Source organism: Marivirga sp. (assembly GCF_051117495.1).
Lineage (GTDB): Bacteria > Bacteroidota > Bacteroidia > Cytophagales > Cyclobacteriaceae > Marivirga.
The window spans coordinates 1-57671 of the sequence record NZ_JBNPEF010000003.1 but is presented as its reverse complement, the minus strand read 5'-3'; the positions used below and the strand labels follow the sequence as shown (position 1 = coordinate 57671).

Sequence of the window (57671 nt, the reverse complement as noted above, 5' to 3'; positions counted from 1 at the left end):
AGCAATTCATTATTAAAAATTCTCGCTTTGAGTTCAATGAGTTCCAAGAATTCCTCATCCAAGGGAATGATTTCTTCAGATAGGTTATCTGTTTCAGGAGCCTTAATTTTAATTTCCTGAACTGAATCTTCTCGGTGAAGACGCATAGCTTTTAAAGTATTGTCTTCAAATACCCATTCTTTTAATAATTTTTTGCCTCCACTATTTAATCTGTAAAAAGCCCATGTGCCTTTTGTTAATTCACCACTCCCAAGATTTCCTTCCAGCATATCGTTTTCAATCCGCAGATTGAAATTTCCTTTTGCTTTATTTTTTTCAAAATTGATATTGGCGAATAAGGTGGTGTCAGTAATTTCCGAATCTCTAATTGCCCATTCATAAATTTTCCAAACGCCTGTTTTTTTACCTGCTATAAACTTTCCTGTAGCCATAAATTCCTGACCATTCACATTATAAGCATAGGTGTAATCTTTATAAAAACCATCGCCAGTTGTTTCAAAGGAACCCTCTGTTAATTTCCAGGTTTCATCTGCACGGTTTTCAATGAAGCTTCCTTCTACGGCCAAATATTCATATATATCTTCTTGGCTATCAAACTGTTGAGAAAGCTCGAATTTACCATTATAAATAGTATCTCCTTGACTAATATAATATTCGTATTGGGCTAAATAGTTTTTATTATTTATGGTATAAGTGCTATCGTATGATTGGATATTTTGAGACATCAACTGCATCCAAAAGGCAGATATGAGCATTAGGAAAGCGCTTAATAATATTGGATTGTTGATTTTCTTCATAAATCTAAAAGAAATTAAAACCAAAGGTATGAAATAAGTTGAACCCCCATAAGCAGTAAGTATTAACTTTTGATTTGCAAAAACCTACAGTTTACTATCTTACGATTTTTTCACTGTAAATAAATCATATTTTAGCACCATAGTATTTTTGTGGAATTAGCTTAGGGTAATCAAAAATTATCGCAACCTGTCCATAGACCGTACCAATCTTTCATCTTTTCTGATAAATCTGACAGCAAGAGAATTAAACACCAAAGCTATAGCTGGTAAGAATAGACCATAGCTGTAATTCCCTTGGATTCCTGGAAGAAATTCGCCTTCTGCTTGGGTTGCCCAATAGGCAGAAAGCCCTAAAGCAGTACCAATTAATATAGAATTTAATGTAGAAAGCATGATTTGTCGCATGCGTTTTTTGTACATTCCAATGGCAATAAAAGCAATGCAGACTGCCAAAAGACCTAAAATTCCTGGTACTACATAAGGCACGAACTCATTTTTCACTCCATCTTCAGGAGCACTGACCATTTCAAGGTAAAAAGCGGTTAATGTGTAAGAAGCTCCAGAGCTGGAATCTACCTTTTGCCAAATTGGGGCAAATAAAAATACCAACATAGCTAATCCTACAATTAATAAAAATATGGTTTGAATTCTTTGAATCATCGAAAAGTGCTTTTTGTATTTTGCAAATATACAGTAAAATTAACTTTCATTAAATGAGATTGGAGATAAAAAACTGTCAACGAGCAGAATTATTCCTTAATGGATTTCCTGCTTTTCCTATCATTACTTATCAAAGTTAAAATCCATCAAACAATCGAGATGAAAATATCTGAGAGTTAATTTTAGACTTTGCAGATGTAGAAATAAACGGCTTGGAAATAATTCATACTTTATGTTAGATTATTGCTTTTTATATGTTATTTGTGGTCATTAATTTTCAATTGTTGGATGTATTAACAATATAGTATGCTCATTAAAATTAAAAGTAACACTACAGAAGAATTTCACAACGCACTAAAGAAGTCTGTCAAAACTAAGTTAATAAAAGAAGGTTACGAATATCAAAGTGATTTTCCTACAAGTTTTGGAGATCTTAGTATCAAAACCTATGATTTCAATAATGGATTTAATTTTAATGTTTTAAAAGGTGATATCTCTAATTTTTTTCAACTTGAATTTTTAGAGGATGATAATAACTTTATTAGGTATTTTTTTGTACTTAAAGGTGATTTAATTCATTCCGTATCCACTAGCGTAAGGTATAGATTGAATGATGGCTACTCTTGTATTGTTGCCGCTAAAGGGGAGTCAAATCAGATATTTAGTTTTCCCATTCAAAAAAATGTAAATATTCTTTTCTTACAAGTTGCTACCAAAAGGTTTGGAATTGAATCTAAAAAAGATTTAGTGAATTTACCTAAAGAAATAGGGGATGTGTTTATGAATAAAGTTATGGATAACCATTTCATTTATCATAGTAATTATACGCTAAGTATATTGAATACTATAATGGAAATTTTCAACACTAAAAAGAATGGTATAGTCAAAAGATTTTATCTGGAATCAAAAGCCTTGGAATTGTTATGGATGCAAACAGAAATCTATAAGGAAGAAGTGAATCTTGGATTTAACAAAAAGGTGTTAAGAAAAAAGATATAGAAATAATCAAAAAAGCAAAGGATTATATACACGAAAATCAGCATATAAACCTCACTTTAGCTTTGGTTTCAAAAGCAGTGGGAACAAACGAAACTAAGTTAAAGACTGGCTTAAAGAAATTATACGGCAAAACTTTTACTGAAATTATTAGAGCTGAAAGGTTAACCACTGCAAAGGCATTACTAGAAGAAGGGGAATTAAGTGTAAAAGAAATTGCTTCTAAATGTGGTTACAAAAGTATTTCAATGTTTAGTATGAGGTTTAAAGAAAGGTTTGGGCAGCCTCCAAGTAAATTTATCAATTCTTAAAAAGGTATATTATTATCTTGATTAGGTCTAATTTTAGATGATTGATTTTTTAATTGGATTTTAGTTTAGATTTGTAGGCGATATGAAATTAAGATCCATATCGTAGGAAATAAAATTTATCATAAAACAAATCTAAAAAAGATGAAAATACTGAAAAATATAGCAATCATTTTATCAATTGGACTGATAAGTTCATGTTCAAGTACTTCTCAATTTCCAGTTTCCACAGTTGTTCCTGCCGCTACTATGACTGCTAAAATCAAAAAGCAAGGTCAACAAAATCATTTAGTAACCATAAATGCAAGCAGTTTGGCTTCTCCTGATCGGTTAGAATCACCAAAAAAGATTTATGTGATTTGGGCTGTTTCAGAGTCTGGCGTAACTAGAAATGTTGGGCACTTCAACCAAGAGAATGCAGTGAAAGCTACTTATAAAGCTTCATTTCCATATCAACCCGTAGAAGTATTCATTACAGCAGAAGATGAAGAAGGGCTTTGCACACCACAAGGCATAGAAATATCAAGGACTACCCTGTAATCTAGATTTTATAAGATTTAAATGGTCTTATTTCTCACTACTGTTTCATCTAAAGCAGTAGTGTTTTTATTTTAATACCTGTTGATTATTTTTTTTTACTTGTATTTATTTTCTTCATCTGATTAGTAGGTTAAGAAATTCAAAAAACACAATAATTTCATGAAGTATATTTTACTCTTAATACTTTTTATTTACTCAAGTAGAGGTTTTTCTCAATATAATGAAACCATACGAACAGGAAGACCAGGACAAGCCATTGGGGCCTTTACAGTGGGGAATAAAGTGTTGCAGTTTCAGCAAGGAGTGGATTATTCCACCATCCTTGATTCAAATGCCTCAAATTATGCGTTATTAAACAATAATGTGATCAGATATGGGTTTTTAGAAACCTTTGAATTTAGCGCCTTGATTGATTACCAAAATAATTATTACCAATTTGATAGTGATGAATCTTCATTGCAGGGCTTAAGTAACATACACCTTGGTTTTCGGGTTCATATAACGGATCAAAAAGGCTGGAGGCCTACCACAGGTTTCCAAATGAGATTACGAATACCTAATCTTTCAGTTGATTATAAAACAGAAAATATAGCACCAGTTATGGTTTTTGTAGCCAATTGGGGCTTGCCAAAAAACATGAGTTTTTCCACAAACTGGATATTAAGTTATAATGGAAATGATCAATACCCTACAGGTAAATATGTTTTGAATTTTGCTTTTCCCATCCATAATAAGTGGAGTGGCTTTATTGAAAATTTTGGACAGGTCAATCAATCTGTTTTTCAAACACGGTTTGATGGTGGATTTGCATATTTGCTTAATAATGATGTGCAACTGGATATATCCGCTGGCTATGGCGATAATCAAAATGTAAAAGACTTTTTTATCAGTACAGGAATTAGTTGGAGGATTGTATATCTTTAGAGGGGTAATGTATTTGTTAATATTTTATTTAGTGCCAAGCGAAACTTAGGATATGGAAAATGTAAGCGAGTTCTACAATGATGTAATTCAATATTTCCAAGTAAATTATATAAATCTTGGACTCATTCTATTATTCATAGTAGTAGGTTTCATTCTAGCTAATTTTATTAGCCGTAGAATTAAATCACGCTTAATTAGAAAGTCACCTAATCCTATTACGGCTACCTTTATCTCTCAAATTTCAAGTTTCATTATTAAATCTGTCATTGTCCTGACAACACTTTATTTGTTAGGCTTAGATTCGTTTACCAATAAAATTCTTGCAGGTGCAGGCTTGTTAACCTTTGTTATTGGCTTTGCTTTGAAAGATATTGGTGAAAATTTTCTGGCTGGAATCATTCTGGCCTTTAAAAGTCCTTTCCGAATAGATGATTTAATAGCCATAAATGGAATAGAGGGTTTTGTGAAAGATATAAATATTCGCGAAAAATTGATAAAAACGCCTGATGGGAAAGATATTTTTTTGCCAAACGCTATAATTCTCAAAAACCCTTTATTCAACTATACCATTGATGGGTTTCTTAGATATGAATTTGAAGTAGGTATTGCTTATGAAAATAACCCAACAGAAGCTATTAAATCAATTATAGAAACAGTGGATAATGTGGAAGGTGTTTTAAAAGGTGATAAGAAACCAGCGGTGATGATCAATGAATTAGGGACTAATACCATTAATATAAAAGTAATGTTCTGGATTGATACTTTTAAATCGACCAAGAGATCAGTTCATCATAATATTCGTTCAAAAGTTATTAATGATGTGGTCCATAGATTATTGACCAATGGTTTTAGCTTACCTGCTTCTATTGTTGAGATGAAAAACTATGATGCTTCAACACCTTTAGATATTAATGTCAAATCAAAAGAATAAAGTATTATTAAATGCAGAAATATAAACCTAGCAAATGCTAGAAGTAAATTGAAAATTTAAATAACAACATTATGAACTTGATCAAAAACCTAGCAATTATTTGGATTCTTTTCATTTTTACAGCCTGTGCTGATACGATAGAATTCCCCGTTTCAGATGTAACTCCTGCGGCAGATATTACGGCTACCATTAAAAAGCAAGGCGAGCCCAACTATTTGGTTACCATAGATGCTAATAATCTGGCTGCACCAGGAAGATTAAAGAACCCAAAAAAGCTTTATGTTATATGGGCGGTGTCCGAATCAGGAATAGTAAGAAATGTGGGGCATTTTAAACAAGAGAATGCTGAGAAGGCAACCTACAAGGCTTCGTTTCCATATAAACCAGTTGAGGTTTTTATAACAGCTGAAAATAAAGAGGGTAATTGTGTGCCAGATGGGGTTGAGATTTCGCGAGCAAAACTTATTAAGCCGAAAAAAGAAAAAAAATAGTTTCTTTTGAAATATTAAGCGGTACCTGAAAAGCTTATAGAGTAAGGATATTATTAACTTTTAAACATCAAAATTATGAACAAAGAAGAATTTAAAGCAAAGGCAGAACAATCTATTGATGAAGTTTCTGCAAAGATTAATGAAGTAAAGGCTAAAAAGGAGTCTGTAACGGAAGATTCAAAATCAAAATACGATGAGGCACTTAAAGAATTAGAGGCTAAAAAGTCAGAATTAGAGACCAAATACAATGATCTAAAAGAAGCATCAGAAGATAAGTGGGAAGAAGCAAAAGACGCTTTCTCTTCTGCGTCCGATTCTTTCAAGGAAGGATGGTCTAAAATTTCATCTTTATTTTCTTAATCTTTTAAAATAAAATCATAGTTTGCATTATAGCGAACTATGATTTTATTGATTAATGAAAACTAATACGGTATTTATTGCCTTTACTGCAATTATTTCTTTTTTCTATTATTCCAGCTCTGCACAAGTCTTACATTCAGAGAATTTTAATGTGGTCATCGATACTTCAAAAGCGTTAAAGGGAAATTTTACTCCCAGTTTTAGATATAGAAATGTAAAACAAAATTTTATAGAGATAGAGAATATTTCAGATATTTCAGTACGTATAAAAGAACATGCTTTCACAATAGCGAATAAGATTGAATATAGCGTATTTGGAGATGAGCGCCTTATGAGTGGTGGTTTTGCATACATAGAGTATGTAAACCTGCAAAGTAAGCGCATTGCCTTAGAGCCTTACTTTCAAGTACATTGGCGAGAAATAAGAGGTTTAGATAGAAAATATGCAAGTGGGCTTAATTTTAGGTGGCGTCCTATAATTACAAAAGATTCAGGCTTATTTTTCTCTCTAGGCAGTTTTTATGAATATGAAAGGTGGAATTATTCTGGTGTCAAAGATGAATTATTACCTTCAGACCTCAGCCCTATTATAGCAGAGAATATTAGGTTCAATACTTATATAAGTTATAAGCAAAAATTCGGAGAATTATTTGATTTAGATGTTAGTGCTTATTATCAGCCTTTAATTTCATTGCCCTTAACCAATTATCGCTTAGCTAGCAGTATCGAATTCACCTATAACGTTACTGATAATTTGGGATTCAGATTATTATATCAAAATATTTACGATCCATCTCCCTTGGTGCCAATTGATAAACTTTATAATGATGTCAATTTTGGTATTACTTTAACATTCTGACATGAAGCGTTTACTATATTTTTGGAAAGAGTTAATGGCTACTTTCTGGTTTCTTCCAGTCCTGATAATATGTTTGGCTATCTTGCTGTCTGTAGGGTTGGTATCATTGGATAATTTAATTGCCATACCAAACGAAAGTTGGGTAAGCTTTTTCTTAGTGAATAGTGCTGATTCAGCTCGTAGCATATTAACTACTATATCTGGTGCCATGATAGGTGTTGCAGGTACGGTTTTCTCCATTACTTTGGTGGCGCTTACGCTCGCTTCTTCACAATTTGGACCAAGGCTCATTAAAAATTTTATGTACGTCCGGCTAAATCAAATAGTCTTAGGTTCTTACATTTCAACCTATCTGTACGCCCTTCTTGTTTTAAATTCAATAAAGGATCATAATGGAGAAGCTTTCATTCCCTCTGTATCTATTCTATTAGCAATTTTCGCAACTATAGTTAATATAATTTTATTGATTGTTTTTATTCATAACATAGCTATGAGTATTCAGGCTGATAAAATCATTTCAGATATATCCGAGTTTATTTCTAAGCAAGTGGAATCTTTTTTTCCTGAAAGGCTAGATGAAGTTGAAGATGATGAAAGTTTTGACATATTGAATGCTATTTCGGCCTTTAGAAGAGAATTTTATATAAAAGCTAACAGGGGAGGATATTTAAATTATATCGATAATGAAAGTTTAATCGAAGAAGTTTCTGTTTATGATGCATTGTTCGAATTGAATCACAGACCAGGTAGTTATATTGTCAAAGGACAAACGCTTGGTGTTCTATATTCGAATGAAAACATCCAAGAAGATGAAATTGAAAAAATTATCAATCAGTTTGTATTCGGAAAAACTAAAACACCCCAGCAAAACCTTGAATATTCCGTTCATCAGATGGTGGAAATAGCTTCACGCGCTTTGTCTCCTGGAGTAAATGACCCCTATACCGCTATTACTTGTATCGATAACCTGACCTCTACCATGTCATATTTAGTGCAAGCAAAGTTTCCGTCTAAATATCGCTTTGACCAAGAGGGTAATCTAAGGTTGATTGCGGATACTGTAGATTTTGAGGGTGTATTAGATGCAGCCTTCAATCAAATTAGACAATTTTCTGCTGGCAGTACAGCTGTAATTATCAGATTATTAGAAGCATTAATCACGATATTTGAATTTACTCAGAAGGAAGAGCATAAACAAGCTATTATTAAACATGCAAAAATGGTTTTAGCTGTAGGTGAGCAAAATATTACAGAGAAAAATGATATTAATGACTTAAATGAACGAGCAAAAAAGATTTTGAACATAGAATAGCTTGTTTCACTGAGTATGTAACTTCTGTTACTATCCTATCCACTGAAAGTCCGTTACTTAGCATTGTAATTCAAAAAAGAAGATACAAATGAAAAATTCAAATAAAACAATAATTGACGTAAGGTCAGAAGGAGAATTCGTAATGGGACATGCAGAAGGTGCACTAAACATCCCTTTAAATGAAGTAGAAGCTAGAGCTGATGAAATTGGCAAAATTGATGGCGAAATCATATTGTGTTGTGCTTCAGGTAACAGAAGTGGGATGGCGCAACAAATTTTGGAATCTAAAGGAATTGATTGCCATAATGGAGGTTCTTGGTTTGCAGCAGAAAATTATGCAATGGCCTTATGAGTTTCTTAAGAAAATTATTCGGCTTAGGTCCAGCAGTTGACTTGAAAGCATTAGCAGATGAGGGGGCTATCATTTTAGATGTAAGAACAAAAGGAGAATTTCAAGGAGGGCATATTAAAAATGCTATGAATATTCCTGTTGATAGTATCTCCTCTAATTTATCTAAATTGAAAAATAAAGATAAGCCTATTATAACTTGCTGTGCTTCAGGAATGAGAAGCGGCACAGCCAAGAGTATTTTAAAATCGAAGGGCTATGAAAAAGTGTATAATGGTGGAGCATGGACTTCACTCAACAGAAAAATAGCATGATTAAAACTATTTTACATACTCCCTGGACTTTCATGCGCTGGCTTAGGTTGGCTATAGGGCTATATTTAGTTTTTGTAGGCATCACAGAGTCAGAAATATTCGCAGGAAGTATAGGAGCACTTTTCACCTTTTTAGCTTTGCTTAATCAAGGTTGCGGAGGTGGTAGCTGTGCAAGTGGAAACTGTGATATTCCGAAAAAATAAAAAGTTATGAAAGCCGGTTAATGCCGGCTTTTTTTAATTTTAGTGTTTCAAGTTTAATTTGAATTTAAATTAGAATATAGACTAACCACTAAACTAAAATGCAAAAAATATTCATAATACTTATAGTAGCCCATTTACTTTCCTGTTCACCATCAGAAGAGAAAGAATCCTATTGGCTAAAATATGCCAGGGGTAGAGATATCATGTTGCAAGAGCAAGATTTTTCTGCTAGAGCGGATTTAGACAGCCTTAAGAATATAAAAGGATTAATGGCTTTAGGACCAATTGAAGATCTGAAAGGCGAGATCACAATTTTTGATGGTACGGTTTATACGGGTACTATTGAAAATGATCAAGCGGTTTACAGAAAAGATTCTGTAGTGAAAGCGGTTTTTTTAGCTTATGGAAGTGCTGATGTATATAGCGCTGTGCAAGTTGAAGAATCACTGAAAGGGCTTAAAAAGATTGAAGATTTCATTCGTAAAAAAGCAATTGAAAATGGTTTAGATCATGAAAAGTCTTTTCCTTTTTATATGGAAGCTCAGGTTGAAGATTTAGATTATCATATCATGTTTAAAGAAGGGGAAGGTATGCACGGTCACCAAGCTCATCAAAAAGCCAAAAGAAAATTTAAGCTCAATAATGCAAATGTGAAAATTGTGGGGGTTTGGGCTAATAGTCAAGAAGATGGGATTTATACCCACAATGGCAGTCGAATTCATCTTCATTTTATAAATGAGGAAACCTTAGCTTCAGGTCATATTGATGATGTTCAGCTATTAGTGGGGAGTAAACTTTTTTTACCTCAAAATTAATTAAATAATGAAGACTAGCTTCTTAAAGCTAGTTTCTAAAATCTAAGAAATGAAAGAATTTTGGAATGAACGATATGCGCAACAGGAATTTATTTATGGTACTGAACCGAATGAATTTTTGCGAGAAATTTTAACACTCTTACCCATTGGAAGAATTATCTTACCCTGCGATGGAGAGGGTAGAAATGCAGTTTTTGCAGCCAAACTAGGCTGGGAAGTTAATGCATTTGATTTTAGCCCTTCAGCTAAAGAAAAAGCAAGCAATCTTGCCAAACAAGAAAAGGTAAATCCTGTTTTTGAGGTAGCTGATATTGTTGAAAAAGAATTTAAAGTCAATACCGCTGATGTCGTGGCTTTGATTTATGCCCATTTTCCTGAAGGTTTAAGAAAAATTGCACATCAGAAGGCTATCAAATGGTTAAAGCCAGGCGGAAAATTGGTATTGGAAGCCTTTAATCCTAACCAATTAGAAAATTCTTCGGGTGGGCCAAAAAATATTGAAATGCTTTATACGGAGGAAATGCTTCGTGAAGATTTTAAAGAATTGAAAATTGAAAACCTGCAACTACTGGAAACTAACCTATCAGAAGGAGAATTTCACAAAGGGAAAGCAGATATTATAAGACTTATTGCATCAAAAGAATAATTAAAATAAACTATCACTTATGGAAACCGAAATACTAGCACGCGTTCAATTTGCCTTTACGGTTGCTTTCCATTACATCTATCCACCTCTGAGTATTGGTCTCGGGGTTATTTTGGTGATTATGGAAGGGATGTACCTGAAAACCAAAAACGAAATCTATCATAAAATGACCCGCTTTTGGGTCAAGATTTTCGCACTGATTTTTGGAATAGGAGTGGCCACCGGAATTGTAATGGAGTTTGAGTTTGGCATTAACTGGGCAACCTATTCCCGCTATGTTGGGGATATTTTCGGCTCAGCTCTGGCGGCAGAAGGATTATTTGCTTTTGCTTTGGAATCCGGATTTTTAGGTGTCTTGCTTTTTGGCTGGAACAGGGTTAAGCCAGTTGTTCATTTTATTTCAACTATAGGAGTTGCTCTTGGCTCCATGTTTTCGGCCGTTTGGATAGTGGTGGCTAATAGCTGGCAGCAAACCCCGGCAGGTTATAAAATTGTGGGAGAAGGCTTAAATCAAAAAGCCGAGATCACTGATTTCTGGGCTATGGTTTTCAACCCATCTTCTATGGACAGGCTTTCGCATGTGATAATAGGAGCTTTTTTGGCTGGCGCCTTTCTGGTGCTTTCAGTCAATGCTTATTACATCTTGAAAGGTAAATTTCTGGAAATTGCCAAGCCTGCATTTAAAATTGCTTTAATAGTGGCCATACTTTCTTCTTTGCTCCAATTGGTTACCGGACATAATTCTGCTGAAGGTGTGGCTGTAAATCAACCAGCTAAATTGGCTGCTTTCGAAGGGCATTATCCTGAAAATGAAGTCGCAGATTTATATCTTTTTGGTTGGGTGGATCACAAGAGTAAAGAAGTGGTGGGCTTGAAAATTCCAAAGGGATTAACTTTTTTAATTCATCAAGATTTTACTACTCCCGTGAAAGGATTAGATGCTTTTCCAGAGGATGAAATTCCTACTCAGGTGAATGCAGTTTTTCAGTTTTACCACATTATGGTCGCAATTGGAATGTTGCTTATAGCGCTAAGTCTCTATGCAGGATTTTTATGGTGGAGAGGAAAGCTTTTCGATAAAAGATGGTTGATGTGGGTTTTTGTATGGGCGGTTTTCTTACCTCAAATCGCCAATCAAGTAGGATGGTTTGCAGCGGAAATGGGAAGGCAACCTTGGGTAGTTTATGGTTTACTTAAAACCTCTGATGCATTGTCAAAGGCTGTTACGGCTAATCAGATTTGGTTCTCGCTTATTTTATTCTTCTTCGTTTATCTATTGTTGTTCTTATTGTTTATTTATTTACTAAACAAAAAAATCCAGCATGGTCCTTATGATGAAAAAATGGAGGATCAAAGACCACAGCAATCATCTAGCGTACCTGATTTTAACTAAAAAACTAAACTATAAATTATGGAAACTTTCATCGGAATAGAATATAATACTTGGTGGTTTTTATTATTGGGGGCTGTGGTAACAGGATATGCCATATTAGATGGATTTGATATGGGTGTTGGGGCTATCCACCTTTTTTTGGGTAAAAAAGAAAATAGGAAAATTGCTTTAAATGCTATAGGCCCAGTATGGGATGGAAATGAAGTATGGTTAGTAATTACGGGTGGAGTGCTTTTTGCAGCTTTTCCGCCAGTTTATGCCACGCTTTTTTCAGGTTTATATATTCCTTTAATGCTCTTTTTGGTCATGATTATTTTCAGGGCTATTTCCATTGAGTTTAGAGGCAAAGAAGAAATGAATTGGTGGAGACAAACCTGGGATATTGCTTTCTCAGCTTCCAGTATCATTATGGCGGTAGCTTTGGGAATGGTTTTAGGTAATGTTTTGCAAGGCTTACCTATAGATGAAACAGGAGAATATACCCACAGCACTGACTTTAATTTTATCAATCCATTTTCTTTATTAACGGGTGTAACTGCCTTAGCACTTTTTATGCTGCACGGGGCTTTATATCTGGGTATGAAGACAGAGGGGAAACTATATCAGCAATTAACTAAAATCATCAAAAACAGCACCGTCTTTTTTATTTTATCAGCGCTTTTATTGAGTTTTTATACCTTGTTATATGTGCCTCATTTAACTGATAAAATCAAAGCACAGGAATGGATGTTTTTTCTCCCTGTAATTTTGGTATTATTGATGGCCAATATTCCGCGTCAAGTCAGTAAGCAGAATTACGGCTACGCTTTTATTTCATCAACAGGAGTTATTTCGGCTTTGTTGGTAATAGGGGCGGTTGGCCTTTATCCAACTATGCTTCATTCTACTATTGATCCTGAGTATAGCTTAACCCTTTTTAATGCATCAGCTTCAGAAAAATCATTGGGTTATATGCTAACCATAGCTATGATAGCCGTGCCTTTAGTAGCCATCTATACAGGTTTCGTTTTCTGGACTTTCAGAGGTAAGGTGAAGATTGATGAGAATAGTTATTGATTTTATCTATATCTAAATTTATAAAATCGACATAATCAAATGTTAGAACAAGTAATTATTCTGCTATTTTTGCTTTAAGATTTAATTTTTTAAACGCTAGATATATGAAAAGACTAAGTAGAATATTAATGATTTTCGCTATTGGCCTAATTTTTACGGCCTGCGGAAAGGATGAAACAAAAACAGCTGAGACTGATGGTTATTCCGGAGCTACTAAAAAAAGTAGATCAGCTATGAAAGCAAGCCAGTTAAATGACTGGTGGCCTAACAGATTAGACTTGAGTATTTTAAGACAGAATTCCGATATGTCAACTCCTATGCAAGAGGATTTTGACTATAAGGAAGCATTTGCTAGTCTTGATTACTATGCATTGAAAGAGGACATTGCTAAAACTTTAAAAGACTCAAAAGATTGGTGGCCTGCTGATTATGGGCATTATGGACCTTTTATGATTCGAATGGCTTGGCACAGTGCAGGAACTTATAGAACCGGAGATGGTAGAGGAGGTTCTCGCTCTGGTCAGCAGAGATTTGCGCCTATCAATAGCTGGCCAGATAATGCGAATTTGGACAAAGCCAGAAGACTATTGTGGCCAATTAAACAAAAATATGGTAACAAAATTTCTTGGGCTGATTTGATGATTTTAACAGGAAATGTGGCTCTAGAAGATATGGGATTTAAAACCATCGGATTTGCGGGGGGTAGAGAAGATGTATATGAGCCTGAAATGGATGTTTATTGGGGTTCTGAGGAAAAGTGGTTAAGTGATGAAAAGCGTTATTCTGGAGATAGAGATTTAGAGGATCCTTTGGCAGCGGTTCAAATGGGATTAATTTATGTGAACCCTGAAGGTCCTAATGGAAATCCTGACCCAATAGCAGCAGCTCATGATATTAGAGAGACTTTTGGTAGAATGGGTATGAATGACGAAGAAACCGTGGCTTTGATAGCGGGTGGACATACGCTAGGAAAAGCTCATGGTGCAGGTCCGGCTGATAATGTAGGGAAAGCACCTGCAGCAGCAGATATGGAAGAGCAAGGCTTTGGATGGAAAAGCGCTTACAAATCAGGTAAAGGGAAAGATGCGATCACTTCTGGCTTAGAAGTTACATGGACGGATACTCCAGCAAAATGGAGCCACGGTTATTTAATGAGTTTATTTGAAAATGAGTGGGAATTAACCAAAAGTCCTGCAGGAGCTCATCAGTGGGTGGCTAAAGATCCGAAAGTAATGGTGCCAGATGCTTTTGATTCCACTAAAAAGCATAAACCAACCATGTTTACCACTGATTTATCGTTGAGAGAGGATCCTGAGTATGCTAAAATCTCTCGCAAGTTTTTAGAGAATCCTGCCTTATTCAATGATGCATTTGCAAAAGCTTGGTTTAAATTAACGCACAGAGATATGGGGCCTAATACCACTTATTTAGGACCCGAATATCCAAAAGAAGATTTCATTTGGCAAGATCCAATTCCTGCAGTTGATCATCCTTTAGTAAATGCTAATGATATAGCTAAGCTTAAAACTCAAATTTTGAATTCAGATTTAAGTATCAGTGAGGTAGTTTCAACTGCTTGGGCTTCGGCATCAACCTATAGAAATTCTGATAGAAGAGGTGGAGCCAATGGGGCACATATTCAGTTAGCTCCAATGAAAGATTGGGAAGTAAACAACCCAGCTCAATTGCAAAAAGTGTTGAAAACTTACCAAGATATTCAAGCAGATTTTCATAAATCATCAGGTAGTAGAAAAATTTCCATGGCGGATATGATTGTTTTAGGTGGCGCTGCCGGAGTGGAGCAAGCTGCAAAAAATGCTGGATATGATATAAAAGTTCCATTTACTCCTGGTCGTATGGATGCTAAGCAAGAGCAAGTAGATATTGAATCTATGAACTTATTAGAGCCAATGGCAGATGGATTTAGAAATTATTTGAAGACCAGATATTCTGTTTCTACTGAAGAATTATTGATCGATAAAGCTCAATTATTGACTTTAACACCACCAGAAATGACCGTTTTAATTGGAGGAATGAGAGCTTTAGGAGCTAATTATGATGGATCTAAACACGGTATTTTTTCTAATAAGAAAGAACAATTAACCAATGATTTCTTTGTGAATTTATTAGATATGAGTACCGAATGGGAAGCCACAGATGATACCAAAGAGCAATTCATTGGCAAAGATAGAAGTTCAGGCGAGCAAAAATATACAGCTACTAGAGCAGATTTAGTATTTGGTTCTCATTCCGAATTAAGAGCTTTAGCAGAAGTGTATGCACAAACAGATTCTAAAGAAATGTTCGTGAATGATTTTGTAGCGGCTTGGGATAAAGTGATGAAGTTGGACAGGTTTGATTTAATATATCAATAACAGATCAATATAAATTTCAAATTGAAAAGCCAGGCTAAAAAGTCTGGCTTTTCTTATATTCGGCCAATATTGTTAATTCAAAAATTACTATGTTTCAAAAAATAATCATAGCCTCTAAAAACCCAGTTAAAATTGAAGCTACTCAGGCAGGATTTCACAGAATGTTTAAAAATGAAAGCTTCGTTTTTGAAGGCATTTCAGTCCCTTCTGAGGTAAGAGATCAACCGATGTCGAACAAAGAAACTTTAGACGGAGCTCGAAACCGAGCAAAGAATGCAAAAGATCAGTTTCCAAATGCTGAATATTGGGTTGGTATTGAAGGCGGAATCCATGATGATGTTTTCGGCATGCAGGCTTTTGCTTGGATAGTCATCCTTTCAAATGAAAAATTAAGCCAAGCACAAACAGCAATATTTTACCTTCCTGAACCTATAGCTAATATGGTGAGGGGAGGAGTAGAGCTCGGGGCAGCAGATGATCAGTATTTCGGACGGTCAAACTCTAAGCAAAAAGATGGAGCAGTTGGTATTTTAACCAAAGGAGAAATTGACAGAAAGGCTTATTATGAACATGCTATGGTTATGGCTTTGATTCCTTTTAGGAAGGAAAATTAACTCGTTAGTTGCATTTTTTAAATTGCTTATATATTTTGCCAGAAAAAACTATGAAGATTTATTCAACCTTATTTTTACTATTATTTTTTGTTTTTGCGGCATTCTCTCAAAAGTCAGTGAACCTTACTATTAAAAGCAATAAGGAAATTCCTAAGGGCTACTATTTAAATGTTCAGAGCAAAAATTATGGTTTTAATCCTGATAAAAAAACCCATGAATTAGAATTAACTGTTAATAATCCTGAATTTGGTTTTTTGATTTCTCCAAAAGGAAAGTTATTTCCTTTTTGGTATGAGGAAGGAAAAGTAGATGTGCTTTTTGAACAAGGTCTATTCAAAAAAAAGATAATAGTTAATGGCTCGGAAAGTCATGTGGTTTTTGAGAATTTACAAGATGCATCTGATTTTGAAGAATTTATGGAGGTTTTTAATTCAAATAGAAATTCTATTGTCCCTATAAGATATATTGATAGATACTTTAATTTTATAGGTTTTTCTGATGAAGAATTTCTGGAAATTTATAATTTGATTTCAGATGATAATTTATCATTAATCCCTGAATTTCAAGCCTACATTAATTCGATTGGTAAGAATAAATTAGAAAAGAATAAAGCTTTTATAGATTTTGTAGGTTATGATAAAGATGGAAATGCTTTTAATACTGCTGATTTTAGAGGTCAATATTTATTAATTGATATAGCGGCAACTTGGTGCGGACCATGTTGGAAAGCACTACCGCATATTGTTGAGAGTTTGAAGGATTATCAAAATATCCAATTCATTACTTTAAATGAAGATAATAACATAGACAAATGGTATTCTATGGCCGCCAATAAACAATTAGAGATCAATTGGCCAGTATTGTGGGAAGTGGAATCTGGTAAGTCAGAACTCTTAAATCAATATGAAGTTATTTCCTACCCCAATTACATATTGGTAAATCCAGAGGGTATAGTGGTTGACAGATGGACATTTTCTGGTGAGAAGTATTTCAATTCTAAATTGAAGAAACATTTAAATTAAATTCTCACAATTAAAGCCTTTTTCTGTTTGCATGCGTATTAAATAGCAAAACATAACATTTATTATACTTCTCAATTTTTGCAGTAACATTTGTTACGCCTTAAGCATTTTTAACCCTCTACTTTTGTCAAAAAATTGATTTATATTATGACATTGATAGAGATAATAGGATTTATAAGCGCAGCCATTATTGGTATTTCTTTGGGATTGATCGGAGGAGGAGGTTCTATACTGACCGTTCCCGTTCTAGTATATTTGTTAGGAGTTAATCCAGTAACGGCTACGGCTTATTCACTTTTTATAGTCGGCTTTAGTTCTCTTTTAGGAGGAGTAAATTATGCTCGAAAAGGATTAGTTAATTACAAAACGGGTATTGTTTTTACCATTCCAGCCTTCATTTCGGTTTACCTAACTCGATTACTTTTAGTTCCCGCTTTGCCTGACACCTTTTTTACCATCAATGGATTTGAGTTTACCAAATCTATTGGAATCATGGTTTTATTCGCCCTTTTAATGATAGCGGCTTCTTACTCCATGATTAAAGATAGAAAAGAACTGAAAAAAGAATTAAAAGATGTAGATGCCCCTAAAAAGTTTAATTATCCATTAATTATTATTGAAGGGGTAGTAGTAGGTGCTTTAACCGGATTAGTAGGCGCAGGAGGTGGATTTCTAATTATTCCTGCCTTGGTTATTTTGGCCAAATTACCGATGAAAGAAGCGGTAGGTACGTCACTTTTAATTATTGCGGCTAAATCTTTGATAGGCTTCATAGGTGACATCCAATCCGGTGGCGACATTGATTGGGCATTTTTAGGAGTTTTCACGGTCATTGCAGCATCGGGAATCTATATAGGTTCTTTTCTTTCCACTAAAGTGGACGGTCAAAAACTGAAAAAAGGATTTGGCTGGTTTGTATTGATCATGGGGTCATTCATGATTTATAAAGAATTATTTATGCAATAAGCTGACATTGATTTTAAAACCATATTTAATTTGCTAAAAACACTAATTCGATCTTCATAGCTCAGGATTATATTAAAAAAAGAAGATTGTCCGAAATCTCAAGAGGACAGTTTGAAGGAAAAGTACCGATAATTCGGCACATACTGGATAAATTAAGACATTTATATAATTAAGTCTTAATTTTCCGGTATGATGTCAGTTCTATTAAAATCCATAATGATTCCCACTTCATAGTACGATATTTTTACATTTTAATTTTATTGAAAATTTTCATATAGTATCTAAAAAAAATCATAAAAAACTATTTTATAATTAATTTTTATATAACTTGATGTCTATAAATCATTGATAGCCATTTACTTCTAACAACATTGAAAAAATTAATTATTGTTATAACCCTTTTTTTTCTTTTAGATACTCAAGCATTTTCCCAAGATATTGAAATTGTTAATATCCATTTAAATAACGGTTTGGTTGAAGTCCAATATAATTTAAAAGACGAGAGAATTGACCGCAGATACTCTATCAACCTATATAATTCTAAAGATAATTTTATACAACCTATGGAATTTGTTTCTGGTGATGTAGGGATAAATATAGCGGTAGGAGAAAAGAAAAAACTCATTTGGGATGCTAAAAAGGAGTTAGGAGATGATTTTACTGGAAAGTTGTCCGTAGAGCTAAAAGGTGACTATTATATTCCTTTTGTCAATATTGAGGGTATAACAAATTCCAGTGAATTCAAACGAGGAAGCAAACAGGACTTCGTTTGGTCTGGAGGCCGTGGGGACAACGTGCTTAAGTTTGAGCTTTATCGTGATGAAAATTTGGTGACAGCATTTAAAGAAAGACCTAATACCGGTGAAACGGAAATTCATTTTCCTTCAAACATTCCTCCTGGGACCAATTATAGAATCAAGATAAGTGATATAAACAATAGGGACGAAATTGTTTTTACGGAATACTTTACGATAAAAAGAAAATATCCGCTAAGCTATCAGATAATAGCCGGTACATTAGCTGTTGCAGGTATCGTTATACTAATTGACGCTTTAATCCCCGAACCTGAATTCGAAATAGGTACTGCACCAGACCCAAATCAAACAAGATGAAAAAACTTTCTTATAGCTTATTGCTTACCATCTGTATAGTATTTATTCTAAAGGTTCAAATTAATGCTCAAAATATAGTAGCTGATTTTCCTTTTAATGGTAATACGCTAGATGAAAGTGGTAGTGAAAATCATGGAACGCTTAATGGCGCTACCTTGACCAGGGATAGGTTTGGAAATGAAGAAAGTGCCTATTTTTTTGATGGAATAGATGACTATATAGATGTTGGTAAAGATAGCACGCTCAATTTGAAAGATGGCTTTAGTATTAGCTTTTGGTTTAAAGCTATTGGCACTGGCTTTTATCAATCTTTGGTGAGTCGAGGATGGCAATTCGCTGGAGATTATTCAGTAGAACTTCAATATAATAATGCCGAACAATACTATGAATTGGTAACATATCTTGAAGGGAGTGCTAATCTGGTATCTCAGGTTGTAAATAGAGAATGGAATCATTATGCAGTTACCTTTAAGAAGGGAGAAAATGGTCTTAGGATTTATTTGAATGGTGAATTGATTTCTTCTAGCACCATTAATAGTGATCTCACTGAGGTATCTGACTATAATTTTAGAATTGGAAATTCAGAAGATGGCGGTTTTCATTTTAAGGGAGCAATTGACGATGTAAAGGTTTATGATTATGAAATATCTCAAGAAAATGTTTCAGAGCTTGCTGCTAATGAAGCGGTTCAAGTCGGTGCGCTCAGTTCTGGATATGGCGCTGCCTTATCCTTTGATGGCGAGAAAAGTTTCATTGCAATCGATCCAAATGTTTCGATCGGATTGAAAGATTTTACTTTTGAGACGCAAATCAAAATAGGCTCTACAAATCCAAATTCTACCGTAATATGGAATTATGGTGTGGGAAACGATAGATTTATTTCATTGGGTCTGGTTGCACAGAGATTAAAATTTAGAATGCAAGGTAATGATGAATCAGGGGTTTATGGTACAACAACCTTAGATGCACCTACAGATTTCCCTTTAAATAAATGGACGCATCTAGTGCTGACCTTTAATGAGGCAAATAAAGAAGTGAAAGTTTATGTTGATGGTACGCTTGTCATTGATGAGGTAATTACACGCTCTCAAGAATCAATTAATATTGTATCTCAGTGGCATGTGCTAGGATATGATCGAGCTAGCAGATCAACTTTATTAAATGCCGAATACGATGAAACCCGGCTATGGAATATTGTAAGAACCCAAAATGAAATATCAGCCTATGAAAATGTCGTAATAAAGGAATATACTCCAGGATTAATTTATGTTTTTAATTATAATGAAGGGATTCCAAATGGAGATAATCGTGGTCTAGAAAAGATAAAAGATGTGATCAATGGTTATCAGGCTGATTTGCTAAGTTTCAATTTAGTAGGAGATTTTTCTAATTTCATCAATACCAACCTTGGACGCGGAACACCGGTAATTAGCAGAATTAGCAAGAAATCCTCTATTGCAGCCGAGCAACTGACTATTTATGGGACTGGATTTTTGGAAGGAAGAAGCTCTAATGAAGTTCTTTTGGGCGGTAATCGTTTAAAAGTTTTAGAAGCTACTTCAAAAAGAATTTTAGTAGAGCTCCCAGAGAAGTTTTCAAAATTTGGGGAACAGAAATTGAGTGTAGAGAATTTACGGGGATTTTCATGGCCTGTTAATTTTGGAACGCTTTATTCTGATAGCAGCTATACCTATGTTTATGAGCCTAGGCAAATTGCTGGAGGCATGATCGGGTCTTTATCAGCATCAGTAGCTGATTTTAATGGAGATGGGAACTTAGATATCATAACGGGCGCTTCTGATCTGTACATGATAAAAAATCAGGGAAATGGTATTTTCGACAACAAGATAGTATTAAAAAGTAATTGCAATTGTAATGATTACAAATCCGTGGATTTAGACAATGATGGAGATATTGATATCGTATATAAAAACAATATTGGGCAGATTAGATGGCTTGAGAATATAGATTTTACAGCAAGTTTTGTTGATCATAATATTGATTTGGCTGATAATGGATTTGGAAGTAAAAAAATTGAGGTAGCTGATATCGATAATGATGGTTATTATGATATAATAGAGGCAAATTTTGATCTTAATGATTTAGGTTCCTTGAATTGGTATCGAAACAATGGGTCTCAATTATTTGATGCTAAGTTTACTTTAGCCTCGAATGTAAATGCAACAGGTGTTGGTTCATTTGACATCGATAATGATGGAGATTTTGATATTATAGCTTCTTTTGGCCTAGAGCTTTTTGCTTTTTTTAATACACAAAATGGTAATGTCTTTGTTAAAAAGAAAATTGGAGAAACTAATCCAAGAACCGAAAATGTAAATTTCAACTTTGCTGATATCAATACTGATAATTTTTACGAGATTGTAGTAACCAATTTTGAAAATCAATTTTTAATAAATAATCTAGCAAACGGGGATACAACTTTTACTAGGGTTAATTTACCTGGTTACAAATTCAATAGCATACCTGCTGATGCTGATGGAGATGGAGACACAGATTTTTTTGTTGGGGCGACATTATTTAAAAGTAACAGTCTTTTATTAAATGATGGTTCTGGCTCCTTCTCTGAAATTCAGTTGGCAGAAGCAAAAATAAATGGTAAAATCACTGTAATTCCAGGTGATTTTGATGCTGATGGCGATATCGATGCTGTTTCTATTTCTGAAGGCGATGGGGTTTTAAGATTTTTTGAGCATGTTAATAGTGGAAATGACATAACAGATTTCAGCATTTCAGAACAAGTGGATTCCTTGTCACCGATATTCGACTATGCAAATAATAAAATTGATTTGGTCGTTCCCAATGAGCTTACAGATTTTAATTTAATACCAATATTTAAGACATCTTTTAGATCAAAAATAAAAATAAATGACACTGAGCAAATATCAGGTGTCACGGTAGTTAATATGTCAAATTCTACCTTATATGAGGTTGTCTCTGAAAACAACGTATCAAAAATGTGGACGGTGAAGCTGAATCCCTTACCAGGAGTTCCAACAATAACTGAAGTGGATGACATAACCCAAACGGAAGCCGAAGCGGAGTGGACAGAAACAACTTTTACTGATTACTATATTTTGCAGATAAGCGATGATGAATTTGATTCCTATACAGAAATTCAATCTAACGATACAGAATTAATACTTGATTTAGAACCTGGAACCAATTATGCTTTACGGATTAAAGCGGTTAATGCTTTTGGCGAATCAAGTTTTTCTGAGATAGAGGACTTTAGTACAATTCCTTCCAATCCCCAGATCGGTTCATTCTCAGATTTTACACCTGTTAGTGCCTTGGTAAATTGGCAAGCAGTTGAAGGAGCAGATTCTTATTTGATTGATGTAGCGAAAGATTCTTCTTTTAATGATTTGGTTGGCGGATACAGTGGCAGGCAGGTAAATACTCTAGAAGAAAACATCATTAATTTACAGGCTGCAAATACCTACTATGTTCGACTGCGAGCGGTTAATGAAAGTGGTATATCGGGTTATTCCAATGTGAAAAATTTTACCACTTTGCCTGCAATACCTGTTTTTTCTTCTCTTGAAATCACAAATGAATTTGTGTTGATTAATTTTGAGGAAGCAAATAATATCCAAGAGTATGAGTTTTGGAGAGCTTCTGAAGTAGATACAATGGTTATGAGAATTCAAAAAAGTACAATTAAAGAATTTATCAATGATCAGGTAGATCCGGGTAGCCACTATAGATACCGACTAAGAGCATTCAATGTCACAGGAAACAGCCCTTTCTCATCTCCAGTTGCAGTATTAACAAGACCAGAGTCACCTATCTTGTTTGAGGAGTCCGCTACTAATATAATGGCTAGTAGTTTAAAATTGAGTTGGGAAAGCATGAAGGGTACAAATAATTACAGAGCCGATATTTCAGTAGCTCCAGCTTTTAATACGAAAGTGAATGGATACGATAATGCAATTATTAATAACGGCCAGCTTATTACTGGTCTCGAATCCGGTACTGTTTATTATGCTAGATTGAGATCTGAAAATTCTTCAGGTCTGTCTCGATATTCGGAAGTGCTGAAATTTACTACAGCACCCTCGAGCCCAGTCTTGGAAGCTCAGGCTATTAGTCCTAGTGAGATTAGCATTTCTTGGAATTTAGTAGAGTCTGCTACAGCATACCAATTTAAGGTATTTAGTGAAGCGGATACTTTGAGTTTCAGTGTAGGCGGTAACACAGGTAGTAAAATGGTTAATGACCTCCTACCGGGCAATGAATATAGTTTTGAGGTGCAAGCCGTAATTGAATCGGATTTATATTCGGAGCCTTCAAATAAAGTAACATTGAAGACATTGCCATCAGCTCCCGCTCTTCAAGAAGTAAGTGATGTTTCAAATAATACAGCATCACTTAGTTGGAATGATGTAGAGGGAGTTGATTTTTATGAGATTGATATAAGCACGGATGAATTCTTCACCAATTATGTTGCCGGCTATCAGAAAAGGAGATTGAGCTCATCTAATGAAACTGTTTTTAATTTAGTTTCTGGCTTATCTTATTATGCGCGGGTTCGTGCCGTAAATAATTCAGGATCGTCTGGTTTTTCTCAAACAATAAAGTTTGCTACACTACCTCCGGCACCAAACGTTCGTGATGCCTCCTCAGTCACTACTACTTCTTTCAGAGCCAATTGGGATGTAGTAGAAGGAGATTTACTGCGTTATTATATCGAAGTTGCTGAAGATGAAAATTTTAAAAATCTTGTTTTTTCTGATACGCTCAATTCAGCAGTTAGTGTTGAACTTAGCCAACTTAAGGAGGGCTTCTCACATTGGTATAGAGTGAAAGCAATTAATTTAGCGGGTAGTTCCGCCTTTTCTGAGGTGATTGCCGTTGAACAAGCACTTTTAATCAAAGATTTAAGCTTTGAAACTGAAGTTTCTCAAGCTGATGTCAGTGTTATTCCTGTAAGCTTCAAAGTAACTGGAGGAACGAATCAACACAGCCTTCAATTTAATTATAAAGGAATTCTTTCATCACAATATAAAACCAATACACTTGAAAAGCTCAATGAAAATAATATTTATGAAATTGAAATTCCTGCAAATTTTCTAGATGAGATTGGGTTAGAATTTGAGATTGAGGTTAGTGATGGAGAAAATGAGAAAAAGATCTCTGATAATTTTATTTATTGGTCTGATATTGAGCCTATTATTCCCTTCCAAACGGTATCAAATAAATGGCAATTGTTTTCCATTCCTTATCTACTTGAAGATAATTTAATTGAAACCATATTTGATGAAATGGGGCCTTTCCGCTATATAAACCAATGGAGATTGATGCATTATGATGGTGCAAAGTATGTAGATGCTGGCGCTGGAATCTCTAGAATTGAGTTGGCAAAAGGCTATTGGTTTAATACTATTCCAGAAATTGAAATTAATGTGGGTACAGGAACTGTTAATACAAGTTCTCCCTATACTTTAGAAATAAAGGAAGGCTGGAATCAGATTGGTAATCCATTTAATGTACCGATTAGCTGGAACAGTGTGATTCAATCCAACAATCTAAGCGGGTCGGTGCAACAAGTACTATTATTTAATACCAATACTCAAAATTTTGTTGTTGGCGATATTATTAATCCATACGAAGGAGGCTTTGTATGGGCAAATAGTTCAGTCTCTGTTGACATTCATATTATTGAAAATAGAGACAATAATAGAGTATTAACAAGTGATGATATTATAAATTCCAATATTGACTTAAATAATTGGAATTTAAGTCTAAAACTACAAATCAGGGACGAACTTGTTGATATTGCAACTGTCGGTATGCATGAAAACGCATCTGATGATAAGGACAGTTTTGATCAATTGGTTGTACCGAGATTTGTTACGTTTACTGAAATGTTCACCACTCATACAAATTTTAGATACCCTTATTTCTCAAAAGACATCCGAAAAGTGAAATCTGATGAAAGCTGGTTTTTTAATTTAGAGAGTAATCAATTATCTGGTTTTCAAAATATTAGCTGGGATAATACTCAATTGAGCTCAGCTACCAAACAGCTCTGGTTGATTGATGAACAAAATGGTATTTTGATTAATATGAATGAAATCAACAGTTATCAATTTAAACTGACAGGTGATCATAGTTTTTCTATTCATTTAACAAAGGATATTTATTCACTACCGGCACCCTTTAAACTTTCAGTAGGTAAAATATACCCAAATCCGGCTAAAGATTTAATTACTTTTAATTTATCCTTACCTGAATCAAAAGAAAATTATGATATAAACATCCAAATATATTCTATGAGAGGTGAAAAAATCAAGATGTTTACTCCTGTTGAAAAATATGCCGGAATTATAAAAGTCGCATTACCGATTGATGATTTGGAGATTGAGTCCGGCACCTATATTGTGAAAATAGAGGTACAGGGTGACTCTAAAGTTAGAAATATTCAAAAAATAATAATCCAAAGATAAGCATGAAGATTTCAATTTATATTTATATGTTATTTATCACAACTGCATCTTTGGGTCAAATTGTGAAAGATAAGTCTAACGCAATGTTGCTAGATTTTTCAAATGAAAATCAAATTAGCACCTCACTTCCCGTTATTGAGTGGATTTATCCAAGAGTTGAATATACCAATTCTCAAGAAAATAGAATTATGATTGAAGCCTCTGTAAGTTCAAGTATTCCTCTAAAAACAGTTACGGTTGTAATAAGTAAAGGAGAAAATGGCAAGACAATAGGTACGAAGGCTGCAGAACTTGATGATAAATTTAATTTGAAAATCGATCTCTCCATATTTGTAATTGATGGTGAGAACTGGATAGAAATTATAGCTGAAAATGAGGAGGGAGGTATTGTATCAGACCACAGGAGCGTAAGGGTAGGTATGGATGCTATATCAGATGCTGTTATGATTGACAGGAAAGATTATGCATTGTTGGTGGCTACAAATAAATATGACAACTGGAATGATCTTGTAAATCCCATTTACGATGCCGAATCAATTGCAGAAGAGTTGAGGACAGTGTACGGTTTTGAAGTTGAGATATTAAAAGATGCTGAGCAAAATGAGGTGATGACTAAACTTAGAGAATACGCACAGCGAAAATATAAACCGCAAGATCAGCTATTCATTTTCTTTGCAGGACATGGAATATATGATGAGGTTTTTGGTGAAGGGTTTCTTGTTGCTAAAAACTCAATTAAAAATGATGTAAGTAAGAATACATATATTTCACATAATAGAATTAGAAATAATATTAATAATATACCTTGTGAACATATTTTTTTAGCTATGGATGTCTGTTTTGGAGGTACTTTCGATCCCGTTTTAGCTTCTAACAGGGCTACAGTCTATGAAGATATTGATGATCAGGCTTATCTTGTTAAAAAACTTTCCAAAAAAACAAGAAAATATCTGACTTCAGGTGGTAAAGAGTATGTCTCTGATGGTATTAGAGGATCTCATTCACCTTTTGCGAAGAGTATGTTGGAAGCTTTAAAGACTAAAGGCGGGCCTGATAGAATATTAATTCTTGATGAAATAAAGCTTTATATGGAGCGTCTTCAAACTACTCCCAGATTCGGAGGTTTTGCTGAAGATGAAAAGGGCAGTGATTTTGTATTCGTGGCAAAGTAAACATTGAAATGGAAGCCAGCTTCATACTTTATACTTCACTTCTTTCTTCTGGAAAAAGAATATTAACTTGATTGAATGGCATTAAGCTTTTAGTTTTCCTTTTTTGATTTATTAAGTATATAGTTTTTTTGTTTTTAAGTTCCCATATAGATGGTTGTATAAAAAAACTTAATTCCAACGTTATTAATATGGGTATTGGCAGGGCATGCTTATTTTTTGTGAGTGACCATCATTTGTAACCAATGTTACTATCCTATTTTTAATTAGATCGTTCAATTATATAGGAAAAAACGAAACGATTATGAATATTAAACATTTTTATGATGATACTTTAGCCCAAGGTTCATTCGCCATTGAAAGTGAAGGAAAAGTAGCTTTAGTAGATCCATCGAGAGATATTAAACCATATTTAGAATTTGCAAAGCAACATAAGGCAGAAATTGTAGCAGTTTTTGAAACCCACCCTCATGCCGATTTCATTAGTAGCCATTTAGAACTACAAGAGAAATTTGGAGCTGATATTTATGTGAATGAAAAAGTGGGAGTTGACTATGACTTCAAACATATTGGGCACGGAGATGAAGTGAAGATTGGTAATGCCACATTTAGAGCTTTATTCACGCCCGGTCATTCACCTGACCATAATTCTTATTTATTACTAGATGAAAATGGTAATCAAAAAGCAGTTTTCACTGGAGATTCTTTATTTGTGGGGGATGTTGGTCGTCCTGATTTAAGAGAAGGAGCAGGAAACATTCAAGTAAGCAGAAAAGAATTAGCGGGTATGATGTATGACACGGTAAATGATGTTTTTACCGATTTATCAGACGATACAATTGTTTATCCTGCACATGGTGCTGGTTCCCTCTGTGGGAAAAATATGAGCAGTGAATTAAGCAGTACCATTGCCAATGAGAAAGCTAATAATTGGGCATTTCAAATAAAGGATAAAGATAAATTTGTGGATGCTTTCTTAGAAGGGCAATCCTTTATCCCGAAATATTTCCCCAATAGTGTGGAGGTAAATAGAAAAGGAGCTGCTTCTCTTGAAGAGGCAGTTAAAAATGCAGATAAGAAGGATGGAATTGAAATTCCAGAGGGTGCAATTATTATTGATACAAGAGCCAAGGAAGAATTTAAAAAAGGACATTTAAAGGGAGCTATTAATATTCAAAATAAGGAAGCAGATAAATTTGAGACTTGGTTAGGATCCATTGTTGGACCAGATGAACCTTACTACTTGGTTGCAGAAAATCAAAAAGATTTAGAATTTGCTATTTACCGAGCAGCTAAAATTGGCTATGAAGCTAATTTGGTGGCAGGAGTAATTAATCCTAAAGGAGAGGTAGTGATGGATTCTTTGGTGAATCTGGATGATTTCAAAAATAATCCTGATGCCTATACCATCATTGATATCAGAAATAAATCTGAAGTAGATGATGGAAAATTCTTTGATTCGGCTAAAAATATCCCTCTTCCAGAATTAAGGGAAAGAGCATCTGAAATTGATGTGCAAAAACCAGTCATAGTACATTGCGCAGGCGGTTATCGCTCAGCGGCAGGATTTAGCATTGTAAAGAGTATTTTACCTAATGCAAAAGTTTATGACTTAAGTGATGCAGTGGAAGAATTTAAATAGATCCTTTTAAGCAATTATAAGAGAAAATCTTGTATCTATTTGATTTTCAGTATCAATTTATTGAAATATGAGAAATTCATATTTTGACTCGAAATAAAAAATAAATATTGTTTTGGTTTTTTTAGATTGACTAAGTGAAAATTGGCGGGTGTTTTTATCCGCCTTTTTTTATATTTTCAAGTCATCGCAGTCTTATAGACTGAACTTCAAGCGAGATAACAATATACTATCTTTGTAAAGGGACATAAGTGTTGGACTAAACAGCCAAAGGCTGTTTTCTTTTGTTTTCTTTGTGACTTTTGTTGTTAATTTTCCAGCTTTAGCTGGATTTAAACTACTTAATTAAACATTTTTTTATCTGATTTGACTTCTTGTTTATAGTAGTTAAAAATAAAGCTTAAACGGTTTTCTCTTTTAGCTCGCCATTTCTATAGGCTTCCAATAATTCCTTTAAATCATCTATGCGTTCTTTTATAGTTTGGCCATCATCCACATCCCGTATGCGTTGTTTGTTTTCTGATTGATTGAGGAAAACCTCGCTGTAAGCAATATCTTTTTCTTCCGCTATGGCTACATTTTGACTTTCAAAAGCTTCGTGCGCAATTAATTGCCGACCATAGCAATTATGCATTAAAGTAAAACCTGCTATCCCGGTTTGATCTTGATAGGCTTTGGAAAATCCACCATCTATAACCACTAATCTACCAGACCCTTTTATTGGGCTTTCGCCTTCTTTGACCGATACTGGAACATGGCCATTCAAAATCACCGCATCTTGGCCTAAACCGAAATCTTTTAGAATCATTTTGCATGTTTCGGCATTATCACGATAAGTATAATAATAGTTTTTATGCTCTTCTTGTATGCTTTTATCATCTATAAAATAACGCTCAAATGTAGCCATTTTATGCTTTCCAAAGATTGGGGAGTCGGGACCTGCCCATAAATACCACAAAATATCTACTCCCTTCTTTTTTTCTTCTGATTCATTTCTAGCAGCAAAAGCTAATTGCACTTGCTTATCGAAATAATCCATCAATGCTTTTCCTTTATAAACTTGATGGTCAATCCTTACTTCTTTTAACAATCCATTTGAATTCAATGGAATACAACCATGATACAGTAGGTTTTTATTGGTGACTTTATACATACTACCTTTTTCAAATAGGAATTTAGCATGTGCTTGCAGTCTTATGCTCTTCTGAAAAGATTCTAACAATTGATCCATTAAGAACCTTTCTTCGGGATGCAATTCCGTTAGATAACCATTTTCTAAAGTAGGAAAGTATTGGTCTTTTAAAGGATAGGATTTGTCTTCAATTTGAATAGTGCCTTTTTCTAAATCAATTTCAGACATAAAAAGCCTGTCATTCATTCCAAATTCAGGCCTTCGTGCCACTAGCTGATGCTCCAATTTAAATTGGATTATAGAAATGGCTTTATGCATCAAGCGATTCAACCATTCCTCAGAACTACTGTGGATTTCATCAGGTGCCACTTTTGGGTTAAAAATAATGCTCTCATCATTCTTATAATATTCTAATGCAAAGGATGCCAAAGGTAATAGATTAATACCATAGCCTCTTTCCAATGTATTGGTATTGGCATAGCGAAGGGAAAGCCGAAGTACATTGGCTATGCAAGCTTCCGACCCACAGGCTGCGCCCATCCATACTATATCATGATTGCCCCATTGAAAATCGACTGAGTAATGGTTCATTAGCTCATCCATTATAATTTCAGCTCCAGGTCCTCTGTCGTAAACATCCCCTATGATATGTACTTTATGGATGGCTAATTTTTGAATGAAAAAGGAAAGTTGGATAATCAGTTCATCGGCTTGTTCTATTTCAATTATACTAGAAATTAAATGCTCATAATAATCATTTTCTTCGCCTAAATCGCGTTCAGCTACTAATTCAGTAATGATTTCGTTAAATCCTTTGGGTAATAAACTTTGCAATTTTTTACTGGCATAAATAGAGGCAAACTCCCTAGTCAATTTTATTAATCTAAAAATAGTATGAGTATAAAATGCTTTTAGATTATCGGAGTACATTTTAATTAATTCCAGCTTTTCTTTAGGATAATAAATGAGCGTGGCCAATTGCGCGATATCTTTTGAAGAAAGCTCATCCTTAAATAATTCCTTAATCTTTTGCTTGATGACTCCCGATCCATTCCGCATCAAATGCTGAAAGGCCTCATGCTCCCCATGTACATCACTGATAAAAATTTCCGCTCCTTTCGTCAAATTTAAAATGGAACTAAGGGAAACAATTTTTGTGGAAACGGATAATTGATTAGGGTATTTCTCGGAAAGTAACTTGAGGTATTTTTTATCTAATGGCATTACTTGAGGCTTAATTTCATTAATGAATATACGGCTTCTATTTTCACAAACCAATGCTTGAATTAAAACTGTTTTTTGCTTTCGGTATAACCATAGTGGAATTGACTTTCAATCATGTAATGTCACCCATAACGGGGATCTTTCTTCTACTGACCAGATCTTACCATAATAACTTCCGTACTGGCCTTGGAAATGATATATCTGTTACTTTATAAGTCAAGGACTTTTATAAAAACCATCCATTCCTTAATGTTATTTAAACTACTTTTAAATGTTTTCCTTAATTAATTGAATAGCTTAATCGACCCTGTGAGGGTCAAATTATGGTAATTTCAAAACTAAAAACTGAATCAAAGCCCCGTTAGGGGTGACATTATTTGTTTAAGTAGAACTGAATATATTATTCGGCTAAACCATAGAAATAACTGAATAGGCTAAAATTGTCTAGGTTTCAAAATAAATCACATCAATTAAAACTTTTTTACAATAGCTGTCATCCTAAATTCAAATAAGTCATAAATTGAATTAAATACGATGTATGCGGTGCAAAAAGAAGATTTAATATCACAAGCTCAGACAGGAGATACCTACGCCCAAGGGGAGTTGGTAAGGGAATGGTATCCGCGTATCTACAATTATGCTTACAAATATTTTGGGGAAGCAGATTTAGCTCAAGAAGCCGCACAGCAAACTTTTATTGCGATGCATCATAAAATCGGACAGCTAAAAGAGTGTGATAAGTTTAAACCATGGATTTATACTATCGCCACCAATATTTGCCGGCAGGAAAGTAGAAAGGGAAAAAGACATAGATGGCTGAGTTTCGACCAACTTTTACCTAAGCAAGAGGAAGAAAGTAGCCCAGCTTGGGAAGTTTCAAAGCCAGGAGAAAGTAATCCGGAACAAACTTATTTGCAAGGTGAGTTGGGTGATATTTTGACCAAATGCCTTCAGCAACTCAGTAAAGATCAACGAGAAGTTTTAATCATGAAGGAGTATGAAGGTTTAAAATTTAGGGAAATAGCAGAAGCATTAAACACTTCTGAAAATACAGTCAAATCAAGATTGTATTACGCATTTTCCCACATGAGAAAATTATTAGCAAAAGAAAACATTACTGAAAAAAGTATAAGATATGAAAACTGAAGATTGGAAAGCGAAGATGATGGATTATCTCTATGATGAGTTAAATCCTGAAGAAAGAAAAGCTTTTGAGGAGGAGATGGCTCAGAACCCTGAGTTAAAAGAAGAACTAGAGGCTTTTCAAAGTGATAAAAAAATATTGGGAAATTGGGAAGATGAGGATGTCAGTGCACCTCCCTTTATCAATATACATAAAAACTCTGAAAGGAATAATAGCCAAACAGGACTTAAATGGTTTTTGTCCATTGCCGCCTCACTTTTAATTTTGATGGTAGCGGCCAAGTTTACCGGTTTGGAAATCAGTAATCAAAAAGGTGAATTTAGGATAGCTTTCGGACAAGAAATCAATACTGATCAACAAGCAGGAAAAGCAGAAATTGAACAAATGGTAAATACTGCTTTGGCCAATTATGAACAAAAGTTGGATGCTGAAAGAAAAGAAGATAAACAGGAATTGGAAAGTTATCTTACTCAGCAAAGCAAGCAAAATAAGCAACTGATTAATAATTATCTAACTGGTTTGCAAGAAAACAATGTGGAAATGATGCAAGCCTATTGGCAAAAAAGCAATGAACAACAGCAAGTTTATACTGAAAACCTACTGACAAATTTTGCAGAATACATTGACCAACAACGTAAAGAAGATATGGATTATCTTTTTGCAAAGATGGAATTAATGGAATCAGATAAAGATTTATTCAAAATTGAAACAGGACAATTAATTAATAGCCTAGCAAGTAATCAACAAGAAGAGCAGGCTTATTGAGAAAATGAAAGGATTCTCAAACTTCGGTCAAACCGTTCCAACCGTCTGACCGATAAATGGAGACACCATTTTTATTAAATAGCGATTAGACGGTTAGAACCGTCAAACCGCAGAAAACATTGAATAAGGACTTTTAAAATCAAAGCACAAGTAGACACTTGCGCTAGTAAAAAATAAGATTAAAATATTAAATAATAAAACGATGAAAAAATATAGTTTAATAATAGCATTATACCTTTTTACAGGCAGCCTTTTGGCTCAAGAAATTGATAACCAAAAAATGGAAAAGGATTTGGAATTAGCCCAAACAGTTTTAAACAGTTTAGTAAATACCAACAAATCAACGTATTGGAATAATAATAGTCGAGACAAGCAAACTCAATACATCGAAGGTTATGGCGTGATTTTATCCCTGCCAAAAAATAATGCTTTTGGTTTTGCCTTCGCTCCTGAGATGCCCCCAATGCCAGATATTTCTGATGCTATTGCCAAAAGCTTTGAAGTAATTGAAGATATCCAAATTGATATTGATGACGAAGAGTTGGAGGCTGAGGCTAGAGCCGAATTGGAAAAAGAAAGAGCGGAAAGAAGAGAGGAATTGGCCCTCCGACAAGCTGAGTTGGAAAAAAGAGCTGCAGTGGCTATGGAAAGAGCCCAATTCAAAATCCAGCAAATGGATAGCATGAGAGAAGAAAAAGTGGCTGAAAATACTGAAAATGTAATTGATTTTTTATTGGATTATGGACATCTAATTAGCCAGCTGAAAGATTCTGATAAGATTTTGGTAATGGAAAAAGGACAAGATTTAAGATTTTACAGAGATGCGGGCAGGGTAGAGAGATTAAAAACTAACCGACTTTCAGTGGAGGCCAATATAAAAGATATCAGAGCATTTCAAGCTGGAAAAATAGACAGAGAGGAAGCTAGAAGTAGAATAGTAGTGAACAAGGAAAAAGAGGTAAAACCTTTGGCTAAAGACCTGACATTATTTCAAACAATATTGAAAAGATTGTATGCAAGGGATTTGTCGGACACCTATTACCTTAATGGAGGAATGCCTTATGAACAAATTGAAGGCTTAGGAGTAATTTTCTATATGGATATGGTTTCCTCCATTAAATCTGGCGAAGAAGGATGGGATGTGCCTACTCAAGAAAAGAAGAATCTTTCTCAGGAAGAAAGGGATGAGTTAATCAAAAGTTTATATCCTAAATTTGAGGAGGATTTAAAAACCAATATCATAGAATATGCTCAAAATGTGAGCAGTATGAATGATAATGAGCAACTGATTTTTAAAGCAAGCATTACTAAATGTGAAGATTGTGGAATTCCAGAGACATTAGAACTGCAGTTAAAATCTAAAACATTAAAAGATTTGAAATCAGGAGAGATCAATGATAATCAAGCTAAAAAAGAGCTCAAATTGATTAAAGGAGAATTACAATAATTAAAAGGATAAATTCAAGTAAAACCATCTTCAAACTAATTTGAAGATGGTTTTTTTTTGTGCTGTTTTAAGAATAATATTGCAACTGAAACCTTAATACTACTATTATCATATTTATCCTTATAATGTGATGGTAGTCGTAATTTTCTTAAAAATAAACTATCAAAATGTTTGAATTATTAAATGGTTATAAGCAAACCGTGACCGAAAAAGAATCCAATCAATTTCATTTCAAGAGCACCTTTTTATTGTCTGTTATATTGTTATTGACCTTATTTAGTCAAACATCAATGGCGCAAACTGCGCAAATATTTGGAATTGTGAAATCTAAAAAAGGAGAGCCCATGCCTTATACCAATGTGGTGATTTTAGGTAAAGCGATTGGAACCTCCACTAATTATGATGGAGAATATTCCCTAAAACTCGATCCCGGGAATTATAAGATCAGCTATCAGTTTATTGGCTATAAAAGTGAAGTGCGTGAAATTTCACTAAGTGCTAATGAAAAAATAGAGATCAATCCGACTTTAAGTGTTGAGAAGGTATTTTTAAATGCAGTGGAAGTCAGTGCTAAAGCAGAAAACCCAGCTTATGAAATCATCAGGAATGCACAGGATAATCGAGAAAAATATCTAAAGGAAAATAAAGAAATAAGCTACAATATTTATACTAAACTGTTTGGTAAGTCCGAAACAAATTCAGCCTCATCTATTAATTTTTTCGGAACATTGCTTAGCCCTCAAAAAGGTATTTTTTATTTATCTGAATCTGTTAATAAAATATATCAGCATAGATTCGATAAAAAAACGCAAGTGCTGGAGGCCTCCTTGGTTCTTGGCGATAGTGTAAATGCCAGTCAGAATAATCCTATTTTTATTGATCTCTATCAAAATAGACCCATTTCAATTGGCAACGAAATAGTGCAAAATCGAATAGTTTCACCAATAGCTTCTGATGCTTTTAGCTTTTACGATTATGACTATCTTGGTATGTTTGAAGAACAAGGGCAAACTATTCATAAAATCAAATTAATACCCAGAGGCACGAATAGGACCGTTTTTAGGGGTGAAGTATATATTTCAGAAAATGGTTGGAGAGTTAACCAATCACATCTAAAATTAAAAAGTATTACAGGTGATGCAGAGATTAATACTCAATACATCAGAGATAATGAAACCGATTCATACCTGCCATTTTCATCCAGCTTTATTTTAAAGCAGAGTAGCAATAAAACAGAAATCTATTTTCATAATATCTGCTATGATTACGATTTAGAAGGTTTGCTACCAGTGGATTCTGAGGAATTAAATAAAAAGATCGACAGAACAGATTATACTAAAAATCCATCTTGGTGGGAGGCAACCAGACCGATTGAACTGACAGAGGATGAAAAAAAAGCATATAAAATTGATAGAGCCATTAATAATAATTCGTGGGAATTTAAGAAATCTGAGAATGATCCAATCTATCAAGGTTTAGCAGGAGAGAAGGAATCTACATTTTTTCAAAAATATCAAAGAGCAATGAATTCTGGTCAATGGGAACTTAAAGAAAAGCTAGGATTGGATGTCAGTATTTTTACATTCAATACAGTAGAGGGGGGTGTTTTAAAACCTGAATTGACATTTGAAGATAAATTTAAAAATGATCATCAATATTCAGCCTATGGATCAGTGAGGTACGGTTTTGCCAGTAAGAGTTTTTATGCGAAGGGAGCATTTTCTTATGAATTAAATCCTGCAAATATTAGTGAAATTAAAGTTGAGGGAGGTAGTTATGTAGAACAAATCTCAGGCAATCCTTCCATTTCTAATTATTGGAATTTGTTCTATACTGTCTTTGAAAAGCTGAATTACCAAAAGCTTTTTCAAAAGGATTATATCTCATTAAAATGGAAACGTGAACTTATCAATGGATTGGACATCCAATTGGGTACTTCATTTAATAGCAGATCTCCTTTACAAAATAATTCAAGTTTTAATTGGTATGACGAAGAGGAAGAGGCTAGAGATTTCACACCCAATCAAGCTTTTATTCAAGGAGAATATCAGAATTTCCAGCAAAATGATTTAGTGGAAGCGAATGTATTATTAAGCTATCAGCCGAAACGAAAATACAATTTGATCAACGGAAGAAAAATACCACTATCCTCAAAATACCCTATAATCAAAACAGGATTTGATTTTGGGACAATGGATACAGAGTATAGTAGAATATGGGCAAATATTTCCGATAAATGGTCCATAAATTCACTTGGTTTTAGTGCTTTGAGTGCGAGTTATGGTCAATTTTTGAATTCAAGCAATATTACGCCAATAGACTACTTCCACTTTATGGGCAATAAAACTTTTGTTTATCAAAGCCAAAAACAATATGGTCTTGCCTATCAATTATTAGATTATTATCAATATAGTAATTCAGATTATTTCTTTGGGGCTAATTTTGATCATGATTTTGATGGGGCTATTTTAGGTAGAATTCCACTTTTGAAAAAAATTGGGTTGAAATCCTATCTTTTCGCCAATTACCTAAAAACAGAACAAAGCCCTCAATATTCTGAAATTGGTTTTGGCTTAACATCCTCCTACTTTCCGATAAGGTTTAATTATGCCTTTTCTTTTGAGGAGAATAACTTTCAAAGGAGTGGCTTTTTAATTAATCTTTCTTTCTAAATTTATAAGTACAATTGCTTCCTTAATTAATCGATGAAGATGAATTCTACCGTGTTATATTTAACTGATCTTTACTATCCAGCCAAAGGCAGAAACTACTATGAGGAAGATTTATATATCATTTCTCAATTAAAAGAGCATTTCAATATTCTGATTGGACATCCACAACAAGCTTTGGCATTTTTAGATAAAGCTGATTTTATTGTTTTTAGAAATACCGGGCCTGTAGCTTATTATCAAGATTATTTCAATGATTTTGTAGAAGCCGTAAAGCAAAAAGGAATTCCAACTTTCAATTCTTTTGATGGTGAAGCTGATATGAAAGGAAAGCAATACCTTTTGGATTTATTTGCGGATGGGTTTCCTGTTATTCCCACTATTGATAAATTGGAAGATTTACATTTATTGCCAGATTCCGATCAATACATCATCAAACTCAAAAATGGAGCCGATTCAATAGGGATGGAGTCAAAAAGTAGAGAGGAACTAAAAGATTTTGATATTGAAGACCGACTAATTCAACCCTTTATAGATTTTGAATATGAAGTTTCTTTCTATTTCATCAATGATGAATTTCAATATGCATTATATGCACCCGATAAATCTAAAAGATGGGAGTTGGAAATTTATGAAGCTTCCAGAGAAGATTTGAAATTAGCCCAAAGATTTATCCAATGGAACAATATGCAAAGAGGAATTCAAAGAGTCGATGCCTGTAAATTAAAGGATGGGAGTCTATTATTGGTAGAATTGGAAGATTTGAATCCATTTCTGTCATTAGAAGCCTTAGAAGAAAATTCTAAAGATAAATTTATAGAGAATTTCGTTAGTGCTTTGAAAGGCATCTAACCAAAATTAATCTAGACCTGTCAGGTTTCTATTTGAAGTGATTGAATAAAAAATCTTAAATTGTTCAACTGAATTAATTAAATCCTGACAGGTCTCAATGCAGAAATATCAAAAATATAGATATGAAAACTAATCCATTTCAAGTGCCCCTAAACCCGACCTCCCAATTCATTTTCTCCACCTCAGGAAGTGCCAACTCCATTGAAAAACACAATACTGCTCTACAAAAACTCAATCTGAATTTGGTGTATTTTACTTTCCCGCATGATATAACAGCAAAAGAATATGTTGACCTCTTACGTTCCGCAATTTCAAGAGGAGGTGCTGTCACGGGTAAAGGTGGTCTGAAATCCAAGATTATTCCTTATCTGGATGAAGTGGAAGAAATCGCTAAAAAAACTTTGGCAGTGAATACTGTGGTGAATGAACAAGGAAAACTCTTTGGCTACAATACAGATGCGATTGGCTTAAAAACTGCTTTAGAAAATGCTTTAAAATCAACTGCTCATTCTATTAAAACAGCAGCGATATATGGAAATGGCGGAGTTTCAGGTGTAGCTTATCATGTGTTGAAAGATTTAGGATTGAAAGTAATACTGACGGGAAGAAATCCTGAGAAAGTGAAATCAAAAAAAGAAGATCTGGGAATAACAGAGGAAGATTTTTCAGGATCTTATGATTTAGTAGTGGATGCCACACCAATTTCATCAGATCAGAATTTTCTGGAAGCTAAAGGCTTTGCTGAATTATTAAATAATTGTAAAATGCTTTTTAGTCATAATATGCCCGAGAAAGATAATAAACCCAATTATCTGAAAAGCTATTGTGAAGACAATCATATCGAATTCATCCCTGGAAGCGAAATGTACAAAGCTCAATTAATTCGCCAGTATCAATTATTTATAGGAGATGTATCTGAAGAAAAAATCATTGAAAATTGGAATCTTAGTGTTTGAAAATCTTATTCTATCTTAGTTATAAAAGAGAAAGCAAATAAGAATTGCTACTTTTATGTTCTAGATTAAAACTGAAAAATGGATTTATTAAAAAGAAATATTGAAGCATATCTGGCTAGAGAAGAAAAATCTCTCGCTGACTTTTTGAATGACTTTAACATCCAAAGACTGGATCAACTTTCAGTAGGTGATTTAAAGCTTTTTTGTGCTGAAAATGAATTAGATTATGCTAATATGCTCTGCAGACCAATGTTTGTTGATAAATCTAAAATTAAAAACATAAAACTTTTGATTTTGGATGTGGATGGCGTGATGACTGATGCCGGCATGTTCTTTACAGAAAGCGGAGATCAATTTAAAAAATATAATGCCAAGGATGGAATGGCCATTAAAGCACTTGAGCGCTATGGTATTCAAGCTGGAATTATATCCTCAGCTCATAAAATCAATATGGTGAAAGTCCGTGCTGAAATGCTCAATATCAAACACCTTTATGTGGGAAGCGAGCCTAAAATTGATATCCTTTTAGATTGGTGTGAAAAACTAGACATCAAATTATCTGAAGTAGCCATTATAGGCGATGACATAAACGACTTAGCCGTAATGAACGCAGTAGGTTTTTCTGCATGTCCTGCTGATGCTGTTTTAAGAGTTAAAGAAACCGTGGATTTGGTTTTACATACCAAAGGTGGGCAAGGCTGTGTAAGGGAATTTATTGATTTTTATCTATTAGATGAGCCAGTAGAAAAACAGTAAAAAGGCATGACTTGTAGCCATGCCTAAGATGTATTATGATTCGAAACTTGCGTCCAATGAAATCGGAACTGCACTTAGTGCTTTTGAAATAGGGCAACCTTTCTTTGCACCCTCCGCCATTTCTAAAAATTCTTTTTCTGACAAACCACTTACTTTACCTTTTACGGTCAGTTTAATTTCTTTAATGGCAAAACCATCACCTTCCTTATCTAAAATCACTTCTGCTTGAGCGTCAATTTCATCAGGTGTATGGCCTGCCTGAGAGATGGCTACGCTTAATGCCATGGCATAACAACCTGAATGCGCGGCTGCAATTAACTCTTCAGGATTTGTACCTAATTTACCATCTTCATTTTCAAATCTACCTTTAAAGGAATAAGGAGTATTGTCAAAAAATTTATTGGAGCTGCTTAACTGTCCTCTACCATCTTTTGCAGATCCTTTCCAATTTGCTGTTACTTTTCTCTTAATTGCCATAGTTGTATTTTTACGTTTTAGTTCATATGATTTAACCTCCCTTACACTTATAGGTTACATTATAGATTCTTTCAGATGATAGAATTTAGTAGCACCTATTTAGTAAATAGAAAATTAATCATTATTAGCTTCCGATAAATTACTTCAACCTTATTTCAACTTATTTCCAGTAAAGTCTATTTCCGGTCTGACCTTCGGTACTGACCTAAATGCTACCAACCTACCATCAAACACCCCACATCCATCATCCTGCTTAGAACATTCACCGCTATTTATATCCATCTTATTTCTATTCTATCTTAATTCCCCTAATTTTGAATTTCAATTTTCAAATCTTTAGATATCCATGAATTTGCAAGCGCGATTAGCAGCCTTTAAGACTTTAGGAGAACATTTACGAAATATGAGTGAATCCGAATTGGATGAATGGTATTTTCGTGCCACAGCCCATAATAATTGGTTTACTCGTGAAAATGTAGTGCATGCTGTAAAGGCTTTAGGTGAGATGTTACAAGCTGAAAAATTAGAGCAATGGACTGAAAAATATGATTTAGCTGAAGAAAGCTCTAAAAAGATAGCTGTTATCATGGCGGGAAATATTCCGCTCGTGGGATTTCATGATTTTTTATCAGTGCTTATTTCTGGTCATAGTGTGATAGCTAAATTAAGCTCTCAAGATCCATATCTGTTGAAAGAAATTGTTGCAAAGTTGATAGATATCAATCCAGACTTTAAAAATAAGATCGAACTCACTCAGGAAACAATTGGTGGTTTTGATGCCGTAATAGCAACAGGTAGCAATAATTCTGCAAGATATTTTGAACAATATTTCGGGAAATATCCTAACATAATCCGCAAAAACAGAAGCTCAGTAGCCGTTTTAACAGGAAAAGAATCTGAAGAGGAAATACAAGCTTTGGGCAAAGATATTTTTCAGTATTACGGTTTAGGATGCCGAAATGTAAGCAAGCTTTTAGTACCAGAGGGATTTGATTTTTCTCCATTCATCAAGGCCTTGGATGATTTTAAATGGGTAGCTGACCACCATAAATGGGTAAATAATTATGATTATAATAAATCTATTTATTTAGTAAATGATGAGCCTCATTTAGATTCTGGTTTTTTCCTCATGAAAGAAGACGAAGCTTTAGTTTCCCCGATTTCTGTATTGTTTTACGAATTCTATAAGAATGAAAAAGAGTTAGAAGATCAATTGGGAAAAAAAGAAGAGCAAATCCAATGTGTCGTGAAAAAAGGTGCTGAAATTGAACCTGGAAAAGCCCAACAGCCCGAACTTTGGGATTATGCAGATGGAGTAGATACACTGGAGTTTTTGTCCCAATTAAAATAGTATAGAGGTTCTGATCCATAAGCTTGATTATCTCAAATTTTTAGATGGATGTGGGGTGAAGGGGTGATGGATTTAGCTCTTAATACTCAAGAAGTGGAAATTAGGTCAGTACCGAAGGTCAGACCGGAAACAGGAACAAAAATTCTTGAAGTATGTAATTCGAAAATTTTCTTTTGTACTTTGTGAGCTAAAATAATTCGTAATTAAAAAATGTCATTCTCCAGGCAATATATCAAACTAGTTGAAAGATTTCTCCCATCACCTTTTGTTATTGCAATACTTCTGAGTGGAATTACCTTTTTGCTCGCTTTGCTTTTCACCGGTCAGGATGGTAATATATTGGAGCAATCACAAAGCATTTTAGGTTATTGGCAAACCGGTTTTTGGGAGTTATTGGCATTTACCATGCAAATGGTGCTTATTCTACTTTTAGGACATACACTTGCCTTGACGCCATTCTTTTCCAGCATTATTCACAAAATTGCTTCTATTCCCAATAACACTGCACAAGCAGGTTTTCTAATAAGCTTTTTCACCATCGTCATGAGTTTACTAAACTGGGGCTTATGTCTGGTTTTTGGTGCAATTCTCAGTAGAAGGATTGGAGAGAATTTTACTGTTCAAAATAAATCCTTCAACTATGGAATATTAGGTGCTGCGGGTTATTCAGGAATGATGGTTTGGCATGGTGGGTTATCAGCTTCTGCACCCTTGAAAGTAGCAGAAGCAAAGCATTTTTTAGTAGATATAATAGGAGTAATCAGTATCTCTGAAACACTATTTTCTACCATGAATATTGTCATAAGTTTGATATTGTTAATTGCTGTCCCAAGTTTATTCTACCTATTAGGGAAATACTTTAAGCCCAATACTAATTATCAATCTTTACTGGCTGCAAAAGAGAAGGAAGTAAAAGTAGAACAATCAAATGATAGTGAAAATAAAGCTTGGATAGCTTATGCATTAGGAGGAGTTATGCTCTTAAGTGCAATCCTATTTGCAATTGATAAATGGCAATCCAATCAGGCTTTTATGGATTTGAATTTTGTCAATTTCCTATTCCTTACTTTTGGAATACTACTTCACGGAAGCCTGGCAAAATTTATGGCAGCTGTGAATTCTGGTATTCAGGGAGTGAGTGGAATCGTAATTCAGTTTCCTCTATACTCTGGAATAATGGGCATTATGAAATACTCAGGCTTGGTGATTTTAATATCCGATTTCTTTGTTTCTATATCCACGGCTACTTCATTTCCAATTTTAACTTTTTTTAGTGCTGGGTTAGTGAATTTTTTCGTCCCCTCAGGTGGCGGACAATGGGCTGTTCAAGGGCCAATAGTGGTTGAAGCAGCACAAGCTTTAAACATCCCCATTCCTAAAATAGTAATGGCATTGTCTTATGGAGACCAAATTACCAATATGTTACAGCCATTCTGGGCTTTACCTCTGCTCGGCATAACACAACTGAAAGCTAAAGATATTTTACCTTACAGTCTTTTTGCTTTGATTTTAGGTAGTTTGGTTTTTATTGGAGGCTTGTTAATATTTTAGTTTGCTTCAAATTAACAGTTTTATAAATTTTGATTTAAGTTGTTCCGTGCGTGCGGGATGGAGGACAAGTCTACTTTCTTATTATTAAGTCATTTTAAACTTGGGACTAAACTTCGATGAAAAACCATACCATTTTTACTAGGAAGTGGCAATAGGTCTAACTCGACCACTTCCGAGGAACTCGGAAAAGCGGGAGGGATGAAAGTTTAGCGGGCCAGCGTAGGGTTTGAGGGTTGAAGCATTAAACTTTCTTGATTTTTTGTTTCTTTTTTATTAAGAAAAAAGAAAGGATGAAGAAGAAAAAAAATAGCAATTAAGTTTTTTCTTGCCTGTATAAACTTGTTTTATAATTCTTTAAATACTACCACTCAAATGCCCCTTATCATTATACTTCACCAACTGAAACATATTTTTAGTCGCTCTGATATGATATAAAGCTAAATTCGAATGCTCAAATATATCCATATCATAAAGCGGATAATTGAATAACTGAGCCAGCAGGATTCTCATGGCTCTACCATGCATGCAAATTAAGACTTTTTGTTCACCTTCTTTGCTCATGATGTATTTCATGGCATCCAACTGACGCATGGCTACTTGGTCAGGAGACTCACCGCCTTCAACGGGTAAGGATGTTTCTCCATTTTTCCATCTATCCAACATGGCATAATAGTATTTATTTTCTTCTGGCGTGAAAGGCTGTCCTTCTCTAGTTCCCCAACTGATTTCATTTAAGCCAGAAAGCTTTTCATAAGGCAATCCTTTATTAATAAATCCTTTCACAGATTCTTGGGTTCTTTTTAAAGTAGAGATATATAATTTGTCAAAAGGGAAATCACCATAAGCTTTAAAAAATTCATCTGCTTGTTTCCTGCCCGTATCATTTAAAGAGGCGTCCACTCCACTTCCCTGGACAATACCTTTTAAATTGTAGTCGGTCTGACCGTGGCGTACTATGTATATATCTTTTATCATAATTGCTAAATCAATCAAATTCACGAAAAAATGTTCAAAATTGAATGCGAATCCGTAATTTTCGGCTCGAAAATACAAAACAGTTTTAGTGCAATAACTATGGATAGGAAATTTCTTCAAAAACCAAGCTTAGAAGAACTCAATAAATTGGGCAAAAATACCATTTCTGAGGTGTTAGGTATGAGTTTTACGGAAATCGGGGATAATTATTTGATCGCCAAAATGCCAGTTGATAAAAGAACCCATCAGCCTTTTGGCTTATTGCACGGTGGTGCATCTGTGGTTTTAGCTGAAACTTTAGGCAGTGTGGCGGCTATGTTGATGGTTGACTCTGAAAAATTCTATTGTGTTGGATTGGATATAAATGCTAATCATATTCGTGGAATAAAGGAAGGATGGGTTTATGGCAAAACTACTCCTGTCCATATTGGAAGAACCACCCAAGTTTGGCATATAGAAATAAAGAACGAACAGGAACAATTGATTTGTGTTAGTCGTATTACAATGGCAGTAGTGAAGAAATAATTTTGGAAAAGGAAACCTTAGACATAAAACAAACACAGCTTACAGCAGAGGAATACCTCAATAAATCCTTAGCATTTGCGCAACAATTTAATGCTGCTTTGGCTATCTATAGATTGCCCAATGATTCTAAAGTTCAAATTCTATGTGATTTGACTGGAGGTAAATACATTGAAGAATTAAATTTAGAAGACCTATCTTCTGGTTTTTTAATGCACCCATTTCAAACTGGCTCAGATAAAATTGTTCATTTCGATGCTGAATTTTTAGCTGAAATTGATTTGGAAATATCCAGTTTAAATGCTGATAAAAGAATTTCTTTGGAATGGAGGAAATCACCAGATGAAGAGCTAGAGGAGAAAATAAGAAATGCAAAAACCTTTAATTTCACATTACTTAATAAAAATCATAAATCTCCTTCAACCACCGCTGCAGAATATATTAAAATGGTAGAGCAAGGGATAGAATTGATAAAAAATGAACAATTTTATAAAGCGGTCCCTTCAAAAATTAAAAATATTGAACATCAAAACGACATTAATTTAGGACAGGCTTTCATCAATGCTTGTCGAAAGTATCCTAATGCATTCGTAAACCTAACGTATTCAGCTAGCACTGGACTATGGTTTGGTGCCAGTCCTGAAACCTTAATTGAAGATCAAAAAGGAGAATATTTCAAAACAATGGCATTGGCGGGAACTCAGCAAAAGTCAGATAAAAGTATTGCAGAGACCACTTGGACACAAAAAGAAATTGAAGAACAAGCTTTTGTTTCTCGTTATATCATCAATTGTTTTAAGAAAATAAGATTAAGAGAGTTTGATGAGATAGGGCCTAAAACTATTCAGGCAGGTAATCTTCTACATTTAAAAACCACTTTCAAGGTCAATACCTCCTCTATCAATTTTCCGGAATTGGGGTCTGTGATGTTGAAATTATTACATCCTACATCAGCAGTTTGCGGAATGCCAAAAGAGCCAGCTTTAAAATTCTTATTAGCCGAAGAAAACCATAACAGAAGTTATTTTAGTGGGTTTTTAGGTCCAGTTCACTTAGAGGGGTTAAGCCATTTATTTGTAAATCTTCGTTGTTGTCAAATTAATCATCAATCCGTTAAATTTTATGCTGGTGCAGGCATAACCGAAGACTCAAAGCCGGAAAAAGAATGGGAGGAAACAGAAATGAAATGTGAAGTTTTGTCGAATATTATTTTCGGAAATTAAACTTTAATCCTTATTTTTGATTTGTTAGTCGTCAATTAGTTAACGTTTATCGAAATACAGGATGGGAAGAGGGTCAGAAAATATTAATTCCAAAGCATTAATTAATCAGACTTTTTCAATTTTATTGAGCTGTCAGCAAAAACTGTCTTATAATATCTCGAGGGAATTAAAAGCTTTTGATATCACCCGACAGCAGTATGAGGTGCTTAAAATATTAAATGAGCAACCAGATAAGCCAATGAACTTGAATAAGGTCAAAAGTCATTTGAGGGAAAATGTGCCTGATATTTCACGAATCGTAAAAAGGCTTGTTGACAAAAGATTAATAAACAGGGCAAGACAATCAGATGACAAAAGAAATTCCTCTATTTCTATTAATAAATTCGGTATTGATCTTTTAGCTAAAATTGAGCCTGTTATTAATGATAAAATGGACGAATTTTTTGGGGTTTTAAATAATACTGAAATAGAAGAACTATCCAGAATTATTTCTAAAGTGAATAATAACAAAGACTAGTTGAGAAAGTTAGCCTATCATGCGATCACTTCTCGATTTCACTAGTAAAGGTATCTACTGCCCTGAGGGTAAATTTTATGTTGATCCATGGCGACCGGTCAAAAAAGCTTTAATTACCCACGCACATGCTGACCATTCTCGTCCAGGACATCAGCATTATTTAGCTCATCCTCATTCTGAAACCATTATGCGCCAAAGACTTGGTAATGAGATTCAAATGGAAACATTAGACTACAATAAGAGCATTATTATAAACGGAGTAAAAGTAAGTTTTCATCCTGCTGGCCATATTCCGGGCTCAGCACAAATCAGATTAGAACATAAAGGAAAAGTGGTGGTAGTATCTGGCGATTATAAATTGGAAGATGATGGTTTGTCCACACCATTTGAGCCTGTGAAGTGTCATGAATTTGTTACCGAAACTACTTTTGGCTTGCCTATATATCAATGGAAACCCCAAGCTGAAATATTTGCAGAAATCAATAAATGGTGGAGGCAGAATAAAGAGAATGATAAAACCTCTGTAATCTTTGCCTATGCTTTGGGTAAAGCGCAAAGAATCATGAAAAATGTAGATAAAAATATTGGTAAGATTTATACACATGGAGCGGTTGAAAATGCAACCGATGCGTTAAGAAAAACAGGATTAGACTTGACTGAGACCATCAAAATCACAAATGATATTCCCAAGAAAAACTATGCAGGAAATTTAGTGATTGCAACTCCTGCATCAATCGGCACACCTTGGATGAAAAAATTAGCACCCTATAGCACCGGAATTACCTCAGGCTGGATGATGCTAAGAGGAACCAGAAGAAGAAAAGCAGCTGACCGCGGGTTTGTGCTCTCTGATCATGCCGACTGGAATGGCCTTTTGGAAGCTGTGAAATTATCAGAGGCAGAAACAATTTATTCCACTCATGGCTATTCTAATGTATTTACAAAATACTTACAGGAACAAGGCTTAAATGCTATCAGTTTAGATACACAATTTGAGGGTGAGAGCTTGGATAGTGAGTTGTGAATTACTAAAATAATTACTTTGTGCATAATTAATCTTTTCTTAAGTTCGTTTTAAAATTGCTAAACTAATAACCTACATTTAAATGAGAAACTACATATTCCTTGTCATTTCTATTTTTTTTATTATTTCAATCCCTTCCTATTCTCAAAATCAATCTAACAACGATTTCAAAGAAGAAGTAAAAACTATAGAGAAACTCACAATCAAATCACTGAAACTTAGGCAGCAAGTGAATCCTGAATCAGAAGATCAAGAATTGATCAAAGAGATGAAAATTCTTGATTCAACCCTTCTACATAAGGTGACCATTTTTCTCAATGAATATGGTTGGCAAAGCAAAAGGGAAATTGGCGAACTTGCTAATATGGGCTTATTTTTAGCCATTCAACATTCTTCTAAAGCAGAATTGGAAAGCTTTAAAGAGATAGTGGAAAAGGCTTATCAAGAAGACAAAATCGAAAAAAGTAGCTATGCACTTTATGTAGATAGACTAAAAGTCCGAAATGGTTTACCCCAAATTTACGGCACTCAATACTACTACGATGAAAAATTAGTTTCTTTAAGGTTTAATGAAATTGAGGATTTTGAAAACGTGAATAAGAGAAGAAGAAAAGTAGGACTGCCTAAAATTGAAAAGTATGCTAAGCAGAATAATATAGCTATAGATTAATAAAAACCACATCAATGAATATTAAAAAAACATTGCTTAAAAGCTCAGTTGCAATCTTAATCTTCACTTTATTTATTTCGAATGGTGTCTTCGCTCAATTTCAGATAAATAATAGTTCAAACTTTAAGCTAACTTATAAATCGCAAACTGAGAGTGCAATAGAAAGCATGGCATATGATTTCGTTGGGAATTATATTGTGCAACAGTGGAAAGGTGCTGGTCTTAATAAATTTTTCAAAGAACCCATAATTCAAATTCTAGATATAAGAGACCAGTCTGTATATGAATATAAACCAGAATCACAGAAGATACATGATACCACTCCACCAGTGAGATTTAGTAGTGATCCACATTCAATCATGAATCAGAAGGATAGTGCTGTCAACGGGGAAACCTATCAATATTTTTTAACCAAAAAAGAAAATGACTTTGGAAGTACCCCATTAATAAGCCATGTCTTTTTTTTGAAAGAGTTGGAACTACCCAATAAATACAGGATTATCAGTGAGATATATGGTGGCAAGAGTAACATATTCCCGCTTTACCATTCAGGAGTCATATTCAGTAAATTAACCAAAGAAGGCTCAAAGACAATTACTCATTTTGAATTAGAATCGATTTCTGAATCTGATTATTCAGAAGAAGAAATAAAGGAGATTTTGAGTTTATTAGGTGAATAAATTGCACAAAAAAAAGGAAGTCAATTGCTCAGCTTCTTTTTCAGTGCTCAAATTTTAAACTTTACCTCAAAATAGTCTGAGTCCTATCCGGTCCTACAGAAACCAAATTAATTGGAACCCCCATTTTATCTTCTATATAAGTAATGTAGTTCTTTAAAGCCTGAGGCATATCGTCAAAGGAGTTGATATCATCCAAACTACAATTCCAACCTTCCAATTCTTCATAGATCGGTTTGACCTCAGTATCTACTATATCATAAGGAAATTCATCCGTTATGGTACCATCTTCTAATTCATATTGAGTGCAGACTTTTATTTTTTCAAAACCAGATAACACATCTGCTTTCATCATAAATAACTCTGTCACACCATTGATCATCACCACATATTTCAAAGCTGGAATATCCAACCATCCGCATCGTCTTGGTCTTCCAGTGGTAGCACCAAATTCATTACCCACTTTTTGTAGTTCTGTACCATCTTCATCAAAAAGTTCAGTAGGGAAGGGACCGCTTCCTACTCTAGTACAGTATGCTTTAAATATTCCATATACTTTTCGGATACTATTGGGCGCTACTCCCAAACCGGTACAAACGCCAGCCGTCATAGTATTTGAACTAGTCACGAATGGATAGCTTCCAAAATCCACATCCAATAATGAACCTTGTGCTCCTTCAGCCAAAACTGATTTCCCTTCCTTTAATTCATTGTTGATGAGATACTCCGTAGAACTAACATTAAAAGTTTTTAAATATTCCAATGCTTCAAAGAATGTTTTTTCGGCTTCTTCCAATTCAGTATAATCGTATTGATAAAAATCAAGCGTCATTTTATGAATGCCTACTAATTTTTCATATTTCTCCTTAAAGCTATCGTAAAAAACATCTCCAACTCTCAGTCCTAATCTGGCTACCTTATCTTGATAGGTTGGGCCTATTCCTTTTAAGGTTGACCCAATTTTTTTACTTCCTTTTGATTTTTCATAAGCCGCATCCAAAAGTCTATGGGTAGGTAAAATCAATTGTGCTTTATTGGAAATCCAAAGGTTGTCTTTGAAATTGATGTTAAATGGGGCTAATTTTTCAATCTCTTTCTTGAAAATAACAGGGTCTAGCACGACTCCATTACCTATTACGTTTTTGATCGTATTGCGAAATATCCCGCTTGGAATCTGATGGAGGACATGCTTGATACCATCAAATTCTAATGTATGACCCGCATTTGGCCCACCTTGAAATCTAGCCACTGTATTGTAACTGGGCGCTAAAACATCCACTACTTTTCCTTTTCCTTCATCCCCCCATTGCAAACCCAACAAAACATCCATTTTCATTTTTTATGATTTTAAATATTGACAGCACTTTAGATTTAAAGCTGCTTTTAATAAAATTAAGATTTAATTAATTCTAGATATGTAATTCCTTATTTCAAGCTTTCTAAGGCTTCTTCTTTTGTGTCGTATATGGTAAAAATATTATTGAGTTTAGTAATCAATAATAACTTTTTCACTTGCTCTGACGGATTTATTAAAACCACTTCTCCATCTTTATTTCTAAGCTTTGTTAAAATTGTAATTAACACCCCAATACCACTACTGTTCATATAGCGAACCCCAGAGATATCAATAATACATTTATTGATTCCTTTATTAATGTGGTCATTCAGCATTTCTACTAATCCTGGCCCGTTGTTTTCGCCTATCAAATCACCAGAAATTTCTAAATTCAAAATATTATCAATGACTTCTTTTTTGTAGTCCATTTTATTAATCGATTAAAATTTACTCTTTTTCTTCTGTTTTTAATTTAGCCTGACAATCACCGCATATTCCATAAAGATTTAAAGAATGATGCATAATTTTGAAATTCAATAAATCTCCAATCATAGTTTTAATATTTTGGATTCTCGGATCGCAAAATTCCACTACCTTATGGCATTCCGCACAGATTACATGATCGTGCTGCTTGTAACCATAAGATTTTTCATATTGTGCTAAATTTCTTCCAAATTGGTGCTTGCTCACTAAATCGCATTCTACCAATAAATCCAAAGTATTGTAAACAGTAGCACGGCTTACTCTGTAGTTTTTATTCTTCATGCTGATGTAGAGCGATTCTACATCAAAATGTCCCGTTCGGGTATAAATTTCCTCAAGGATGGCGTAACGCTCAGGCGTTTTCCTCAATCCTTTGTTCTCTAAATAAGCCGTGAAAATTTGTTTTACTTCTTTATAAACTTTCTCGTTCAATGCCATAATATAATCATCTCCCTTCTTATTTGGCAAATATAGGAAATCTACAATTAATCATAGCGGTTCACCTTGACAATCCCACGAACGGCTTTCAATTTTCCGATGAGTTGGTCTAAATGCTTAGTATTCTGCACAAAAAGATGAATTTTCCCTTCAAAAATTCCGTCTTTCGTATCAACGGATATGGATTGCATATTTACTTCCAATTCACTTGAGATAATTTGGGTAACATCACTAATCAGTCCGACTCTATCAGTTCCAATAATTTGTAAACCAGCCAAAAAGGCAATTTCTTGTTGGGAGGTCCATCTGGCCTTTACTACTCTATTACCATGATTGGACAATAATTCCGGTGCATTTGGGCAGGATGTTCTATGTATTTTAATCCCTTCATTGACCGTTACAAAGCCAAAAACCTCATCTCCTGGAATAGGATTGCAGCATCTTGCAATGACATAATCCACCACATCCATATCTTCGCCTATTAGCAACATATCCTCTCCTTTGGCTTTTTTCAATTCTTGCTCAAAAGACTTACCATCAGTGGACGATCTAATTCTTTTATTATTGTTTTTATTTTTAGCTTCTAATACTTCATCTTGAAACTTTTTGATGTTTTTCGGGTCATGTTTGCCTGTTGCGATTCCATAATATAGGTCTAAAGGGGTTTTCTCTTCAAAATATGCCCTGATTTGATTGATTACTTCTTCATTAGGAGTAATTTTCATCTGTTTCAATTTACGGTAAACTATTTCCTTACCTTCAATGGCCGCATATTTTTTATCTTCTTTTAAAACATCCTTTATTTTGGATTTCGCCTTTGAGCTTACCACAAATCGTAACCAATCCTCACTGGGTTTTTGTTTGTTAGAAGTCAGTATTTCTACTTGATCTCCATTTTTCAGCTCATGATTTAATGGGACTAATTTGTTGTTGACTTTTGCACCCAAGCATTTCGCTCCAATTTCTGTATGGATATCAAATGCAAAATCTAGGGCTGTGGCGCCATTCGGCAAAGTCTTTAGTTCCCCTTTCGGAGTAAAAACAAAAACTTCATCTGAAAACAAATTGGATCTAAAATCATCAAGGAATTCAATGGCATTTGTATCATTGGATTCCAACATTTCTCTCACCCTGGCAATCCATTGTTCCAGACGAGTTTCCTCGGGTTTTGTGTAATGGTCTTTATATTTCCAGTGTGCGGCATAACCTTTTTCCGCTATTTCATCCATGCGGCTAGTTCTTATTTGAACCTCTACCCAACTGCCATTATCGCTCATGACTGTGGTATGCAATGATTCATAACCATTGGCTTTAGGTGTGGAAATCCAATCTCGTAATCTGTCTGGATTTGGTTTGTAAAAATCCGTAACAATGGAATATACCTCCCAACATGCAGCCTTTTCATGTTCAGCAGGTGCATCAATAATTATTCTAATGGCAAACAGATCGTAAACTTGCTCAAATGGAATATTTTGTTTTTTCATTTTACTCCATATTGAATAAATTGATTTGGGTCTTCCTTTAATGTAATAATCCCATTTTAGTTTATCTAATTCACCTTCAATAGGGGAGACAAAATTATTGATGAATTTTTTTCTGGCCGCTTTAGTATTATTAATTTTATTGGCAATGTCTCGATATATTTCCGACTCTGTATATTTAAGGTGAAGATCTTCCAATTCTGATTTAATGGCATAAAGCCCTAATCGGTGCGCCAAAGGAGCATAAAGGAATATAGTTTCAGAGGCAATTTTCAACTGCTTATTTCTAGGCATGCTTTCCAGCGTCCGCATATTATGCAAACGATCAGCTAACTTTATGAGAATTACCCTTACATCTTTAGAAAGAGTCAATAACATTTTACGGAAATTCTCGGCCTGTTGGGAAGTACCGTATTCAAAAACCCCTGATATTTTGGTCAATCCATCTATGATAGGAGATACTTTGGGTCCAAACTCACGTTCAATATCCTCCAGTTCCCAATCCGTATCCTCGACAACATCATGAAGCAGGGCAGAAATAATAGAGGTTGTACCCAATCCAATTTCTTCCACGCAAATTGTAGCTACAGCAATGGGGTGAAGAATATAAGGTTCACCCGATTTCCTCCGCATCTCTTTATGAGCCTCCATGGAAGTAGTGAAAGCTTTTTTGATCAATTTGGCGTCACCGTCTTTCAAAAATGGTTTCGATTTCCTTAGGAGTTTTCTGTATTCTCTTAGGATGACTTTACGTTCTTCTTCTAAATCTATATTTTGCATAAAAGCTGTAAAAACTAAACTTCAAAATAACCAATAAAAAAACATTTCTGCGACTTGCAGCGAAAATATTTTTCAGTACCTTTGCACTTCAAATTAATGAATGCGGATGTGGCGAAATTGGTAGACGCACTAGACTTAGGATCTAGCGCCTCACGGCATGGGGGTTCGAGTCCCTTCATCCGCACACTACTCAAACCCTTAGTTCCAGTAAAATTACTCGGGAATGAAGGGTTTTTTTGTATATCGATAACACTATAAAATTTAATTGTTTTGGACATTACACTCAACAAAAAGGACAACACCAATGCTTCTATTAAAATTATATTAAATGAAGCTGATTATCAACCTAATGTTGAACAAAAAATCAAAGAATACAGGAAAAATGCCAATATTAAAGGTTTTCGTCCTGGAAAAGTGCCTGCTTCCTATATCAAAAAAATATATGGAAAGAGCGTTTTGGTTGAAGAGATCAACAGTTTGTTATCAAAATCTTTGACAGACTACATCAAAGAAAACAATTTGAAGATTTTAGGTGAGCCTCTCCCTAACCAAGAAGATGCTGCCAAAATAGATTGGGATAATCAAAAAGATTTTGAGTTTGAATATACTTTAGGCTTAGTGGAGGAATTTGAGATTCCATTGAATGATAAATTCAAGGTTGAAAAACACACCATCGAGGTAACTGATAAGGTGATGAAAGAAACCATGGATAATTTGACCAAACAACATGGTGATACTGAATCAGTGGAGGAAAGCAAAGCTGAAGATACCTTGGAAGGTAAGTTAAGCACAGCCGATGGAGAAGTTCAGGAAAAAGTTGTTTTACCAATTGAAGATGCAGAGAAGAAAGCTCAAAAACAATTCGTAGGAGCAAAAAAAGGTGACGAAATTAAATTTGATATCGAAAAGACTTTCAAATCTGCGGAAGCTAAATCAAGATTGTTAGGGCAAAATGAAACAGATGCTGATGCAGCTTCTGGTGGATATATTTTGACTGTTTCTGATATTAAGAGAACGAAGCCTGCTGAAATCAATCAGGAGTTATTCGATAAAGTATTCGGAAAAGATGCTGTAAAAACAAGAGAAGAATTTGATAAAAAGATTAAAGAAACTATCGCAGAAAATTACGATAGGGAAACTGAAAATCTTTTAAATAGAGACTTGGTAGATAAATTAGTTGAGAAAACTAAATTTGATTTGCCAGATGAATTCCTGAAAAATTGGTTGTTATTGAGCAATGAGGGTAAAATCACCCAAGAGCAAATTGATAAAGAGTATGATCTATACACTAAAGATTTGCGTTGGAATTTGATTAAAAATAAAATTGCCGAGGCCAATCATGATGATATTAAAGTAGAGCATACCGATGTGATGGACTACACTAAAAAAATGATTGCTGAGCAATTTGGTGCTTACGGTATGGCTGACCAATTAGGCGAAAACATGGACAGTTTTGCTCAAAATTATCTTCAAGGTGAAAATGGAGAGAACTATCGTAAAGTCTATGAAGAGATGTTGAATAAGAGAGTTTTGGACTTTATTAAGGAAAAAGTTTCCATTAAAGAAAAGAAAGTTGATCTAGACGGCTTTAAAAAGGCTGTGGACGCAAACTAATAGCTAATTTTACCGTTAATTGAAAAGTCCTTTTAAAGAAGGACTTTTTTTTTAAATTTGTACTTATAACAAAATACTTAAATGATTAATAAAGAGGAATTTAGGAAATTTGCCGTTAAAGGTGAAGGTTTATCAGGTAGTATGGTGGATTCGTATGTACAGCAGGTAGAAAATATGACCAGAGCTGTAATTGAAGAACGTCCCACCAATTTCAGGGAAATAGATGTTTTTTCCCGCTTAATCATGGATAGAATCATATTCTTGGGTATGCAGGTAGATGATAACATCGCCAATGTAATTACCGCTCAATTATTATTCTTGCAATCAGTAGATGCTAAAAAAGATATCAGTCTGTATATTAACAGTCCTGGTGGTTCAGTTTATGCCGGATTAGGTATTTATGATACTATGCATTATATATCCCCTGATGTTGGGACAATCTGTACAGGATTGGCTGCGAGTATGGGAGCTGTATTATTAGCGGGTGGTGCTGAGAAGAAAAGATCTGCTTTACCACATGCAAGAATTATGATTCACCAACCGATGAGCGGCATGCAAGGTCAAGCTTCAGATATGGAGATTTCCTTAAAACAAACACTATCCGTTAAGGAAGATTTATATAATATCTTATCTAAACATAGCGGTAAATCATACAAGCAAGTAGAAAAGGATTCTGACAGAGACTTCTGGATGCGAGCAGAAGAAGCTAAAGAATACGGATTGATAGACGAAGTATTAGTGAGAAAATAATGGCAGAAGACAAAACACAAGTAAGCTGTTCTTTTTGTGGGAGAAACAAAAAAGATGTTGATTTGATGATATCGGGCATACATGCCCATATTTGTGACAAATGTATTGCACAGGCTCAGCAAATCCTACAAGAAGAAGTTAAAACAAAGTCATCTTCAAAAGACCCGAAATTCAATTTGATTCGTCCGATTGAAATGAAAAACCACTTAGATCAATATGTAGTGGGTCAAGATGAAGCTAAAAAAGTGATATCAGTTGCAGTTTATAATCATTATAAGCGATTAATGCAAAAATCTACTAAAGATGATGTGACGATTGAAAAATCAAATATTATCATGGTAGGGGAGACCGGTACGGGTAAAACCTATTTAGCCAAAACCTTGGCTAAAATTTTACAAGTCCCATTTTGTATTGCTGATGCCACTGTTTTAACGGAAGCAGGTTACGTGGGTGAAGATGTCGAAAGTATTTTAACCAGATTATTGCAATCTGCTGATTATAATGTTGAAGCGGCCCAGAGAGGTATTGTTTACATTGACGAGATAGATAAAATTGCCCGTAAATCGGACAATCCATCTATCACCAGAGATGTAAGTGGAGAGGGTGTTCAGCAAGCCATGTTGAAATTGTTAGAAGGTACTTCGGTCAATGTTCCACCGCAAGGAGGCAGAAAGCATCCTGACCAGAAAATGATCAATGTGGATACGGAAAATATCCTATTCATTTGTGGTGGTGCTTTTGACGGAATAAGTCGAAGCATTGCCTCTAGATTGAATACAACTCCTTTAGGATTTGCAAAGGCAGATACAAAAGAGGAAGAAATTGATAAGGAGAATTTATTACAATACATCACGGCACAGGATTTGAAAAACTTTGGTTTAATTCCTGAGTTGATTGGTAGGTTGCCTGTTCTAACTCATTTGGATCCTTTAAGTAAAGATATCTTGAAATCCATTTTAACGGAACCTAAAAATGCCTTGGTAAAACAATATACTAAGTTGTTTGATATGGAAGGTATTAAATTGGTTTTTGAGGATTCTGCTTTAGATTATATTGTTCAAAAAGCAGTTGAATTCAAATTGGGAGCCAGAGGTTTAAGATCAATCTGTGAGGTAATCATGACGGATGCCATGTTCGAATTTGATGGGGAATCTTCAGGTTCTGAATTAATCATTGACGAAAAATATGCGGCTTCTAAATTCGAGAAATCGAAATATAAAAATCTTAGAGTAGCTTAATAGATTATAGAACTTAGATTTTAGACTAAAAAAGAGCTGTTATCGCAAGATAACAGCTCTTTTTTGATTTGATTTCTTTGGGTTTAAACCATAAAATCTACCTTTAATTGTTTCAGTATCTAAAAAAAGAATCCTTGCTTGTCTAGGTTCTAGATTCTAGTATCTAGGTTCTCAAAATTACGCTTTCACTTTATCTTTTGGCAATCGTTTTTTATCCAAGCCCCTCTCAATATACTCTACAATTCTTAAGGCTATATCCTTATCGGTTGCTTTTTCGATGCCCTCCAGACCTGGTGAAGAATTAACCTCCAAAATTAAAGGGCCTCGGGAAGATTGTAGCATGTCAACACCCGCGATAGCTAAGCCCATTGCTTTGGCCGCTTTTAAGGCCGCTGCTTTTTCTGCCCTGCTTAATTTAATAACGTTTGCCGAACCTCCTCTATGCAAATTGGAACGGAATTCACCTTCTTTTCCCTGGCGCTTCATAGCGCCTACTACTTCACCATCTACCACAAAAACCCTTATATCAGCACCACCTGCTTCTTTAATAAATTCCTGCATAATAATTCTGGCTTTTAAACCTTCAAAAGCCTCAATAACAGAAACGGCTGCTTTTCTAGTTTCAGCTAAAACAACTCCTAATCCTTGAGTGCCTTCCAATAATTTTAAAACTACTGGTGCCTTTCCCAGATGTTCCAGTATATAATCTCCAGCATTTTCAGAACGATTGGTAAAGGCTGTCCTTGGCATTGCTAATCCTGAGCGAGAAAGAATCTGTAAACTTCTTAACTTATCTCTTGATCGGGTAATGGCCAATGAATCCACTGCACTAAAAGTCTTCATCATTTCGAATTGACGAACCACAGCAGTTCCATAAAATGTGACAGAAGCCCCAATTCTTGGGATAATGGCATCGATTTTTTCTAATTTTTCACCATGATAGTAAATAGAAGGCCCTGCCTCATCCATAATAATATCACAATGCATATGGTCAAGACGAAGTGCTGTATGTCCTTTTTCCTCTATGGCTTCAATTAATCTTCTGGTAGAATATAAACTTGGGTTTCTTGAGAGAACTGCAATTTTCATTATAACTTCTTTTTTATAAAGCCAAAGTAAACTAAAAAAGACGGCTAACCTAAATCAAGACTTCATGTTTTTTAATTTTTTCACAATACCGTCCTAAATAAAGAGAGGGGTTTAAGTTTTATCCCAAAATATTAATTTTGGGTTGACACAAAAACCAAAAAACCCCTCATGAGCAATATTACACTTTTTGCACAGATAATTAAAAAAAT

At 34.5% G+C, this 57671-nt stretch carries 53 protein-coding genes and 1 tRNA gene (1 of these 54 running past the window's edge); 43 read left to right on the top strand and 11 right to left on the bottom strand.

Features of this window, described 5'->3' with window-relative positions:
- Nucleotides 1-797: the start of a hypothetical protein gene (locus tag ACFE0M_RS01050; protein WP_434543883.1), read on the bottom strand. It extends 1177 nt beyond the left edge of the window; the window shows 797 of its 1974 coding nt (coding positions 1-797); the start codon lies at nt 795-797; the stop codon falls past the left edge of the window.
- A gap of 177 nt (nt 798-974) precedes the next feature.
- A complete protein-coding gene (locus tag ACFE0M_RS01045; RefSeq protein ID WP_434543882.1) occupies nt 975-1457 on the bottom strand; it encodes a DUF4293 domain-containing protein in 483 nt (160 codons plus the stop codon).
- 306 nt (nt 1458-1763) lie between these two features.
- Here ACFE0M_RS01045 and ACFE0M_RS01040 point away from each other — a divergent pair, with 306 nt between their 5' ends.
- The 24 genes from ACFE0M_RS01040 to ACFE0M_RS00925 all read left to right on the top strand — a co-directional run bounded on the left by ACFE0M_RS01040 (nt 1764) and on the right by ACFE0M_RS00925 (nt 28324).
- A complete protein-coding gene (locus ACFE0M_RS01040) occupies nt 1764-2456 on the top strand; it encodes a hypothetical protein (protein WP_434543881.1) in 693 nt (230 codons plus the stop codon).
- Between the two features lie 77 nt (nt 2457-2533).
- Complete coding sequence (locus ACFE0M_RS01035) at nt 2534-2764, top strand: helix-turn-helix transcriptional regulator (RefSeq protein ID WP_434543880.1); 231 nt, start codon at nt 2534-2536, stop codon at nt 2762-2764.
- Between the two features lie 141 nt (nt 2765-2905).
- Entirely contained in the window at nt 2906-3301 is a 396-nt protein-coding gene (locus ACFE0M_RS01030) for a hypothetical protein (protein ID WP_434543879.1), read from the top strand.
- Between the two features lie 159 nt (nt 3302-3460).
- On the top strand, nt 3461-4225 hold the full coding sequence (locus ACFE0M_RS01025) for a transporter (protein ID WP_434543878.1): 765 nt from the start codon (nt 3461-3463) through the stop codon (nt 4223-4225).
- Between the two features lie 52 nt (nt 4226-4277).
- Nucleotides 4278-5156 carry a mechanosensitive ion channel family protein gene (locus ACFE0M_RS01020; RefSeq protein WP_434543877.1) on the top strand — a complete coding sequence of 293 codons (879 nt, stop codon included), beginning with the start codon at nt 4278-4280 and terminating at the stop codon, nt 5154-5156.
- Between the two features lie 71 nt (nt 5157-5227).
- Nucleotides 5228-5647, top strand: a complete 420-nt coding sequence (locus tag ACFE0M_RS01015) for a hypothetical protein (protein ID WP_434543876.1) — start codon at nt 5228-5230, stop codon at nt 5645-5647.
- A 75-nt stretch (nt 5648-5722) separates the two neighbouring features.
- Nucleotides 5723-6007, top strand: a complete 285-nt coding sequence (locus tag ACFE0M_RS01010) for a hypothetical protein (protein ID WP_434543875.1) — start codon at nt 5723-5725, stop codon at nt 6005-6007.
- 55 nt (nt 6008-6062) lie between these two features.
- Entirely contained in the window at nt 6063-6866 is an 804-nt protein-coding gene (locus ACFE0M_RS01005; protein WP_434543874.1) for a DUF481 domain-containing protein, read from the top strand.
- Between the two features lies 1 nt (nt 6867).
- A complete protein-coding gene (locus ACFE0M_RS01000) occupies nt 6868-8178 on the top strand; it encodes a DUF2254 domain-containing protein (RefSeq protein ID WP_434543873.1) in 1311 nt (436 codons plus the stop codon).
- Between the two features lie 88 nt (nt 8179-8266).
- Nucleotides 8267-8530 carry a rhodanese-like domain-containing protein gene (locus ACFE0M_RS00995; RefSeq protein WP_434543872.1) on the top strand — a complete coding sequence of 88 codons (264 nt, stop codon included), beginning with the start codon at nt 8267-8269 and terminating at the stop codon, nt 8528-8530.
- On the top strand, nt 8527-8841 hold the full coding sequence (locus ACFE0M_RS00990) for a rhodanese-like domain-containing protein (RefSeq protein WP_434543871.1): 315 nt from the start codon (nt 8527-8529) through the stop codon (nt 8839-8841). The genes ACFE0M_RS00995 and ACFE0M_RS00990 overlap by 4 nt, the downstream gene beginning before the upstream one ends.
- A complete protein-coding gene (locus tag ACFE0M_RS00985; RefSeq protein ID WP_434543870.1) occupies nt 8838-9044 on the top strand; it encodes a hypothetical protein in 207 nt (68 codons plus the stop codon). The genes ACFE0M_RS00990 and ACFE0M_RS00985 overlap by 4 nt, the downstream gene beginning before the upstream one ends.
- 98 nt (nt 9045-9142) lie before the next feature.
- Entirely contained in the window at nt 9143-9859 is a 717-nt protein-coding gene (locus ACFE0M_RS00980) for an acetolactate decarboxylase (RefSeq protein ID WP_434543869.1), read from the top strand.
- Between the two features lie 49 nt (nt 9860-9908).
- Nucleotides 9909-10505, top strand: coding sequence for a class I SAM-dependent methyltransferase (locus ACFE0M_RS00975; RefSeq protein ID WP_434543868.1), 597 nt, complete (start codon nt 9909-9911; stop codon nt 10503-10505).
- Between the two features lie 19 nt (nt 10506-10524).
- A complete protein-coding gene (locus tag ACFE0M_RS00970) occupies nt 10525-11898 on the top strand; it encodes a cytochrome ubiquinol oxidase subunit I (RefSeq protein WP_434543867.1) in 1374 nt (457 codons plus the stop codon).
- Nucleotides 11899-11916: 18 nt separating this feature from the next.
- Nucleotides 11917-12954 (top strand): cytochrome d ubiquinol oxidase subunit II, encoded by a 1038-nt coding sequence (gene cydB / locus ACFE0M_RS00965; RefSeq protein WP_434543866.1) that lies wholly within the window; start codon nt 11917-11919, stop codon nt 12952-12954.
- 104 nt (nt 12955-13058) lie between these two features.
- A complete protein-coding gene (katG, locus tag ACFE0M_RS00960; RefSeq protein ID WP_434543865.1) occupies nt 13059-15329 on the top strand; it encodes a catalase/peroxidase HPI in 2271 nt (756 codons plus the stop codon).
- Nucleotides 15330-15418: 89 nt separating this feature from the next.
- Nucleotides 15419-15943 carry an inosine/xanthosine triphosphatase gene (gene yjjX / locus ACFE0M_RS00955; RefSeq protein ID WP_375578479.1) on the top strand — a complete coding sequence of 175 codons (525 nt, stop codon included), beginning with the start codon at nt 15419-15421 and terminating at the stop codon, nt 15941-15943.
- Between the two features lie 50 nt (nt 15944-15993).
- Nucleotides 15994-16965: a TlpA family protein disulfide reductase gene (locus ACFE0M_RS00950; protein ID WP_434543864.1), complete on the top strand. Its 972-nt coding sequence runs from the start codon at nt 15994-15996 to the stop codon at nt 16963-16965.
- A gap of 147 nt (nt 16966-17112) precedes the next feature.
- On the top strand, nt 17113-17931 hold the full coding sequence (locus ACFE0M_RS00945) for a sulfite exporter TauE/SafE family protein (RefSeq protein WP_434543863.1): 819 nt from the start codon (nt 17113-17115) through the stop codon (nt 17929-17931).
- A 371-nt stretch (nt 17932-18302) separates the two neighbouring features.
- Nucleotides 18303-19043 carry a hypothetical protein gene (locus ACFE0M_RS00940; protein ID WP_434543862.1) on the top strand — a complete coding sequence of 247 codons (741 nt, stop codon included), beginning with the start codon at nt 18303-18305 and terminating at the stop codon, nt 19041-19043.
- Complete coding sequence (locus ACFE0M_RS00935; protein ID WP_434543861.1) at nt 19040-25513, top strand: LamG-like jellyroll fold domain-containing protein; 6474 nt, start codon at nt 19040-19042, stop codon at nt 25511-25513. The genes ACFE0M_RS00940 and ACFE0M_RS00935 overlap by 4 nt, the downstream gene beginning before the upstream one ends.
- A gap of 26 nt (nt 25514-25539) precedes the next feature.
- The gene (locus ACFE0M_RS00930; RefSeq protein ID WP_434543860.1) at nt 25540-26685 is read left to right on the top strand and encodes a caspase family protein; all 1146 of its coding nucleotides are present in this window, start codon (nt 25540-25542) and stop codon (nt 26683-26685) included.
- A 301-nt stretch (nt 26686-26986) separates the two neighbouring features.
- Nucleotides 26987-28324, top strand: coding sequence for an MBL fold metallo-hydrolase (locus ACFE0M_RS00925; protein ID WP_434543859.1), 1338 nt, complete (start codon nt 26987-26989; stop codon nt 28322-28324).
- 397 nt (nt 28325-28721) lie between these two features.
- Here the strand turns inward: ACFE0M_RS00925 and ACFE0M_RS00920 are convergent, their stop codons facing one another.
- Entirely contained in the window at nt 28722-30677 is a 1956-nt protein-coding gene (locus tag ACFE0M_RS00920) for a fructose-1,6-bisphosphatase (protein WP_434543858.1), read from the bottom strand.
- Nucleotides 30678-31220: 543 nt separating this feature from the next.
- Here ACFE0M_RS00920 and ACFE0M_RS00915 point away from each other — a divergent pair.
- The 7 genes from ACFE0M_RS00915 (at nt 31221) to ACFE0M_RS00885 (ending at nt 39266) form a co-directional block, all read left to right on the top strand.
- Entirely contained in the window at nt 31221-31823 is a 603-nt protein-coding gene (locus ACFE0M_RS00915) for an RNA polymerase sigma factor (RefSeq protein WP_434543857.1), read from the top strand.
- On the top strand, nt 31813-32586 hold the full coding sequence (locus ACFE0M_RS00910) for an anti-sigma factor family protein (RefSeq protein ID WP_434543856.1): 774 nt from the start codon (nt 31813-31815) through the stop codon (nt 32584-32586). Before ACFE0M_RS00915 ends, ACFE0M_RS00910 begins: the two co-directional genes overlap by 11 nt.
- Nucleotides 32587-32788: 202 nt before the next feature.
- The gene (locus ACFE0M_RS00905; protein ID WP_434543855.1) at nt 32789-34033 is read left to right on the top strand and encodes a hypothetical protein; all 1245 of its coding nucleotides are present in this window, start codon (nt 32789-32791) and stop codon (nt 34031-34033) included.
- Nucleotides 34034-34200: 167 nt separating this feature from the next.
- Nucleotides 34201-36705 carry a DUF5686 and carboxypeptidase regulatory-like domain-containing protein gene (locus tag ACFE0M_RS00900; RefSeq protein WP_434543854.1) on the top strand — a complete coding sequence of 835 codons (2505 nt, stop codon included), beginning with the start codon at nt 34201-34203 and terminating at the stop codon, nt 36703-36705.
- A 39-nt stretch (nt 36706-36744) separates the two neighbouring features.
- Nucleotides 36745-37554, top strand: coding sequence for a hypothetical protein (locus ACFE0M_RS00895; protein WP_434543853.1), 810 nt, complete (start codon nt 36745-36747; stop codon nt 37552-37554).
- Nucleotides 37555-37676: 122 nt separating this feature from the next.
- Complete coding sequence (locus tag ACFE0M_RS00890) at nt 37677-38510, top strand: shikimate dehydrogenase family protein (protein WP_434543852.1); 834 nt, start codon at nt 37677-37679, stop codon at nt 38508-38510.
- Between the two features lie 78 nt (nt 38511-38588).
- Nucleotides 38589-39266, top strand: coding sequence for a KdsC family phosphatase (locus ACFE0M_RS00885; protein WP_434543851.1), 678 nt, complete (start codon nt 38589-38591; stop codon nt 39264-39266).
- Nucleotides 39267-39299: 33 nt separating this feature from the next.
- Here ACFE0M_RS00885 and ACFE0M_RS00880 read toward each other — a convergent pair whose 3' ends face one another.
- Together ACFE0M_RS00880 and ACFE0M_RS00875 are read right to left on the bottom strand one after the other, a co-directional pair.
- Nucleotides 39300-39743 (bottom strand): OsmC family protein, encoded by a 444-nt coding sequence (locus ACFE0M_RS00880; RefSeq protein WP_434543850.1) that lies wholly within the window; start codon nt 39741-39743, stop codon nt 39300-39302.
- Nucleotides 39744-39893: 150 nt separating this feature from the next.
- Complete coding sequence (locus ACFE0M_RS00875; protein WP_434543849.1) at nt 39894-40025, bottom strand: hypothetical protein; 132 nt, start codon at nt 40023-40025, stop codon at nt 39894-39896.
- Nucleotides 40026-40089: 64 nt separating this feature from the next.
- Between ACFE0M_RS00875 and ACFE0M_RS00870 the strand changes: the two genes are divergently transcribed.
- Entirely contained in the window at nt 40090-41094 is a 1005-nt protein-coding gene (locus ACFE0M_RS00870; RefSeq protein WP_434543848.1) for an acyl-CoA reductase, read from the top strand.
- A 210-nt stretch (nt 41095-41304) separates the two neighbouring features.
- Nucleotides 41305-42645: a short-chain fatty acid transporter gene (locus ACFE0M_RS00865; protein WP_434543847.1), complete on the top strand. Its 1341-nt coding sequence runs from the start codon at nt 41305-41307 to the stop codon at nt 42643-42645.
- A gap of 354 nt (nt 42646-42999) precedes the next feature.
- Here the strand turns inward: ACFE0M_RS00865 and ACFE0M_RS00860 are convergent, their stop codons facing one another.
- Nucleotides 43000-43620 carry a histidine phosphatase family protein gene (locus ACFE0M_RS00860; RefSeq protein ID WP_434543846.1) on the bottom strand — a complete coding sequence of 207 codons (621 nt, stop codon included), beginning with the start codon at nt 43618-43620 and terminating at the stop codon, nt 43000-43002.
- 30 nt (nt 43621-43650) lie between these two features.
- Here ACFE0M_RS00860 and ACFE0M_RS00855 point away from each other — a divergent pair, with 30 nt between their 5' ends.
- The 6 genes from ACFE0M_RS00855 to ACFE0M_RS00830 all read left to right on the top strand — a co-directional run bounded on the left by ACFE0M_RS00855 (nt 43651) and on the right by ACFE0M_RS00830 (nt 48256).
- Entirely contained in the window at nt 43651-44145 is a 495-nt protein-coding gene (locus tag ACFE0M_RS00855; protein WP_434543845.1) for a hotdog fold thioesterase, read from the top strand.
- 2 nt (nt 44146-44147) lie between these two features.
- Entirely contained in the window at nt 44148-45365 is a 1218-nt protein-coding gene (locus ACFE0M_RS00850) for a chorismate-binding protein (protein ID WP_434543844.1), read from the top strand.
- Between the two features lie 61 nt (nt 45366-45426).
- Nucleotides 45427-45882: a MarR family winged helix-turn-helix transcriptional regulator gene (locus ACFE0M_RS00845; RefSeq protein ID WP_434543843.1), complete on the top strand. Its 456-nt coding sequence runs from the start codon at nt 45427-45429 to the stop codon at nt 45880-45882.
- Nucleotides 45883-45901: 19 nt separating this feature from the next.
- Nucleotides 45902-46906 (top strand): ligase-associated DNA damage response exonuclease, encoded by a 1005-nt coding sequence (locus tag ACFE0M_RS00840; RefSeq protein ID WP_434543842.1) that lies wholly within the window; start codon nt 45902-45904, stop codon nt 46904-46906.
- An 82-nt stretch (nt 46907-46988) separates the two neighbouring features.
- Nucleotides 46989-47576, top strand: coding sequence for a DUF6624 domain-containing protein (locus tag ACFE0M_RS00835; protein ID WP_434543841.1), 588 nt, complete (start codon nt 46989-46991; stop codon nt 47574-47576).
- Between the two features lie 14 nt (nt 47577-47590).
- On the top strand, nt 47591-48256 hold the full coding sequence (locus ACFE0M_RS00830; protein ID WP_434543840.1) for a hypothetical protein: 666 nt from the start codon (nt 47591-47593) through the stop codon (nt 48254-48256).
- A 61-nt stretch (nt 48257-48317) separates the two neighbouring features.
- On the opposite strand, the gene ACFE0M_RS00825 is transcribed toward ACFE0M_RS00830, so the two are convergent.
- The 4 genes from ACFE0M_RS00825 to ACFE0M_RS00810 form a co-directional block, all read right to left on the bottom strand.
- A complete protein-coding gene (locus ACFE0M_RS00825) occupies nt 48318-49589 on the bottom strand; it encodes an adenylosuccinate synthase (RefSeq protein ID WP_434543839.1) in 1272 nt (423 codons plus the stop codon).
- An 89-nt stretch (nt 49590-49678) separates the two neighbouring features.
- Nucleotides 49679-50017 carry an STAS domain-containing protein gene (locus tag ACFE0M_RS00820; protein ID WP_434543838.1) on the bottom strand — a complete coding sequence of 113 codons (339 nt, stop codon included), beginning with the start codon at nt 50015-50017 and terminating at the stop codon, nt 49679-49681.
- 19 nt (nt 50018-50036) lie between these two features.
- Entirely contained in the window at nt 50037-50510 is a 474-nt protein-coding gene (locus tag ACFE0M_RS00815; protein WP_303272125.1) for a Fur family transcriptional regulator, read from the bottom strand.
- A gap of 47 nt (nt 50511-50557) precedes the next feature.
- Nucleotides 50558-52771: a RelA/SpoT family protein gene (locus tag ACFE0M_RS00810; RefSeq protein ID WP_434543837.1), complete on the bottom strand. Its 2214-nt coding sequence runs from the start codon at nt 52769-52771 to the stop codon at nt 50558-50560.
- Between the two features lie 102 nt (nt 52772-52873).
- Here ACFE0M_RS00810 and ACFE0M_RS00805 point away from each other — a divergent pair.
- From ACFE0M_RS00805 to clpX, 4 genes are all read left to right on the top strand, one after another.
- A tRNA-Leu gene (locus ACFE0M_RS00805) sits at nt 52874-52955 on the top strand.
- Between the two features lie 86 nt (nt 52956-53041).
- Entirely contained in the window at nt 53042-54385 is a 1344-nt protein-coding gene (tig, locus tag ACFE0M_RS00800) for a trigger factor (RefSeq protein WP_434543836.1), read from the top strand.
- An 81-nt stretch (nt 54386-54466) separates the two neighbouring features.
- A complete protein-coding gene (locus tag ACFE0M_RS00795; protein WP_434543835.1) occupies nt 54467-55135 on the top strand; it encodes a ClpP family protease in 669 nt (222 codons plus the stop codon).
- Entirely contained in the window at nt 55135-56373 is a 1239-nt protein-coding gene (clpX, locus tag ACFE0M_RS00790; RefSeq protein WP_434543834.1) for an ATP-dependent Clp protease ATP-binding subunit ClpX, read from the top strand. The genes ACFE0M_RS00795 and clpX overlap by 1 nt, the downstream gene beginning before the upstream one ends.
- Nucleotides 56374-56550: 177 nt before the next feature.
- Here clpX and rimK read toward each other — a convergent pair whose 3' ends face one another.
- Nucleotides 56551-57462: a 30S ribosomal protein S6--L-glutamate ligase gene (gene rimK / locus ACFE0M_RS00785; RefSeq protein WP_434543833.1), complete on the bottom strand. Its 912-nt coding sequence runs from the start codon at nt 57460-57462 to the stop codon at nt 56551-56553.
- Nucleotides 57463-57671: the final 209 nt, after the last annotated feature.

What these genes read in the sequence shown, in the direction of transcription:
- ACFE0M_RS00810 (WP_434543837.1), bottom strand. Translation starts at nt 52,771, where the DNA reads ATGCAAAATATAGATTTAGAAGAAGAACGTAAAGTCATCCTAAGAGAA.
- clpX (WP_434543834.1), top strand. Translation starts at nt 55,135, where the DNA reads ATGGCAGAAGACAAAACACAAGTAAGCTGTTCTTTTTGTGGGAGAAAC.
- ACFE0M_RS00880 (WP_434543850.1), bottom strand. Translation starts at nt 39,743, where the DNA reads ATGGCAATTAAGAGAAAAGTAACAGCAAATTGGAAAGGATCTGCAAAA.
- ACFE0M_RS00935 (WP_434543861.1), top strand. Translation starts at nt 19,040, where the DNA reads ATGAAAAAACTTTCTTATAGCTTATTGCTTACCATCTGTATAGTATTT.
- yjjX (WP_375578479.1), top strand. Translation starts at nt 15,419, where the DNA reads ATGTTTCAAAAAATAATCATAGCCTCTAAAAACCCAGTTAAAATTGAA.
- ACFE0M_RS00815 (WP_303272125.1), bottom strand. Translation starts at nt 50,510, where the DNA reads ATGGCATTGAACGAGAAAGTTTATAAAGAAGTAAAACAAATTTTCACG.
- ACFE0M_RS00905 (WP_434543855.1), top strand. Translation starts at nt 32,789, where the DNA reads ATGAAAAAATATAGTTTAATAATAGCATTATACCTTTTTACAGGCAGC.
- ACFE0M_RS00900 (WP_434543854.1), top strand. Translation starts at nt 34,201, where the DNA reads ATGTTTGAATTATTAAATGGTTATAAGCAAACCGTGACCGAAAAAGAA.
- ACFE0M_RS00860 (WP_434543846.1), bottom strand. Translation starts at nt 43,620, where the DNA reads ATGATAAAAGATATATACATAGTACGCCACGGTCAGACCGACTACAAT.
- ACFE0M_RS00835 (WP_434543841.1), top strand. Translation starts at nt 46,989, where the DNA reads ATGAGAAACTACATATTCCTTGTCATTTCTATTTTTTTTATTATTTCA.
- ACFE0M_RS00910 (WP_434543856.1), top strand. Translation starts at nt 31,813, where the DNA reads ATGAAAACTGAAGATTGGAAAGCGAAGATGATGGATTATCTCTATGAT.
- ACFE0M_RS00825 (WP_434543839.1), bottom strand. Translation starts at nt 49,589, where the DNA reads ATGAAAATGGATGTTTTGTTGGGTTTGCAATGGGGGGATGAAGGAAAA.
- ACFE0M_RS01000 (WP_434543873.1), top strand. Translation starts at nt 6,868, where the DNA reads ATGAAGCGTTTACTATATTTTTGGAAAGAGTTAATGGCTACTTTCTGG.
- ACFE0M_RS00855 (WP_434543845.1), top strand. Translation starts at nt 43,651, where the DNA reads ATGTTCAAAATTGAATGCGAATCCGTAATTTTCGGCTCGAAAATACAA.
- ACFE0M_RS00975 (WP_434543868.1), top strand. Translation starts at nt 9,909, where the DNA reads ATGAAAGAATTTTGGAATGAACGATATGCGCAACAGGAATTTATTTAT.
- ACFE0M_RS00895 (WP_434543853.1), top strand. Translation starts at nt 36,745, where the DNA reads ATGAATTCTACCGTGTTATATTTAACTGATCTTTACTATCCAGCCAAA.
- ACFE0M_RS00950 (WP_434543864.1), top strand. Translation starts at nt 15,994, where the DNA reads ATGAAGATTTATTCAACCTTATTTTTACTATTATTTTTTGTTTTTGCG.
- cydB (WP_434543866.1), top strand. Translation starts at nt 11,917, where the DNA reads ATGGAAACTTTCATCGGAATAGAATATAATACTTGGTGGTTTTTATTA.
- ACFE0M_RS00845 (WP_434543843.1), top strand. Translation starts at nt 45,427, where the DNA reads ATGGGAAGAGGGTCAGAAAATATTAATTCCAAAGCATTAATTAATCAG.
- ACFE0M_RS00995 (WP_434543872.1), top strand. Translation starts at nt 8,267, where the DNA reads ATGAAAAATTCAAATAAAACAATAATTGACGTAAGGTCAGAAGGAGAA.
- ACFE0M_RS00875 (WP_434543849.1), bottom strand. Translation starts at nt 40,025, where the DNA reads ATGGATATAAATAGCGGTGAATGTTCTAAGCAGGATGATGGATGTGGG.
- ACFE0M_RS00885 (WP_434543851.1), top strand. Translation starts at nt 38,589, where the DNA reads ATGGATTTATTAAAAAGAAATATTGAAGCATATCTGGCTAGAGAAGAA.
- ACFE0M_RS00870 (WP_434543848.1), top strand. Translation starts at nt 40,090, where the DNA reads ATGAATTTGCAAGCGCGATTAGCAGCCTTTAAGACTTTAGGAGAACAT.
- ACFE0M_RS00840 (WP_434543842.1), top strand. Translation starts at nt 45,902, where the DNA reads ATGCGATCACTTCTCGATTTCACTAGTAAAGGTATCTACTGCCCTGAG.
- ACFE0M_RS00985 (WP_434543870.1), top strand. Translation starts at nt 8,838, where the DNA reads ATGATTAAAACTATTTTACATACTCCCTGGACTTTCATGCGCTGGCTT.
- ACFE0M_RS01025 (WP_434543878.1), top strand. Translation starts at nt 3,461, where the DNA reads ATGAAGTATATTTTACTCTTAATACTTTTTATTTACTCAAGTAGAGGT.
- ACFE0M_RS00930 (WP_434543860.1), top strand. Translation starts at nt 25,540, where the DNA reads ATGTTATTTATCACAACTGCATCTTTGGGTCAAATTGTGAAAGATAAG.
- ACFE0M_RS01030 (WP_434543879.1), top strand. Translation starts at nt 2,906, where the DNA reads ATGAAAATACTGAAAAATATAGCAATCATTTTATCAATTGGACTGATA.
- katG (WP_434543865.1), top strand. Translation starts at nt 13,059, where the DNA reads ATGAAAAGACTAAGTAGAATATTAATGATTTTCGCTATTGGCCTAATT.
- ACFE0M_RS01020 (WP_434543877.1), top strand. Translation starts at nt 4,278, where the DNA reads ATGGAAAATGTAAGCGAGTTCTACAATGATGTAATTCAATATTTCCAA.
- ACFE0M_RS01015 (WP_434543876.1), top strand. Translation starts at nt 5,228, where the DNA reads ATGAACTTGATCAAAAACCTAGCAATTATTTGGATTCTTTTCATTTTT.
- ACFE0M_RS00920 (WP_434543858.1), bottom strand. Translation starts at nt 30,677, where the DNA reads ATGCCATTAGATAAAAAATACCTCAAGTTACTTTCCGAGAAATACCCT.
- ACFE0M_RS01045 (WP_434543882.1), bottom strand. Translation starts at nt 1,457, where the DNA reads ATGATTCAAAGAATTCAAACCATATTTTTATTAATTGTAGGATTAGCT.
- ACFE0M_RS00795 (WP_434543835.1), top strand. Translation starts at nt 54,467, where the DNA reads ATGATTAATAAAGAGGAATTTAGGAAATTTGCCGTTAAAGGTGAAGGT.
- ACFE0M_RS00990 (WP_434543871.1), top strand. Translation starts at nt 8,527, where the DNA reads ATGAGTTTCTTAAGAAAATTATTCGGCTTAGGTCCAGCAGTTGACTTG.
- ACFE0M_RS00830 (WP_434543840.1), top strand. Translation starts at nt 47,591, where the DNA reads ATGAATATTAAAAAAACATTGCTTAAAAGCTCAGTTGCAATCTTAATC.
- ACFE0M_RS01010 (WP_434543875.1), top strand. Translation starts at nt 5,723, where the DNA reads ATGAACAAAGAAGAATTTAAAGCAAAGGCAGAACAATCTATTGATGAA.
- ACFE0M_RS00890 (WP_434543852.1), top strand. Translation starts at nt 37,677, where the DNA reads ATGAAAACTAATCCATTTCAAGTGCCCCTAAACCCGACCTCCCAATTC.
- ACFE0M_RS00820 (WP_434543838.1), bottom strand. Translation starts at nt 50,017, where the DNA reads ATGGACTACAAAAAAGAAGTCATTGATAATATTTTGAATTTAGAAATT.
- ACFE0M_RS01040 (WP_434543881.1), top strand. Translation starts at nt 1,764, where the DNA reads ATGCTCATTAAAATTAAAAGTAACACTACAGAAGAATTTCACAACGCA.
- ACFE0M_RS00980 (WP_434543869.1), top strand. Translation starts at nt 9,143, where the DNA reads ATGCAAAAAATATTCATAATACTTATAGTAGCCCATTTACTTTCCTGT.
- ACFE0M_RS00925 (WP_434543859.1), top strand. Translation starts at nt 26,987, where the DNA reads ATGAATATTAAACATTTTTATGATGATACTTTAGCCCAAGGTTCATTC.
- ACFE0M_RS01005 (WP_434543874.1), top strand. Translation starts at nt 6,063, where the DNA reads ATGAAAACTAATACGGTATTTATTGCCTTTACTGCAATTATTTCTTTT.
- ACFE0M_RS00865 (WP_434543847.1), top strand. Translation starts at nt 41,305, where the DNA reads ATGTCATTCTCCAGGCAATATATCAAACTAGTTGAAAGATTTCTCCCA.
- rimK (WP_434543833.1), bottom strand. Translation starts at nt 57,462, where the DNA reads ATGAAAATTGCAGTTCTCTCAAGAAACCCAAGTTTATATTCTACCAGA.
- ACFE0M_RS00970 (WP_434543867.1), top strand. Translation starts at nt 10,525, where the DNA reads ATGGAAACCGAAATACTAGCACGCGTTCAATTTGCCTTTACGGTTGCT.
- ACFE0M_RS00945 (WP_434543863.1), top strand. Translation starts at nt 17,113, where the DNA reads ATGACATTGATAGAGATAATAGGATTTATAAGCGCAGCCATTATTGGT.